This is a genomic window from Acinetobacter lactucae (genome assembly GCF_013122135.1).
Classification (GTDB): domain Bacteria; phylum Pseudomonadota; class Gammaproteobacteria; order Pseudomonadales; family Moraxellaceae; genus Acinetobacter; species Acinetobacter lactucae.
Genome location: NZ_CP053391.1, coordinates 3921316 through 3973648, shown reverse-complemented (window position 1 = coordinate 3973648; position 52333 = coordinate 3921316). Strand labels below are relative to the sequence as shown.

Here is a 52333-nt window from a genome sequence, read left to right as displayed (position 1 = left end):
GTGTATCCCCTATTTCTGCGTTTTTAAATTCAAATAATCTAAAGATTAACCCTTCCTGATGAGAAGGGGTCGCCATTCTAACCAAGTTATCCACATCTGTCATGACGATTTCGTTTGATTTTGCCTAAAAAGAAATCTCTTGTGAATAAATTTAAATTCAAAACAGCTTGTGTATAACTTTTTGCACAACCTGTGGATAAATTAACACATAAACTTATCCACAATCCATAAATATAGTAAAAACAGAGTTATCAACAACTCAAATATTTGTTTTTTAAATTTAAAAGTGCGAAATCCACAGAAAAAGTTATCCCTAATAAGAATAAATTTAAATTTCTAAATTTGAATTTATTTAATAGGAGGGTGATCTTTTGTGGATAACTGCAAAATATGAATTTAAATTCAAATGAAGCAAATCAAAAGCAAAATGATATCTGGTTTTGTTGATAAATATGTATATAAGGTGTGTATATATTAAAAGTTCTAATAAAAATAGACAATTACTTTGTGTATAACTTTTAAAGCTATATATTGCACTGAATTATGGCAAGGATAAAAAGAAGTAAAGAGATTAAAAATTTGGGTTAAATACAAAACTTTCTTGGTTTTTCATTGACAGCGTAAACATTGCACAATAAAATCGCGGACCTTTATAGAAAGATCATTTTTGGGAGTTTCAATATGAAACGTACTTTCCAACCATCTGAATTAAAGCGTAAACGCGTTCATGGTTTCCGTGCTCGTATGGCAACTAAAGCTGGTCGTCAAGTATTAGCTCGTCGTCGTGCAAAAGGTCGTCATAGCTTAACTGTTTAATACTGTTACGCTGACCAGACTTGGGTGTGATGACACTTTACAGTTTTAGCACAGACGTGCGAATACGCTGTGCTGCAGATTATAAAAGTGTATTTGATGGTGCGCTTTTTAAAGTGCATCAACCCCATTTTTTATTTCTTGCAAAATTAACCGAACAGCCTAAAAGCCGTTTGGGTATTGTTGTTGCTAAGAAAAAAGTGCGCCGTGCGCATGAAAGAAATCGAATAAAACGTCTTGCTCGTGAGAGCTTTCGTCTACATCAGCCGAATTTTGGATCAGACATAGATGTTGTGGTGATGCCGAAAGTTGGTATAGAAACGATTACGAATGCTGAGCTATATCAACAATTAGATTTTGCTTGGCAAAAATTACAGCGCTTAGCAAAAAAACATTCTAAAGTTGGCACAACCTCGCAGAATTAAGAGATAGCCAATGGTCCGTTTTCTACGTTGGTTGATTCGACTGTATCAAATCGCGATTAGTCCGCTTCTTGGACCCCGTTGTCGTTATATCCCGACTTGTTCCCAATATGCGATAGAAGCATTGCAAACTCATGGTGCGATAAAAGGCGTTTGGTTATCTTCTAAACGGATTTGTCGTTGTCATCCGTGGGGAGGATCTGGATATGATCCGGTACCGCCAAAAGCAATTCGTTTTATTTCGTTTCATCAAATAGATTCTCAAACGCATCATGTTGCTGTACCCTTTCGTGATCGTTTACTGAAGCAAAATCTCTCTAACCATTTGGGGTAATAGATATGCAACAATGGGCCAGGTTTGCAATTCTCGGGGCCATGTTTGTCACCGCATATTTGCTCATTTTGGCTTGGCAAAAAGATTATGGAAATGCTGCAACTGCACCGCAACAACAAGCGGCGGCTGTAAGCTCGCATGAAGTATCTGCTGATTTGCCAAATGCTAAAAATGCAACAGTGGCTTCCGATGTGCCACAAGCAAATATTGCGCAGTCACAAACCACAGATGCAACTGCACCTGTGAATCAACAGCTTATTTCAGTACAAACTGACCTTTACCATATTTGGATCAATCCAAAAGGTGGTGATATTGTTCGTATTGAATTACTCTCACACGACAAAAGCAAAGACAGCGATCAACCTTTTGTTATGCTTGAAAATGATGCCAAGCGTACATATGTTGCTCAATCTGGCTTAATTGGTTTGAATGGACCAGATAGTAGTCGTGGTGGTCGTCCATTATATGCTGTTGAAAAAACATCATATACTTTGGCTGATGCTAAAGGTGTACAGGGTCAAACTGGAAAAGTTTTAAACGTTCCGATGGTATTTAAAACACCTGAAGGCGTTGAAATTATTAAAACTTTTACTTTCACCCAAGGTCAATATCCAATTGTTGTAAAACATCAAGTCATTAACCGTAGCCAACAAAGCTGGCAAGGTCAGATGTTTGGACAATTAAAGCGCGATAATTCTGATGATCCTGGTAAATCTTCTCAAGGTATTTTCACTCTAGGAACTTTCTTAGGTGGAGCTTGGGGAACGCCTGATGCACATTACAATAAGCTTAAATTTGCTAATTTCTCAGAAGAAAAAGTAAATACTGAAGCGAAAGGTGGATGGGTTGCGATTGTTCAGCATTATTTTGTCAGTGCTTGGATTCCTGGAAATCTTAAGTTAACTCAAGCGAATGGCCAGCCTTATGTGGCTAAACTTGAATCTCGTCAATCTGCTGATCATATGAATATCATTGGTTTTACTTCACCAGTGATTAATGTTCCAGCAGGCACTTCAATGGAAGTGGATGCAAAACTTTATTCAGGTCCTAAAGTACAATCTGAATTAAAAGATTTAGCTGTTGGTTTAAATCAGACTGTTGATTATGGTTGGTTATGGCCGATTGCTAAGTTACTGTTCTTAGGTCTTCAATTCTTCCATAACATTGTGGGTAACTGGGGATGGTCAATCATTTTACTTACGATTTTAGTAAAATTGATTTTGTGGCCTTTATCTTCAAAAAGTTATCGTTCTATGGCGAAAATGCGTGTGATTGCACCAGAAATGCAACGCATGAAAGAAGAGTTCGGTGAAGACCGTATGCGCTTCTCGCAAGAAATGATGGCTTTATACAAGCGTGAACAAGTAAATCCACTTTCAGGCTGTTTACCATTGTTGCTACAAATGCCAATTTTCCTTGCTTTGTACTGGGTACTCATGGAAAGTGTGGAATTACGTCATGCACCATGGTTAGGTTGGATTCAAGACTTGTCAGCGATGGATCCTTGGTTCATCTTGCCGTTAATCATGGGTGTTACCATGTTTGCTCAGCAGATGTTGAACCCGCAACCAGCTGATCCAATGCAGGCAAAAGTGTTCCGCATTATGCCGATTATGTTCACTGTATTTATGTTGTTCTTCCCGGCAGGTCTCGTGCTGTACTGGATTGTGAACAACAGTATTACTATTTTACAGCAATCGTTTATTAATAAGAGTGTTGAGAAAAGTCGTATCAGTAAGACTGAATCGGCTTCTTAATCGTTGAACTTTTGCTGAATAAATCCGCTTAAGATGGTAATCTTAGGCGGATTTTTCTTTGGCTGGATTTTAGGTTTTTAGGTGAATAATATGCAAAGTCAAACCACGATTGCTGCAATTGCAACGCCACTTGGGCGTGGTGGTGTGGGCGTGATTCGCCTATCTGGTCCTAAGGCTTATGAAATTGCTCAAAACCTGACACAAAAAAACTTGCCTGAAGCACGTATGGCGGGTTTTCGTAAGTTTTATGATGCTGATAGCAGCATTATGGATGAAGGGATTGTTCTATGCTTTCCTAATCCACACTCGTTTACAGGTGAAGATGTTGTAGAGCTACAAGGTCACGGCGGTCCGGTCATTCAAAATGCCTTGCTTGGACGCTTATTTGAGCTTGGTGCAATTGCTGCAAAAGCCGGTGAATTTTCCATGCGAGCTTTTGAAAATGGCAAGATGGATTTGGTACAAGCAGAAGCAATTGCAGATTTGATTGATGCGACTTCGCAAGCTGCGGCACGCTCTGCAGTTCGTTCTTTACAAGGCGCTTTTTCAACAAAAATTAATACCGTTTTAGAAAAACTGATTCATTTACGCTTGCATGTTGAAGCTGCAATTGATTTTCCTGAAGAAGAAATCGATTTTTTGGCAGATGGCAAAATTTTAGCTTTACTTGAAGATGTTCAGCAGTCGGTACATGCAGTTCAAACATCTGCACGACAAGGGCAATTATTACGTGAAGGTTTACAAGTTGTTATTGCAGGTAAACCAAATGCGGGTAAATCAAGCCTGTTAAATGCGCTTGCAGGTGTTGAGCGTGCAATTGTGACGGATATTGCCGGTACAACCCGTGATGTATTGCATGAAAAAATTAGCTTAAATGGTCTACCAATTACTTTAACAGACACAGCGGGCCTTCGTGAGACAGGTGACATCGTTGAAAAAGAAGGGATTCGTAGAGCAATCAAAGAAATTGAGCAGGCTGATTTGTTATTGCTGGTTTATGATTTAAATCAAGGTGATGACCCCTTAAAACTTGCTCAAGAATATTTTGCTGAGCACATTGAACCGCGTCGTTTAATGTTAATTGGGAATAAATGCGATTTAACTGGTCAATTAGCTGAAATAAGCGATTTTCGAGGATTCCGTCATATAACCGTTTCTGCAAAACAAGAAATGGGCGTACAAGGCCTCGTAGATGCGATTACAGCGCATGCAGGCTTCCATCCTGAGGAAGATACCTTTATTGCAAGAACACGCCATTTAGACGCAATGAAGCGCACACAGCTCTATCTTTCAGAAGCACGCGAGCAACTTGTTGTGTTTAACGCAGGTGAACTGGTTGCTGAGTCTCTACGTCTTGCCCAAAATGCTTTAGGGGAAATTACTGGTGACTTTAGTGCCGATGACCTATTAGGCAAGATTTTTGGTTCATTCTGTATTGGAAAATAATTACAAAATTCTGAATGATGCACTTGGCTGTGTCATTCAGTCACTCCTTAACCGTATCTTTTTAGAACCTTTAAAAACTCATCTAACTCATTCTGATCGACTTTTGCTTCTTTGAGCACATGGTGGTGTAAGTGTTGTTCCATCAATTCACTCATCAGACCATTTATTGCCCCTTTAATTGCAGCAACTTGTTGAAGTATTTCTATGCATGAAATATCTGGCTGTTCCACAGCATGCTCAATACTATTAATTTGTCCTTTTAGTCGTTTTACACGATTAACTATTTTTTTATCCTGACCGACGTGACTCATCTGTGTTCTCTTGTATAATTTAATATACTGGTAGGGAGTATATTGGGTTTAAATTTTATGCAGGATCATAGTGTATCACGTCATCATCAACATCAGTTTGATGAAGGAAATCCACTTGCACAAAAACGTATTTTGATTGCAACAATTTTAACTGCATCCATGATGGTGCTAGAAATATTGGGTGGATGGTTTTTCAATTCAATGGCACTTCTGGCTGATGGTTGGCATATGAGTTCACATATGTTGGCTCTCGGTTTAGCCTACTTTGCCTATCGTGCGGCTCGTCATTATTCAAAAGATCGCCGGTTTAGTTTTGGAACTTGGAAAATCGAGATTTTAGCGGGTTATAGCAGTGCAATTTTGTTGATGGTGGTCGCCATTTTTATGGCGCTTCAATCGATACAACGTTTATTTAATCCAGTTGAAATTTTTTATAATGAAGCTATTCCGATTGCAATTTTAGGTTTGGTCATTAACTTGATTTGCGCATGGTTACTTCACGATGATGGGCACTATCACCATCACCATCACCATCACCATCACCATCACCATCACCATCACGAGCATGACCATGGGCATCATCATCACGATTTAAACCAAAAAGCTGCATTTTTACATGTAGTTGCAGATGCAGTAACTTCTGTTTTTGCAATTATTGCGCTTTTCGCAGGTAAGTATTTCGGATGGGATTTTTTAGATGCGCTTTTAGGAATTTTAGGTGCTATTTTGGTTGCAAAATGGTCTCTGGGATTAATGAAAGAGACAGGAAAAACCCTTTTAGACGCAGAAATGGATCATCCTGTGGTTGAAGAGATCCGTGAAGTCATTGCTGAGTTTCCTAAACATATTGAAATTACGGATATTCATGTCTGGAAAGTCGCGAAAGGTAAGTTTTCTTGTATTTTGGCACTCGAAACTGATGATATTTCTTTAACCGCAGATCAGATTCGTCATGCTTTATCCATTCATGATGAAATCGTGCATATATCTGTAGAAATTAATACTCTAAAACCTATTTATGTTCCACGTGAAACATTGGCATAAATGAGTGGAAGTTTAGTTATAACTCGGTAATTAGTTCTGTTTTAAAAAGCTGAACTGATTAAAATGATCTCCTCTCCTACCTATGAGTCAGTTTTATGCTTAAAAAATTAGGAATATTGGCATTATTTAGCCTAACTGCAAGTGTGAGTTTCGCTAATGTAGATACTGTTAGGGAAAATATTAAAAAACAATATCCTAATTTGAAAATTAGCAATATTCAGAAAACTGAAATGCCTGGGCTATATAGCGCTAATCTTGATCAGCAAATCATTTATGTTGGTGAAGATGGGCAACATATGTTTGTAGGCTCTATGATTCGGTTAAAAGACCAGAAGAACTTAACTAAAGATCTAGTTTTAGGACAGAACTCAATTGATTGGAAACAACTGCCTTTAAAAGATGCGATTAAAACAGTCAAAGGTAATGGCCAACATGTTTTAGCAGTATTTTCTGATCCCAATTGTCCTTATTGTAAGCAGCTTGAACCCGAACTCGACAAGCTTAAAGATGTGACTATTTATACGTTCATCTATCCTTTAAAACCTCAGTCTATTGTCGTTTCTAGACAAGTTTGGTGTGCACCAAATCAATCTTACTCATGGAAAAAACTGATTCAGCAAGGTGTTAAACCAACAGTTACGAGCTGTGCAAACCCCATTGACCGTAATTTGGAATTAGGAAAAAAACTCGGCTTTAACGGCACTCCTACTTTAATTTTTGCAAATGGTTTTAAACTGGTTGGCGCACGCTCTGCTGAAGAAATTCAGGCCGTATGGAAAGAGTTAGGTCTTTAAAATAAATTAAAAAAAGCACCTTATGGTGCTTTTTTATAAATGAATTAAAGTTTAGCTTTTTCGTGCAATCAAGTTGTAGATAAAAAGAATAACGATGGCACCAATCACGGATGCGATAAAGCCTGCAGCTGAGTTTTCGCCGTAAAGTCCAAGTAAACGACCACCATAAGTAGCTAGAAGTGAACCTGCAATACCAATCAAGGTAGTTACGATGAAACCTGCTTTATCATCCCCAGGATGCAAAGCACGAGCGATTAAGCCAGCAAAGAAACCAACTACAATAGCGACAATAAGTGACCACATATTTGTTCTCCAGTTGTTTTTTTGATGAAGTTAATGATTTTGCTTCATATTCTATCGTGCGGTAGAGCTGTCTATTTTGTCTGTAGCAGATTGCGACTTTTTGTGTCTTTTTTGTTCAAAGCTCGGGTTTTATATAAAAAAATAGCACCTTGCGGTGCTATTTTTATGAAATTTATAAACCAATTTCACCAATAAAAGGTAAGTGGCGATATTTTTGGTCGTAGTCTAGGCCATAGCCCACAATGAATCTGTCTTCTACTTCAAAACCTAAAAATTTTACTTCAAGATCAATTTCACGGCGAGATGGTTTACTCACTAATGTGCAAAGTTGAATCGAATTTGGGTCACGAGTTTGCAACATTTCAACGACTTTGCTTAAGGTATTGCCTGAGTCGATAATGTCTTCAACAACCAATACATCTTTACCGCGAATTTCACCGTCAAGATCTTTTAAGATTTTAACATCTCGACTTGAAGTCGTACCGCCGCCGTAGCTAGACACTGTCATGAAGTCGAGTTCATGCGGTTTGGTAATTGTACGGCACAAGTCTGCCATGAAAATAACAGAACCACGAAGTAATCCAATAAGGACTAATTCTTTATCACTATTTGCATAGTGAGCGTTAATTTGCTCGCCGAGCTCTTTGACTTTTGCTTGAATTTCTTCGGTTGAAATCATGATGCTCATTGCAACAGTCATGGCAGATTCCTACAAGATATAAAAGAAAAAATAAAAAAGGTGTTGACCTGCAACACCTCGAAAATCTGAGTTAATGGTAAAATTTTAAAGCAAAATGACGTTTCATGCACCCTTTGATGGCTGTGAAATTTCATCATTTTGCGGGCTATGTCGATCACGCTTTAATGCAAGAGTACATATTCCAAATAATAACAAAAACTTAACCATCCGATTTTTATTGGGCTGTTTCTTTTTGATAAGCACGTTTTCCATAAATATAAGTCGCTTCAATATTACGGTCATCACCTAAAGTGAATAATGCAAACAGTGAATCTTCAACAGATTTGGATTTAGACTGGCGCAGTTGCTGTAATGCTGTTGGCTTGAGATTCAGTACCACAAAGTCTGCTTCTTTACCGACGTTGAAGTTGCCTAACTGATCTTGCAAATCAAGCGCTTTTGCTCCACCTAAAGTTGCATGATAGAACGCTTCATAAGCTGAAAGTTTATCGCCTTGTAACTGCTGAACTTTATAAGCCTCGTTAACAGTTTGCAGTAAACTAAACGATGTACCGGCACCGATATCTGTACCCAAGCCCACTTTTACTTGTTTTTCCCATGTTTTTTTCAATGGGAATAAACCACTGCCTAAGAAAAGGTTTGAAGTTGGGCAAAATGCGATAGCAGACTGCGTATCATGCATGCATTGCCATTCTTCATCTTCTAAGTGAACACAGTGAGCAAAAACGGAACGCTTACCAGTCAGGCCATAATGTTGATAAACATCTAAATAGCCAGCTTGTTCAGGAAATAAAGATTTCACCCAAGCAATTTCATCTTTGTTTTCACTTAAGTGGGTATGTACATATACATCCGGAAATTCTTGTTTTAACTGCCCTGCTCTTTCTAATTGCTCAGGTGTAGAAGTCGGTGCAAAACGTGGCGTAATCGCATACAGAGCACGGCCTTTACCATGCCATTTTTCAATAAGTGCTTTGGTGTCGCTGTAAGCCGTTTCTGGTGTGTCACACAGCGCTTCAGGTGCATGGCGGTCCATGAGTACCTTACCGGCAATTAAACGCATCTGAACGTGTTCTGCGGCTTCAAATAAGGCATCAACAGATTCCGGATGGACTGTACAGAAAACCAGTGCTGTGGTTGTACCATGTTTTAAGAGTTCTTGAACAAAGAACTGGGCAATTTCACTTGCATATGCTTTGTCCTGAAACTGGATTTCAGTTGGGAATGTATAAGTATTGAGCCAGCTTAAAAGTTGTTCGCCGTATGCTCCAACCATTTCAGTTTGTGGGAAGTGAATATGGGTATCAATAAAACCAGGTACAATCAATTGTTCTGGATAATGTTGAACCTCAACTCCAGCCGGTAGATGCTGCTGAGCGTCTTCCCATGCTCCAAACCATTTGATTTTTCCATGTTCACTAATCAATACACCATCTTCCAAATAACGTACTTGATTTTGAATATCAGTTGGCTCAGAGACAGTGTGTTGAATATCTAAAAAACGACCACGCACAACGGTGGTATTTGCAATCAATGACATGGAAAGCCTATATATTTTCACTTTTTTCGGTTGATTGTACCCCAGTTAGCCAAGATTTAAACGGTATAACGTTTACTTAGTCCCCATTCTGCCAAAATCCGTCGATAAGTCGTTGATGAACGGTCTGCTTCAAAATGAGCTTCCATCATTAAATCAAGCGGTAGTTCTTCTGGCTTTTGTGATTCGATCATATCTTGGTCTTCAGCAAAAATTTGCGCATTAAATGCATATACCTTTTCTAAATCGCCAGTTTGGTCAAAGTTACGCGTGAGTGGAACAAATAAACGGGTTTTATTACTTGAAACAGGACAACAAGCATTCAAGATTTTTAAGACACCGCCTTCTGGAAAATCGACCGTGAGTACGGCTGAAAAAGGTGGATAGACATCAAAGGTACGTTTCCACAAAAAGCCTTCTGGTTCGAGATGCTTTAGCTCATGCGGATAGTTACTGACATTGCTGATATAGACCGTTTTTAAGCCATATTCAGTACATTCAGTGTGATATTTAGGGACGACGGGATTATCACGACTCGCAAAGGCGTTGTGATGTACCCAAGCAAAATGAGCGACATCAATAAACCCTTCAAGTTGACGTCCGCTAGAGCCGCCAATATCGACAAAAGGCGGTAAAATTGATTGATGTTCTGCATGCTCCCAAGTATCTAATACAGGAATACTGGCTCGAGTAATATCACGACCATGAATACTGGTCCAAATCAGGCCATATCGTTGCACGACTGGAAATTTGGTCAGGGAAAAGCGATCAGAAATTTTGGTTAACTCAGGTTGTGCTGGTATTTGGGTACATTTTCCTTCGGTGTTGTAGCGTAGGCCATGATAAGGACACACAATCTCCTCACCATCGACCCAACCTTTGGTTAAAGGCACCCCACGATGTGGACAAATGTCTCGAACCAGATGAATTTCACCGCTTTCTGTTTTATATAACGCCATATTGACGTCTAGTAGCGTGACGCGTTGAGGTGCAGTAGAGACATCTTGAGTACGTGCGACGGGATACCAGTGAGTAGATAAAATTTCCCAATCTTTTGCTTCAAAACTGCTGTTACATGGCATGGCAAGGGGCGTTAAAGTTGGAATCGCATTCATGGCATCACTCCTTAAAAAAATCAGGGCTCTCGCGAGCCCTTAAAATCTAGGCTTTTTTCTTTTTAGGAGATGCAAAGAGCTTGCCAATATTAATTTTTAATTAAAGAAATAAAGATAAAAGTATTAAATTACATAAGATTAAGTCATTATATTTTTGAATTTTTGTTCTAATTTGGCTTTTTAAAAAAGAACGTTGATTATTTACTATGTACTTAGAATGCACTGATTGATTGCGTTGATAGCACAATAAAAAAGCACTTTTAAAGTGCTTTTTTAAATATATTTAGGCGTTTATTACTCAATAAAATAATGTGCTGCAAAGTGAGCATCATTACCAATAATGTCATAACAATCTTCACGAATAGACATCCCTGCGCATTGATGTCCGATCATCCATAAACCGAGTGTAGGCAGTTGCCCCGAAAATAATGGGGTGTCTACCCATTTCTGTACGACATAACCATATTTGTCGTAGTCATCAAAATAAAAGCTACCAGAAGCTGCACCTTGGTCATGACCATTTTGTAAAATTCGAATATTGGCTCCTTCCCTTGCCAAAATCGGCTTTTTCACCCATTTACCAGACAAAGCTTGTTGCGGTTCATACGTATGGGTTTCGACCAACAATGGATGGTTTGGATAACGTTTCCAAAGTTCAACCAGAATTGCTTTATTTGAAAGTAACATTTTCCAGCAAGGTTCAATCCATTGTGTTTGTGGATGGATATATTGAGAAAATGCTTCTTTCCAAATCCATTCCCATGGGTAGAGCTTAAATATGTTTTGAATGGGGCGGTTATGAAGATCGACAAAATCTTGGTCGTTCCAGCCTATGTTTTCCATAGAAAGCTCGGAAACTTGTAGATGAGCTTGATAAGCCGTATCCATCAAGTACTCTAAATTACCCCAGTCTTCCCTTCCAGCTTCCTGACAGGCAGCAAAATGGACATGGCTACCACGCGGTAAAATTGTCTTCCAGCGTTTGATTAGGTCTTCATGAATGCTATTAAATTGATCTCGGTTTGCAATGCCCGAGACTTGTTCTATCCACAGCCACTGCGCAACAGAAGCTTCAAGTAAGCCAGTCGGGGTGTCGGCGTTATATTCCAGCATTTTGATATTTCGCCCATCGTAAGCGAAATCAAAGCGGCCATAGAGCATGGGTGCATTCTGTTTCCAAGAATGTTCAATATGGTTTATAGCGACTTCAGGAATTTGAAAATAAGTTGGATAATTGCCCCGTTGAATGAGATTTCCTACCACCGATAAACACATCTGATGCAGTTCATTTGCTGCATCTTCAAGTTGTTCAATCTGCTTAAGTGTGAACTCATACGCAACTCCTTCAGACCAGTAAATTGAGCCATCAAGAGAAGGTAAATTAAAATAATCGAAACCAATATTTTGATGCTCCACTTGCCAGTCTGGGCGTGGAGCAAATATTTTTCTTTTCATATTAAGTAAATGCCTGAAGATTTAGCCGCCGAAAGAAAAACCGCTACGGCCAAAACCACCACGAATTGGGGATGAAAAAGACGAACTTTTCGCTGTGCTTGAAATGATGGGACGACCCACACTCAAATTGCTGTAAGGATGTAAGGTATTGCCGTGAAAAGAAACTTCCCGATTATTTTGATAATACGCAGGCCCTAAATAGCGTGTTCCAATATAACTAGAACCATGCCCACTTGAGCTATTTTCTTCTTCACAAGTTTGGGTATTCCAGTCGCGAGCACAATCATATTGGTTGTTATATACGTCTTGTACTAAAGGACCATCATTATGGCTACATGCCGTGAGTAATAGAGGGACAACGACAAGATTAATTTTTTTAGAACGCATGAGACTCCACACATTTTAATAAGTATGTTCGGCATAAAATACCGAATAGCTGTTATCTATTATGTTTCTGATTAGGAAAGATAAATTTTAAGTTGGCATATGATATTAATCTGTTTTTTTAAAGTACAGTCTATTTTGAAAATTTAGATAACAAGGCATCTTTCTTGTAGATGCCTTGTTGTGATGGATTAAGACTGCAATTGCTTTTTATTGTGTCGTAAAGAGAGGTAAGCAGTGATTGCTAAGACTATTACGATAAAGCTTAACGAGATCCAGATTGGCATGTGGAATACATCAAGCAACAACATTTTCGCACCAATGAACAATAAGATGATGCCTAAGCCGTATGGCAAGTAATGCAATTTAGTCGCAGCGCCAGCAAGTAAAAAGAACATTGCACGTAAACCTAAAATTGCCATTAAGTTCGCCGTTAAAACAATAAACGGGTCGCTAGTTACCGCGAAAATAGCAGGAATAGAGTCTACTGCGAAAATCACGTCTGAAGCTTCAACCAAAATCAAAACTAGAAATAACGGCGTTGCCCACAATAAACCGTTTTGACGTACAAAGAACTTGTCACCTTCAAGCTGCGGTGTAATACGCATATGGTTACGTAACCATTTTAAGAGCTTGATATCTTCAATATTGGTTTCTTCTTCTTGGCCTTTTAAGAACTTAAAGCCTGTATATACCAAGAACGCACCGAAGATATAAAGCACCCAAGAGAACTCTTGAACGAACCATGCACCAATAAAAATAAAGAGGGTACGAAGTACAATTGCGCCTAATACGCCGTAGAGCAAAATTTTACGTTGTAACGCAGCAGGAATAGCAAACGCTGCGAAAATCATTAACCAGACGAAAACGTTGTCAATTGCGAGGGACTTTTCAAGTAAATAACCCGCAAAGTATTCCATGGTTTTTTGGTTTGCTAAGGTCACCCCGACCGTTTGTTGTAGATAAAGCCATAAACCACCACCAAATAAGGCTGCGACGCTTACCCACGCTACGCTCCAATAAGCAGCTTGCTTAATTGAGACATCCTGACCTTGCTTTTGCTTAAATCCTAAAAAGTCAATTAAGAGCATTACAATGACGATGCCAAAGAATGCTACATACAGCCATATATTGCCGATCGATTCCATAAATCCTCCCTACATCCGGCAATTGGGCATAAAAAAACCTTGACCCGTTGCCAGATGAATTAAACATCTGTATCAACATGATCAAGGTCTTGCCTACATCATGAATTTCACGATGCTCAGATACCGACTTTTTAATAAAAGTGTATTGACGATATCTGACACATAACATTGCTGTTATGTTTGGAGGAGGCTACTCCCCTTGTCAAACTAAATTCTGTTTTGGATAAAACATATCCAAGTCCACATAGAATGGCAGATTTTTTTGTATTACGCAACTGAACTTAATGTCGAGGGTGAATGCAAAAAAGATCTATAGGTTATTTAATGAAACCGCGGTCTAAAAGTGGTTTGCATATAATTTGATAAAGGTGAATAAAGAATGCTGTTAAATGCGTACCATAAGCATTCCAGAAGTAATAACCCACCGTATTGACCAGTAGTGCGACAATAAAGGCCCCTAACATATCTAAAGGGAAATGCACACCTAAATAAATACGTGACCAAGCCACTACAAATGATAAAAATAAAAGAATGATTCCAATTATTTTGCGCTGAGCAAATAAATAAGACAGTGCAATGGTGCTAAAAATTAGCATATGATTACTTGGAAAAGATGCTGTTGGTGCATGTTCAATAAAAGTCGTACCAACACCCATTACAAACGGTCTTGCGTGATGGTAAAACAGAGAAATAACATAACCTACTAAAAGTGATACGCAGGTTAAAAAGACAGATTTAATGACCCTATTTTTTAAATCTTGATCGCCATAGAACCATAAAAATGTAAGGATGAATAAGAGAATATAGAGGAGATCATTAGCAAAAAAGATAGCAAGACGAATGATAAATTGACTCGCATCCTGAGCCCCATTAATCACATGGAATAAGCTAAGGTTGAGTGTTTCTAAAGACATTCATATTCCAAACAAGAACAAAAAACGTGAGCTATGATAAAGAATTAAGCTTAATGTCTTGATAAAGAATTGTCACAAAAATGAAATATAGTTTGCTGATGAGTAAAGATTAAACAGTAGGTCTATATAATTTTTAATGCGTGATCTAAGCGTTGAGATTAAAGTGTTAACGTTTCGGCACTTTATTCGAGAACGTTATTTCATGACTACTCAAGAAAAACAGAAAAAATTAAGTTTGAGGCCCCTAACTCCAAGAGATCCAAAACAACCACATAGAGCAGCGACTCCCCTCGAATTATTGTTCGATTTAATTTTTGTGGTCGCGATTGCAACAGCTGGTCAGCAGTTACACCACGCAATTATTGAAAATCACCTCTGGCATGCATTAACAAGCTACCTGATGGTGTTTTTCGCGCTATGGTGGGCATGGATGAATTTTTCATGGTTTGCTTCGGCATATGATAATGATGATGCATTGTATCGATGCCTTACTTTTGTACAGATTGTAGGGTCTTTGGTCATGGCCGCAGGTATTCCTGATGTATTTCATAGTCAGGACTTTGACATCATTATTGTGGGTTATGTGATTATGCGTTTAGCGCTCGTTACCCAGTGGCTACGAGCAGCAAAACATGATCCTGAACGGCGAATTACGGCTTATCGCTATGCGATAGGTATAGTCTTAGTACAAATTGGTTGGTTAGTGGCTAATTTCGCCCACATACTTTCTATCCCCGTATTTTTATTTTTAGTGGTGTTGGAGCTTATTGTTCCGATCTATGCAGAAAAATATTCTCCAACGCCGTGGCATCCTCATCATATTGTAGAGCGCTATGCCCTACTCACAATTATTGTGTTGGGTGAATCAATTATCGGTAGTTTTAATGCGATTCGTGATGCTTTAGCAACTCAGTCAATAAATATCCCTGCAGTCTTCTTGATGATTGGTGGATTGATACTGATGTTTGCAATGTGGTGGGCTTATTTTGATCGTAGTGAACATCACCATCATATTAAAGGTGTACGTCCTTTTGTTTGGGGATACGGCCATTATTTTGTTTTTGTCACTATTGCTGCGGTCGGTGCTGCGCTGGCTGCTGCCGTAGATGTCACAACCCATCATGCGCATATTTCCGATTTATATATGGGAATAGTTGTTGCGGTGAGCGTGGTGCTCTATACCACCTGTATTTGGATACTTTACGAGTTCCAATGCTTATCTGGAATCACAAAATGGTTTTACCCGATTACCGCGCTTATTATTTTATGTATTCCGTTTATTTGTAATAACGTGGGATATAGCGTTTTTGCGATGGGTATTGTCTATAGTTTACGTTTAATGGTTTCTAATAAATTTATGACTACTATAGAACCAGAAAAAGTTTGAAAAGTAATTGATATAAAAACGGGTTTCAATTTGAAACCCGTTTTTTATTGAATCATCTAAAGCGGAGGTTAAGCAGCTTTCGCTTTTAATGCGCTCATTAATTTTTGATGTAAGCCACCAAAGCCACCGTTAGACATAATCACAACAGCATCGCCCTCGCCCGCTTCATTGACAATACGTTCAATAATTTCATCAAGTGAACGACTGACTTGAGCACAATTAGAAGCAGCTTCAATTACAGGTTGTAAATCCCAATCTAAGCCTTCTGGCTGATACCAGATCACTTCGTCTGCTAAGCGTGCTGAATGTGCTAAGCCATCTTTATGACTGCCCATACGCATTGTATTTGAACGTGGTTCAATAATGGCCCATAAACGGCGTTCACCTAGGCGTTTACGTGCGCCATCTAAAGTGGTGTCAATTGCTGTTGGGTGGTGAGCAAAGTCATCATAAACCTCAATGCCGTTGACTGTGCCGAGTAACTCCATACGACGTTTTACACCGCCAAAGTTAGACAAAGCTTCACAAGCCGTTTCAAGTGCAACGCCTACATGTTGAGCGGCTGCAATGGTTGCCAAAGCATTAGCGACACTATGTTGCCCTGTCATAGTCCATTTAACTTCACCAACGGCGTTGCCATTTTCGAGTACTTTAAAATGGCTGCCATCAATTGAAATTAATTCGGCAGACAGAGCAGCTTTTTCATTCGCTTCTAAACTTGTACGAATCACTGGTGTCCAGCAACCCATTTCAAGTACTTCATCAATATGCGTTTCAGTAATCGGCGCAATAATACGGCCTTCACTTGGAATGGTACGAACAAGATGATGAAATTGCTTTTGAATCGCTGCTAGGTCATCAAAAATATCAGCATGGTCAAATTCAAGATTGTTTAAAATCGCCGTTTTCGGATGATAATGAACAAACTTAGAACGTTTATCAAAGAAAGCAGAGTCATATTCATCGGCTTCAACACAGAAATATTTGCCACCACCTAAACGAGCACTTTCACTAAAGCCAAGTGGAACACCACCAATTAAAAATCCTGGGTTTAAACCCGCCTGATCAAGTACCCAAGCCAACATAGTCGTTGTGGTTGTTTTTCCGTGAGTACCCGCTACACCAAGCACGTGTTTACCTTGTAAAACATGATCGGCAAGGAATTGTGGGCCAGAAATATAAGGCAAGCCTTCGTTCAGCATATATTCCACGGCATCAATACCACGTTTCATGGCATTACCGACAATGACTAAATCTGGATGAGGCTGTAAATGACTACGGTCATAGCCTTGCATGAGTGTAATGCCTGCATTTTCTAACTGGGTAGACATTGGAGGGTAAACGTTTAAATCGGAACCAGTTACCTTATGTCCTAAATCACGAGCCAAAAGTGCTAAAGAGCCCATAAAAGTGCCACAAATACCCAAGATATGCAGATGCATTGCTCGCCTTCTCCACTGCTTTTGTACACAACATTAAAATGAATTGCTGTGTGTGCATTATTGATAAATTTGCCAGCAACGATAGCAAGGCTAAACTCGAAAAGATAGTCAAAAATCGTTGTTGTTCTATGAGTTTGAGGCCCTAATAAAACTATAGCTTTATTTTTTAGATTTAAGCTGAATTACAGTTTTATCTTTTATAATATTTTGTATCGTTAAAATACTTAAATCATCGTGATGATGAAGGATGTGCCTTTGAGCCCAACGGTTTTAGCTTTTACGCTATTAATTATTTCTAACTGCTTTATGACGCTCGCATGGTATGGGCATCTTAAATTTTTGCACCACGCTCCACTTTGGCAAGCGATTCTATTCGGTTGGATTATTGCCTTACTTGAATACAGTTTTATGATTCCAGCCACTCGTATGCTAAGCGCGCAAGGCTGGTTACTCGGTGAAATGAAAATCACTCAGGAAGTGGTTACACTGGTCGTGTTTGTACCTTTTATGATTTTCTTATTTAAACAACCATTTAAACTCGATTATTTGTGGGCAATGTTATGCCTATTTGGTTGTGTTTATTTCGTATTTAGAAGCCAGTAAGCTCCTATGGCTTGTGAATTAAATGATTTATTCTATTTAATAACAAGCCATAGTTAGTAGACATAACTATTTATTTAGCTGAATACTTACATGCTTTTTTTAGAATTTTAGAAAATTGCTGATCTCTTGGCGTTGGGTCTTCATAGTCAAAAGCATAATTACTGTCTGTTGTAGTTAAACTTAAGGCGCCATCGGGCTCAAAATTAGACATGGCAAAACCATAGGTCTGATCGTCACAGTAAATGCGATATTCAGTAATTGAATATAAATTTCCTACCTCAGTTGCACCAAGATAATAACCAGTCATCAGAACTGGTTCTCTCTCATCAGTAGCAGATGTTCCAGTAACAATAAATTTCTCTTGGACTTTGCCAGTTAATGCTCCACTTTTGATTTCTCCGTTATAACCCTTTTCTTTATTTAAAGTTTTAATGGTTTTTTGAAATTCATCGATGTTTAAATTTACTAAAGCCGCGTAACCCGTTGTTGTGCAAAGTGTGAGTGTTAGGACTCCAAGAAATTTTTTCATTATTAAGCTCTTATTGATTTGATTAAGCGCGTTATATTAATAAAAATTGAGAATGTGTCACTGTTAAAGCATGACATTTTTTGATGATATTAAAAATATTCGCAGAGCTAGTCAGTTAAATTTTCGTGAGATGAAAAATCAGTCTATAATAATGGGCTTCCGAACCATTTAAAACTTGGCTCTCGTCGAGATTTATCTTCTTTTACTTTTGTCTCTGGAACATTAGCAATGAATGCGGCCGCAGCACAAGACGCTCAACCTCTCGTTGGAATTATTATGGGTTCTCAATCTGATTGGGCAACTCTCGAAAACACAGCCAATATGCTTAAACAGCTTGGTGTCCCATTTGAAGCGGAAGTGGTATCTGCTCATCGTACTCCAGATCGTTTATTTGAATATGCAGAAACTGCACGTGATCGCGGTATTCAAGTAATTATTGCTGGTGCAGGCGGTGCAGCGCATTTACCTGGAATGTGTGCCGCAAAAACTGATTTACCTGTTTTAGGTGTGCCAGTTAAATCATCAATTTTAAATGGCGTAGACTCTTTGCTTTCAATTGTACAAATGCCAGCAGGTATTGCAGTTGGTACTTTAGCGATTGGTCCAGCTGGTGCGACGAATGCAGCAATTATGGCTGCACAAATCTTAGGTTTAACTCGTCCTGAAATCGCAAAAAATGTTGCTGATTTCCGTGCTGCGCAAACTGATAAAGTTGCAAGCAAAAATATTCCGGGTCAGGTGTAAGAGGCTGAGATGGATAAAACTATCGGTATTTTTGGGGGTGGGCAACTGGGCCGTATGATGGCTCAAGCAGCGTTACCATTAAATATTCAATGTACTTTTTTTGAAGCAAATACACATTGTCCAGCAGGTTTTTTAGGCCAAGTCTTTTCTAGCCAAGATGAGCAAGGTTTAAAGCAATTTATTGAAAGTGCTGATGTTTTTAGTCTTGAGTTTGAAAATACGCCAGTTGAAGACGTTGATGTTTTGACACAAACTAAAGTATTGCACCCTCCCCGTGTTGCTTTAGCAACTGCGCAAAACCGTTTGTCAGAAAAAGCATTATTTGATGAGCTTGCTATTCCAGTTGCGCCGTATCGTGCTGTAGATAGCTTAGAAAGCTTGAAAAACGCTGTTGCTGAGCTTGGTTTGCCGATTGTACTTAAAACTGCAACTGGCGGATATGATGGCAAAGGCCAGTTTGTACTTCGTTCAGAAGACCAGATTGATACAGCTTGGGCTGAACTTGGTCCTGCAAAAAGTCTAGTTGCCGAAAGCTTTGTTAAATTCTCTCGCGAAGTTTCAATTATTGCGGTGCGTGGCCAAAATGGTGAAGTAAAAACTTGGCCATTGGCTGAAAACCATCATCATAATGGTATTTTATCGCATTCAATTGTTCCTGCACCGAATAGTGAAGCTTTGCAACCCGTTGCTCAAGACTACATTACACGTTTGTTGAATCACCTTAACTATGTTGGTGTGCTGACTCTCGAGCTATTTGTAACAGAACAAGGTTTGTGTGCAAATGAGATGGCACCACGTGTGCATAACTCCGGCCACTGGTCAATTGAAGGCGCCGTCTGTTCTCAGTTTGAAAACCATATTCGAGCTGTTGCAGGTTTACCATTAGGCTCAACAGAAGTTGTTCGCCCAACGGTTATGATCAATATTATTGGTCAGCATCCTAAAACTGAAGATGTACTTGCCTTAAATGGTGCTCATCTGCATCTTTATAACAAGTCAGAACGTGCTGGCCGCAAATTAGGTCATATCACTTTAATGCCTGTGGATAGTAATGAATTGACGAATTTATGCCGTCAATTGGCAGAAATTTTGCCAGAACCACTCGCTTTAACAGCAGATATGACCCTCTAAAAGTATTTTTAATTCTCTAAAAAGCGATCTTCGGATCGCTTTTTTTATCTTTTAAATTTAAAAAATAATAGAGCATACATATTTTAGGGTTGTGGATAACTTTAATTGGAGCTTTTGAATTTAAAAAAGCTACTTTAATTTGAATTTAAAACCACAAAAGGCCGCCTTGGTTGTTTTTGAATTTAAAATTAGTTATCCACAAAATTATTTTTAAATTTAAATGAGAAAGTTGGGTGTATTTTTTTAAATTCAAAAATAGAAGTCTATTGGTGTGGACTTTTGAATTTAAAAATTTTGGCTGATCTTTAAATTTAAAAAGTACGGATTCCTGTGGTAAATGGTTCCAACCTGTAATAAATAATAAGGCGATATAGAATAGCATTAAGCAATAGAAAGGGTTTTTGCTCTGTTGTGGATAAAGTTATCCACAATAAAAGAAGTTTGTAGTTTAAATTTAAAGAAGTACTTTTGAATTTAAACTTGAGGATTGGTTTTGAATTCAAAACTAATAATTTGGATCGAGAGAATTTTAAATTCAAAAATAAAGTAGAAATTTGAATTTAAAACATAGGAAATGAATTTAAAGTAGAGATTATGAATTCAAATTTACGTTTTCTCTCTGAAATTTTGGACTCATAATGGTATGGTATTTACAAATTTAAATTTAAAAATCGAACTAGGATAATATGCGACGTTTTTCTTGTATTGTTGGCTCTGTATTTTTAGCGATGACTCAGGCTCAAGCAGAGCTCGTAATTAATGGTTCTACAATATCTAGCAGTGCTACTGTTCCAGTAGTGACGAGCGAAGATTATACGCCTAATAATAATTTCCAAAGCTGTTTGGCAAATTTACGTTCTCAAGCAATTGCTGCTGGTGTGGCTGGTACGACTTATGATCGTTATACTCAAAACTTGACCCCAGATTATTCAGTTATTGATAAATTAAATTACCAACCAGAATTTTCGACACCAATTTGGGATTATCTTTCTGGTCTAGTTGATGAAGAGCGCGTTGAGCTTGGTAAACAAAAACTGGCGCAACATCGAGATGTTTTAAACCGTGCTTCTCAAACCTACGGTGTGCCGCCGGAAACAATTGTAGCAGTGTGGGGTGTCGAAAGTAATTTTGGTGATATTTCTGGAAAATATCCTTTATTACAAGCACTCGGAACTTTAAGTTGCGAAGGTCGTCGACAAAGTTATTTCCGCACTGAGTTTTTTGCCACTATGCGTATTTTACAACGTGGTGATTTAACCCAAGATCAATTAAAAGGTTCATGGGCTGGGGCATTTGGTCATACTCAATTTATGCCATCTACTTATGAACGTTTAGCTGTTGATTTTGATGGCGATGGCCGTCGAGATTTAGTGTCGAGTACAGCTGATGCGCTGGCTTCAACGGCTAATTTCTTAAATAAAGCAGGTTGGCAAACAGGAATGCCGTGGGGTTTTGAAGTTAAAATACCCCAAGGTATGTCAATTGATGGAGAAGGGCGACGTTCAAAGAAAGCTTTAAGTAGCTGGAGTGCACGAGGGGTAACTCGAATTGATGGTTCTCCACTTATTCAAGGGGCTTTATCTAGCAGTACTTCAGCGGGTTTAATGGCACCTGCAGGCGTAAATGGTCCAGTATTTTTAGTATTTAAGAATTTTGATGCTATTTACAGCTATAACGCTGCGGAAAGTTATGGACTTGCGATTGCCCATTTATCTGATCGTTTAAAAGGTGCTGGTCCATTTGTTTCATCTTGGCCAACTGATGATCCGGGAACTTCACGTGCCGAGCGTCGTGAAATCCAACAGTTTTTGATTAATCGTGGCTATGATATTGGTGCAGTTGATGGCCTTATTGGCGATAAAACCCGTGTAGCTATTCGTCAGGAGCAAACCCGTTTAGGTTTAAATCCAACGGGACGGGCAGGGCAACAAATCTTACGCGCATTCCGTCAAGAACAAGCTCAAAAAATGATGCAATAAACTGAAAATAATAAAAAAGGTCTGCTCATGCAGACCTTTTTTATAGGTAATTATGTAAGCTTACTACTCTAATTTAACCGCTTCCAAAATATCAAAAATAACTGAAGTAACATCTTGGCTTAAGTCACGATCATTAAAGATTTCATATGCAGTAATGGTGACATCAGTATCACTTGGTAACTGCTTTTGTTCTTCTTCAATTAAATGTTCAATCGGTAACAGTGTTTGTTTTACTTCAAGATGGAGAATATCTTTATATTCGATATTTTCATCCTCAAGCTCGATTTCATGCTCATTGAAAAAGGGAATTAGGATAGAATGGAGGTATGGTTTAATTTCAATAATATCAAACAGTTCAATATCTCGTGTCTGTTCAATTGTGCTGATATGATCATTTACTTCAATCAGGATATGATAATAACTCATCTTGATCTCCATTCTATTTTCGTTAGCTCTTATGACCACAATAACATGACTTTGATATCAATTTCGATGTATCTATATAGAAATAGATACATCATTTTATATCAAGTCTTTAATTATTGAGGTAAAGCACTTAATAGATCACGATCAGCATCTGTAAGGCCAGTGATTTTTTTGTCACCATCTTTACGAACTGAGTGCATCAATGCATTTGGTTGATCACTATGTTTTAAGCCAAGCGCATGTCCTAACTCATGAGCAATCGTTAAGCGTAAATCATCAATAGATTTAAACTCATAAATCACAATTTGTTTGCCGTTGTAGATACCTTTTTTAAAGACATCCGCTTGAGCATTTTGCTTAAATTGGTTCAATGAATTATTAAACTCATTATTAATCTGATTAAAATGAGTAACTTTTACATTTAAATCTTTAGCTTGCTGATTATAAGCAGCAATTTCTTTCTTTAAAGCAACAGTTTGTTTTTGCAAATCTTTCTGAGTTTTAGCCAGAGATTTAGCACTATATTCAGGTGCTAATTTACCTTGGTTAAATTGCATCATTTGCTGGTCAAAATTTTTCAATTTTTCATTCAAAATCTGCTTTTTATTTTCAAGGTTAGACTGAGTTTGACTTAAAGTTTGCTTCAATTGCTTAATTTGTTGCTGCTCATCAATTACACGTTGCTGTTCTTGTTGGAACTGAGCTGCGATTTTTTGACGCTGTTCAGAACGGCTTTGACTATTATCGTAAACTAAACGAATTTCTAACTTTGCATTTGGATCATAAGTAAAATAATCCTGTCCCGTGCCTTGCTTCCAAATGTCCGCAGCTTGTTGACTAATTTGAATTAATTGGTCTTGGCTTAAACCAAAACGTGGATCAATATCAGCAATTTTATAAGTCAAATGTTGACCTGTTTTTTGCTGGATTTGAGTATGAGCTGGAGTTGCAAGATTAGCATTAGCCTGAAAATTAGAAAAAGCAAAGGCTACGCCTAATAACAAAGATGTTAAACGCATAATCGAAGGGGGGAGATTTTAAAAAAAACGTATTATAAGAATATAAAATGAAAAATCAATCAAAAAACGTACAAATCAGGAAAATAAATGAGACTTTAGTCTCATTATTTTTTACCAAATGCCAAATTATTTTTTAGAAAAAATTTAATTTGTTTAGTTTTGTTTAGTTTTTTTAATCATTTAACTTTAACGATTTTTCCTTAATTTGGTCTATAAATTGAGCCTAATAAATCTAAATCTGAATCTGTTAATTTAAAGTTATGAATATCTTGCTCTTTTAAATAGGGATACATTAAAGATTTAGGATTAGTCGTATGTTTGAGACCTAAAGCATGGCCAAGTTCATGAGCAAGGGTCAAGCGTAAATCATTTAAAGAAGCATAGCCGTAAATCTGGATTTGGTTTTGAATGAATAATCCTTTATGGAAGGGTTGAATACTAGTTTTTTGCTCTAACTTGAATTGTGTTTTTAAGGCACTTAAATCACTTTGCTCTCGATTTAGCTCTTTAATCTTTAAGTTAAGTGCTTGAATTTTAAAATTTAGACTATTGGATTCAATTCGTAAATCTTCCGATTTTTGTTCTAGTTGTTTTTGCCATTCTTTTAAATTATTGGCACTAGAGTACTGCTGTTCTCCTTGATTAAAGCGCCTTACCTCTTGTTGATATTGTTCAAACTCCGCTTTTAGATTGGCCTTTTTCTTGTTCAAATCAGTTAATAGTTGAGCAACCTCTTGTTTATTTGAAACAATTTCTTCATTTTTAATGCGCCATACTTCCTGCTTTTGCAAAAGTGCATTCAAATTTTCCTGTTGCTCGCTTTTCATCAGTTGATGATCATCATAAATTAAGTTAATTGCCAACTGAGCTTCTGGATCATAGATAAAATAGGTCTTCCCAGTTTCTTTTTGCCAGATTTCAGCCGCTTGTTGGCTTACCTCAACTAATTGTTCTTCGGTGATTTGAAACCGCGGGTCAATAAAGGCAATTCGATATTTTAAAGGTTGATGAGATGAATTAATTGGCAGATTGCTTTGAGCAAACAGCATTGTTTGTAAGCCCATGCATAAGCATAAGCTCAATACCCACCATAGAAATTTTTTCATGGCAAAATAAAAAATATAAATAAATCTTATTGTTAGTTAGTTAATTTAATTCGTCAAAATGATAAAAAGTACAGGAGAGTGGATCAGCATTGTGATCTGATTAAAAAAATTTAAAAAGAAGTTTTTAAATTTGGCAATAATCGAATAATTAATGTAATGAATAACAGTGGTTTTTAATAAAAAAAATATTAATCAAAATTAAAGACTTAATTTTTATGTTTGATCTTTTTGACATTAAATAATTTAAAAATATACTGAAAAATGTATTGTTATTTTTTGTAACTAATAAAAAACCGCGCTTTCGCGCGGTCTTTTTTAAAGCGACAAATTATTTTTTGTCATCTTTTACTTCTGTGAATTCAGCATCTACAACGCCATCATCTGCTTTTTGTTGACCCGCATCACCACCTTGGAATGCATTTGGATCAAAGCCTTCAGCACCACCAGCTTGTTGCGCTTGTTCATAAGCACGTTGAGTGATAGGCATCAAGATGTTTTGTAAAGCTTCAGTTTTCGCTTTGATATCTTCTACATCATTTTCTTTTGTTGCTGCTTCAAGTTCAGAAACGGCAGTGCTTACAGCTGTTTTTTCATCTTCAGTAACTTTGTCACCAAGATCTTTAACAGCTTTGTTCGAGCTTGAAATTAATGCATCAGCTTCGTTACGAGCTTTTGCAAGTTCTTCAAACTTACGATCTTCTTCAGCATTTGCTTCAGCATCTTTAATCATTGCTTCAATTTCAGCATCAGACAAACCTGAGTTCGCTTTAATCTGGATCGATTGCTCTTTACCAGTGCTCTTATCTTTAGCAGATACTTTCAAGATACCATCAGCATTGATGTCGAAAGATACTTCAATTTGTGGCACACCACGTGGAGCAGGTGGAATATCGCCTAATTGGAAGTTACCCAACAATTTGTTTTGTTGAGCCATCTTACGTTCACCTTGGTAAACTGAAATGTCTACGGCAGGCTGGTTGTCAGCAGCAGTAGAGAACACTTGTGATTTCTTCGCAGGAATCGTCGTGTTTTTCTCAATGATTGGTGTTAATACACCACCCATTGTTTCAATACCTAAAGTTAATGGTGTTACGTCTAATAAAAGAACGTCAGTTTTGTCACCAGACAATACAGCACCTTGAATCGCAGCACCGATTGCAACTGCTTCGTCAGGGTTCACGTCTTTACGTGGCTCTTTGCCAAAGAATTCTTGTACTTTTTGTTGTACAAGTGGCATACGAGACTGACCACCAACCAAGATTACGTCAGAGATGTCAGAAGTCGAAAGACCAGCATCTTTAAGAGCGATTTTACAAGGTTCAATTGTACGAGCAACCAAATCAGCAACTAAACCTTCAAGTTTCGCACGTGTTACATTGATCACTAAGTGTTTAGGACCAGTTGCATCAGCAGTGATGTATGGAAGGTTGATTTCAGTTGCGTTAGATGAAGAAAGCTCGATTTTTGCTTTTTCAGCAGCTTCTTTTAAACGTTGTAACGCAAGTGGATCATTTTTCAAGTTCACACTTTGTTCTTTCTTAAATTCTTCAACTAAGAATTCAATTAATGCGTTATCAAAGTCTTCACCACCAAGGAAAGTATCACCATTTGTTGATAACACTTCGATTTGTTGGTCGCCATCAAGGTCTGCGATTTCAATGATTGATACGTCAAAAGTACCACCACCTAAGTCGTAAACTGCAACTTTACGGTCGCCTTCTTTTTTGTCCATACCGAACGCAAGTGCAGCAGCAGTTGGTTCGTTAATGATACGTTTAACGTCTAAGCCAGCGATTTTACCCGCATCTTTAGTTGCTTGACGTTGAGCATCGTTAAAGTAAGCAGGAACAGTAATAACTGCTTCAGTAACTGTTTCACCTAAATAGTCTTCTGCAGTTTTCTTCATCTTTTTCAAGATTTCAGCAGAAACCTGTTGAGGCGCTAATTTTTTATCGTTTACTTCAACCCAAGCATCGCCATTGTCTGCTTTGATGATTTTATAAGGTACAAGACCGATATCTTTTTGTACCGCTTGATCTTCATAACGACGACCAATTAAACGCTTGATAGCGAATAATGTATTTTTCGGGTTAGTTACTGCCTGACGCTTAGCACTTTGACCAACTAAGATCTCGCCATCTTTATAAGCAATGATCGATGGAGTTGTACGTGCGCCTTCAGCGTTTTCGATTACTTTTACTTTATCGCCTTCAAGTACAGCAACGCATGAGTTGGTAGTACCTAAGTCAATACCAATAATTTTTGCCATGTGACGTTTTCCTCAAAAATTCTTTTGCAATGTTTTTGCTTGTTATCCGATATGAGAGTGAATCTATTTTTTTCAAGCGTTTTAGCGAAAAAAAATCTAAAAACTCTCAAAAAATTATTTATTGACCAACCATAACCATAGCAGGGCGTAATAAGCGACCATTTAATGTATAGCCCTTTTGTAAAACGCTACCGATTTCATTCGCTTTAGCATTTGGGTCAATACCTACAGCTTGATGTAAATCTGCATTGAAGCCATTTTTTGTATCAGCTTCTACAACACCAAATTTTTCAAGTGTGGTTAACAGCGACTTCAAGGTTAGCTTAATACCTTCAAGTACTGGTGTTTCTTCATCGCCAGCTGCTTGAATTGCACGCTCTAAATTATCAACAGAATCTAGTAATTCTTTTGCAAATTTTTCAAGCACAGTCTCTTTATGCTTGTCAGACTCACGTTGAATACGCTCTACACTTTTTTGTGCTTCGTAAACTGCATTCGCAGTACGTGCTTTTTCAAGTTTTAGGCTTTCTTCTAATTTGGTGATTTGCGCTTGTAAAGATTCAACGGTAACGTCGTTTGCTTGCTCTACACCTTCAGCCTGAGTTTGCTCATTAGATTGCTCTGCTTGCTCGTGTTGAATGTCTTGAGCTTGCTCATTTTGCTCATTAGCCATTGATGATCTCCGTTTAAATGGGTTTTTAAACATGTACAGTCCTTTTGGCATCAGCATTTACTGGGTAAAACCTGAACTGCCATGCATATGCTGTAATTCATTAATAGGGATGAAGTATGGGCATTGCCTAAAAATTCAAGCGTACACGGCAATTTAAAACTTTTAATTTTGCGGTTTTAAGTAAAAATCTAAGTTTTCAATCATAAAAGCAATAAATTCTTGCGTTATTTTGGGTAAATGTTGTCTCGAAGCATATACCACCGACAAACTTAACTCAGGAGCTGAAAAGTTTTTAAATAAAGGAACTAATCGTTTTTCTTTTAAATCTTTTTTAACTAATAAAGTAGGTAGCATCGCCACACCTTGAGCATGTACACACATGTCATAAACAGCATTTACATCATTACTTTTAAAGGTAACGTTCAAAGGATAGTTTTGAGGCTGCTGTTCAGTATCAAAAAGTGTCCAAAATTGATGTTGGCTATGGTGGGCTAAACATTCATGTTGAATAAGTTGCCTTGGATGGGAGAGGGGACTGTGTTGCTTTAAATAATCAGGATGAGCACAGAAAACGGACTCGATTTGACAAACTGGTCTCGCAATTAATCCATCTGCAACTTTTTGCGTTATACGTAAGGCTAAATCGACCTGAGCATCAATTAAGTCCATTGTATTTTCAGTCAGATATACATCAAATTGAATATGCGGATGTTGCTGTTTAAATTGGCGAATACATTCCCCAACCCCTAATTGAAATAAAAATAAACCACAGGTAAAACGAATCGTACCATTATGTTGTTCAGGTGCGGCTAGCTCTTGTAAAAGTTGCTGTTGTTGTAAAATATTCTCGCAGTAGAGCAGGGCTTTTTCACCCGCTGGAGTGAGAGATATTTTTCGGGTATTTCTTTGGAATAGTCGAGTTGAGAATGTGTGTTCTAGGTGCTCAAGATAACGAGAAACCATCGCACGGGAATAATTTAGATGTTCGGCAGCTTTGGTTAAATTGCCATGCTGAGCAATAGAAACAAAGACTTGTATGGCTTTTAATGTGTCCATATGCTTTATCATTATTACAATATATGCAACAGTTTATCTTAATTTAGTGCATTTATCTTACAGGAATTGCAATTTAAAGTATTTCTCATGAAATTGGAGAATACATAATGAAATTTTTTAAATTAACTGCTTCAGTCCTAGCAACTGCTACTGCTTTAATAGTAACTTCCTCAGCTTTTGCGCAAGATTTGAAAATTCAAAGTTTCTTGGCTAAACCCGAACATTTCGGTGTGACTTCTACTTTAATTGAAGGCGATAAAGAAGTTCTGTTGGTGAATGCGCAATTCTCAAAATCTGAAGCATTACGTATTGCTGCGGATATTTTGGATAGTGGTAAAACACTAAAGACAATTTTCGTAAGTTATGGCGATCCGGACTATTACTTTGGCTTAGATGTATTTAAACAATACTTCCCAAATGTACAAATCATCGCAACGCCGGAAACTGTTAAACATATCCAAGATACTCAAGCGCTTAAAGTGAAATATTGGGGTCCACAAATGGGTGCAAATGCGCCTAGCCAAATTATTGTGCCTCAAGCTTATACTGCTAAAACCTTAAAGTTAGAAAATGACACAATCGAAATTAAAGGAAAGAAAGAACTTACTTATTTATGGGTTCCTTCTTCTAAAGCAGTAGTAGGGGGTATTCCTGTCTCTTCAGGCATTCATTTATGGATGGCGGATACACCAAAAGTTAAAGACCGCAATGAAGTGATTCAAACTTTAGAAAATATTAAAGCATTGCACCCTCAAACAGTTGTTCCAGCTCATATGGTTGAGGGCGCTCCACAAGGTTTAGATGCGGTTAACTTTTCTATCGACTATCTCAAGAGCTATGAGAAAGCGGTCAAAGTAAGTAAAAATGCGAGTGAGCTAAGTCAGCTCATGCAGAAACAATATCCAACATTAAAGAGTGTGGATAGCCTAGAGCTAGGTGCAAAAGTTGTAAAAGGCGAGATGCAATGGCCATAATTTAAGGTGAAACGCTAAAAAAATTCAAAAAAGCCGTGGTCTATACGCGGCTTTTTTCGATGAACTAAGGCATTTTTAAGTAAAAAGTCTCTGTAACATTCTACGCACCTTATATAGCGTTTCTATAAAGAGAAAATTTTTGACTAGAGTAAAAGGCTAAGATAAAAATTAGAAATTGATAAAATTAAACAAAAGCTTAAGTTGTGGCTTCTATATAAAAGGTAGAGGTGAGGCTAAGGAAGAGATTTTAATAAAAAATTGCACAATTTGTACTTCTATTACTACAAAAGACAACCAATGATACGCACGCCAGAAAAAAAAATTGTGAATTATAGGCAGCGCGAAGATGAACTTTGCATTTAAATGTTTGTCGTAATGAAAGGAAAGCGATTATGAAAAAATTAGGTCTTATCTCTGTAGTACTTGCTGGTGTTGCTTTTACAGCTGTTGGTTGTGCATCTGAAGCTGGTTTAAATGCATCAGGTTCTGCTCAAACTAGCGCTAGCCCATCTGGCGTACAAGCTGGTGTAGGTGTAGATGCTGGTGTTTCTGGTCAAGCACAACCAGGTCAAGTTGATGCTGGTGCTTCTGGTTCTGTTTCAGGTTCTGCGACAGCTCAGTAATTCTTAGCGATAAGAGCAGTTAAAAAAATTATAGAGTCATATATTTAAGATGCCGATTTATGTATGAAGTGAGCTGCTACTCATTACTCTATAATTAAGAGAATTTAGAATTCTCAAAAAAGCCCCAAAAGACTTATCTTTTTGGGGCTTTTTATATAGTAATGAGATTAGTCATCATGACGATAATCTCGGTGGTCATGATCACGATCTTCTATGCGTTTCTTCTCCCATTCACGATGTCTTTTTTCCCAATCCCGACGATTTCTGTCCTGTTCGCGAGCATCTTTACGTTGTTGTTCGTATATTCTTTTACGCTCTTCCCAACGTTTTCGCTCCCAATCACTATATCGACGTCCATCATTACGGTCATAACGATCATCATCATGATCATGGTAACCATAACCACCGCGATAATAAGGGTCATCTGTATAAGCAACACAGCCTACAGTTAAAAGACCGGTTGCTAACAAAGTAACAACTAGTTTTGCTGACATAGCACAATCTCCTTTTGTCTGTTAACAATAATTGGCAAAAAAGTCCTGTTTTAAACGACAGATTTGTTAATGACATTTGCTATAAATCAGATTAGCGTAGATTGGTTTTTACCTTTGTATCTTGATTACATGAGTTGTATGCGAATATAGTCAAACAACAAAGAATTCTGTAGAAAATATGAAGGATAAGAGGAATTCATGGAGATAGGCATGACAGCATTTAATCAAAAAATTCAAACATTGCTAGATAAGGGCCAAGGGCCTGCTGCTCGAGCTCTTGATAAGTTACCTCGATTGGCCCAAGAGTCACTTGCCAAAATTCTAGGATATTCCTATCAATACCCAGATCTCGACTCGTTCACTAAATGTATGATGGCCGTACAAATTAAACAGGGGCGTATCGGTTTTATTGGTTCAGATCCTATTGAGTCTAGACGGCAATTCGATACACAAATGTTGGCTATCCGTCAGAAATCAACAGAAGTTGATTCTGTAGAAGATATTCGCTTACCTCTTCAAAGCGGAACTATCTTCGCAAGACACTATCACCCGGCACCTAATAAAAAATTGCCTCTACTGGTTTTCTATCACGGAGGAGGTTTTGTCGTGGGTGGGTTGGATACTCATGATGAGGTGTGCCGCATATTGGCGAAATACGCAAAAGTACAAGTACTCAGCATTGATTATCCTCTTGCACCAGAAGTCTCACCTCAACATTTAATTCAATCATGCGAAGATGCATTGGCTTGGGTCTATCAAAATCGTAGACAGCTAAAAATATTAAAAAATCGTATTGCTGTAGCAGGGGATAGTGCAGGTGGAAATATCAGTACGGTTGTAGCTCAACGATCAGTAAACAAACCTTATGCTCCACAAGCACAGCTTCTCATTTATCCTACAGTTGATTTTAAAAGCCGACATCCTTCTTTTTATGCTTATAACGAAGGATTAGTTTTGACGGACAGCGATATTAATTATGTCACTCAATATTATGCAATTCAGCATAATGTAGAATTAGATGATCCAATTATTTCTCCAACTTATGGTAATTTGAAAAAGAATCCCCCAGCTTTTGTGATTACGGCTGGTCATGACGTACTGCATGACGAAGCAAAAATTTATAGCTATAAGCTAAGACAAAATGGCGTCAAAATGCATTATGAAGAATATCCGGATCAAACCCATGGTTTTATAAATTTGACACCTATTTCGAAAAAGGCAAAACGCTATACCATCGAGATCAGTAAAAACTTCAGAAAGTTCTGGGATAAAAATAGTTAAATAAAAGCTTAGTCCATGTTTCACGTGGAACGTGGACTAATACTTTAATCCAAAATATAAAGCACTAAATAAAAGATAATAAATACTCACTAGAATTCTTTTATATAGATGATTAAATTTATCCTTCATTAAGTTTGGCATTTTGTTGTAGGGAAGATATGAAAAAATTATTAATGTTATGTTGTTTGGGTATAAGCAGTCATTCAGTATGGGCTGACACTTTAGTTGAAATGCAAACGAACTTAGGCAACGTTGAAATACAACTTTATGATGAAAAAGCACCAAAGAGTGTGAAGAATTTTAAAGACTATATTAAGTCGGGCTTTTATAAAGATACGATATTTCATCGTGTAATTCCTGGTTTCATGGTGCAGGGCGGTGGACTTACTGCAAATATGCAGGAAAAGAATACGCGAGCACCTATCAAAAATGAAGCTGGAAATGGAATTGCTAACACACGAGGAACTTTGGCAATGGCTCGTACAGCAAATCCTGACTCAGCTACGAGTCAGTTTTTCATAAACGTTGTAGATAATAATTTTTTAAATCGTTCTGCAGGTAATCCTGGTTATGCAGTTTTTGGAAAAGTAATTAAAGGAATGGATGTGATTGACCGTATTGTTCAGGTGCCTACATCAAACTATGGCATGCATCAAAACGTACCAAAACAGCCTATAAAGATAATAGATATAAAGATCAAAACTCTTCAAAAATAAATTAACCATATAAATCAGTATTTTGTATATTTTTGAGATTTTATTTGGCTGAAAAAGAACCGGTCGAGCGCGCATATTTATAAAAGTGCTTGCGTACCAGTTTTTTTTCCCTATAATGCACTCATCCCGACGCGATACACGAGAATATCTTAGCTTACAGGGTTAAGATAAAAGCTTATATTGCGTTGAATTCTGTCTCTGACGAAGAGCAGAAAAATCATTAAGAGAATTGAAGAACAACTTGTGTGGATTTTTACTGATTGATTAATCGAAATAATTTTCATTGATTGATTGGTTTAAATTACTCGAAGTTTATTTGAGCGAAATTTAAGTCAGTAATTGATGAGCCAGAATTGGCACCTTGTCTTTAATAAGGTGCAAAATGATTTTAACTGAAGAGTTTGATCATGGCTCAGATTGAACGCTGGCGGCAGGCTTAACACATGCAAGTCGAGCGGGGTGATGGTGCTTGCACTATCACCTAGCGGCGGACGGGTGAGTAATGCTTAGGAATCTGCCTATTAGTGGGGGACAACATTTCGAAAGGAATGCTAATACCGCATACGTCCTACGGGAGAAAGCAGGGGATCTTCGGACCTTGCGCTAATAGATGAGCCTAAGTCGGATTAGCTAGTTGGTGGGGTAAAGGCCTACCAAGGCGACGATCTGTAGCGGGTCTGAGAGGATGATCCGCCACACTGGGACTGAGACACGGCCCAGACTCCTACGGGAGGCAGCAGTGGGGAATATTGGACAATGGGCGCAAGCCTGATCCAGCCATGCCGCGTGTGTGAAGAAGGCCTTATGGTTGTAAAGCACTTTAAGCGAGGAGGAGGCTACTTTAGATAATACCTAGAGATAGTGGACGTTACTCGCAGAATAAGCACCGGCTAACTCTGTGCCAGCAGCCGCGGTAATACAGAGGGTGCAAGCGTTAATCGGATTTACTGGGCGTAAAGCGCGCGTAGGCGGCTAATTAAGTCAAATGTGAAATCCCCGAGCTTAACTTGGGAATTGCATTCGATACTGGTTAGCTAGAGTGTGGGAGAGGATGGTAGAATTCCAGGTGTAGCGGTGAAATGCGTAGAGATCTGGAGGAATACCGATGGCGAAGGCAGCCATCTGGCCTAACACTGACGCTGAGGTGCGAAAGCATGGGGAGCAAACAGGATTAGATACCCTGGTAGTCCATGCCGTAAACGATGTCTACTAGCCGTTGGGGCCTTTGAGGCTTTAGTGGCGCAGCTAACGCGATAAGTAGACCGCCTGGGGAGTACGGTCGCAAGACTAAAACTCAAATGAATTGACGGGGGCCCGCACAAGCGGTGGAGCATGTGGTTTAATTCGATGCAACGCGAAGAACCTTACCTGGCCTTGACATAGTAAGAACTTTCCAGAGATGGATTGGTGCCTTCGGGAACTTACATACAGGTGCTGCATGGCTGTCGTCAGCTCGTGTCGTGAGATGTTGGGTTAAGTCCCGCAACGAGCGCAACCCTTTTCCTTATTTGCCAGCGAGTAATGTCGGGAACTTTAAGGATACTGCCAGTGACAAACTGGAGGAAGGCGGGGACGACGTCAAGTCATCATGGCCCTTACGGCCAGGGCTACACACGTGCTACAATGGTCGGTACAAAGGGTTGCTACCTAGCGATAGGATGCTAATCTCAAAAAGCCGATCGTAGTCCGGATTGGAGTCTGCAACTCGACTCCATGAAGTCGGAATCGCTAGTAATCGCGGATCAGAATGCCGCGGTGAATACGTTCCCGGGCCTTGTACACACCGCCCGTCACACCATGGGAGTTTGTTGCACCAGAAGTAGCTAGCCTAACTGCAAAGAGGGCGGTTACCACGGTGTGGCCGATGACTGGGGTGAAGTCGTAACAAGGTAGCCGTAGGGGAACCTGCGGCTGGATCACCTCCTTAACGAAAGATTGACGATTGGTAAGAATCCACAACAAGTTGTTCTTCATAGATGTATCTGAGGGTCTGTAGCTCAGTTGGTTAGAGCACACGCTTGATAAGCGTGGGGTCACAAGTTCAAGTCTTGTCAGACCCACCATGACTTTGACTGGTTAAAGTTATAGATAAAAGATACATGACTGATGATGTAAGCTGGGGACTTAGCTTAGTTGGTAGAGCGCCTGCTTTGCACGCAGGAGGTCAGGAGTTCGACTCTCCTAGTCTCCACCAGAACTTAAGAGAAGTTCGGATTACAGAAATTAGTAAATAGAGATTTTAGGATCTTGGTTTATTAACTTCTGTGATTTAAGTATCACGGTATTAAGCATGACCTGACGAAGGCATGTTTATTCATTAACAGATTGGCAAAATTGAGTCTGAAATAAATTGTTCACTCAAGAGTTTAGATTAAGCAATTAATCTGAATGAATTGAGAACTAGCAAATTAACTGAATCAAGCGTTTTGGTATATGAATTTAGATTGAAGCTGTACAGTGTTTAAGTACACAGACAACAGATAGTAGCGATGAAGAATCGCACGGACAACACTCACTTGTAGGTGTTGACGACTGTTTGGGGTTGTATAGTCAAGTAATTAAGTGCATGTGGTGGATGCCTTGGCAGTCAGAGGCGATGAAAGACGTGATAGCCTGCGAAAAGCTCCGGGGAGGCGGCAAATATCCTTTGATCCGGAGATTTCTGAATGGGGGAACCCACCTACTTTAAGGTAGGTATTGCAACATGAATACATAGTGTTGCAAGGCGAACGAGGGGAAGTGAAACATCTCAGTACCCTTAGGAAAAGAAATCAATTGAGATTCCCTCAGTAGCGGCGAGCGAACGGGGATCAGCCCATTAAGTTATGTGTGTTTTAGTGGAACGCTCTGGGAAGTGCGAACGTAGAGGGTGATATTCCCGTACACGAAAGGGCACACATAATGATGACGAGTAGGGCGAGGCACGTGAAACCTTGTCTGAATATGGGGGGACCATCCTCCAAGGCTAAATACTCCTGACTGACCGATAGTGAACCAGTACCGTGAGGGAAAGGCGAAAAGAACCCCTGTGAGGGGAGTGAAATAGATCCTGAAACCGCATGCATACAAGCAGTGGGAGCCGACTTGTTCGGTGACTGCGTACCTTTTGTATAATGGGTCAGCGACTTATATTCAGTAGCGAGGTTAACCGTATAGGGGAGCCGTAGAGAAATCGAGTCTTAATAGGGCGTTTAGTTGCTGGGTATAGACCCGAAACCAGGCGATCTATCCATGAGCAGGTTGAAGGTTGGGTAACACTAACTGGAGGACCGAACCCACTGTCGTTGAAAAGCCAGGGGATGACTTGTGGATAGGGGTGAAAGGCTAATCAAGCCTGGTGATAGCTGGTTCTCCCCGAAAGCTATTTAGGTAGCGCCTCGGACGAATACCATAGGGGGTAGAGCACTGTTTCGGCTAGGGGGTCATCCCGACTTACCAAACCGATGCAAACTCCGAATACCTATGAGTACTATCCGGGAGACAGACTGCGGGTGCTAACGTCCGTAGTCAAGAGGAAAACAATCCAGACCGCCAGCTAAGGCCCCAAAATCATAGTTAAGTGGGAAACGATGTGGGAAGGCATAGACAGCTAGGAGGTTGGCTTAGAAGCAGCCACCCTTTAAAGAAAGCGTAATAGCTCACTAGTCGAGTCGGCCTGCGCGGAAGATGTAACGGGGCTAAAACTATGTGCCGAAGCTGCGGATTTGACATTAGTCAAGTGGTAGGGGAGCGTTCTGTAAGCCGATGAAGGTGTATTGAGAAGTATGCTGGAGGTATCAGAAGTGCGAATGCTGACGTGAGTAACGACAAAACGGGTGAAAAACCCGTTCGCCGAAAGACCAAGGGTTCCAGTCCAACGTTAATCGGGGCTGGGTGAGTCGACCCCTAAGGCGAGGCCGAAAGGCGTAGTCGATGGGAAATTGGTTAATATTCCAATACTTCTGTGTAATGCGATGAGAGGACGGAGAAGGTTAAGTCAGCCTGGCGTTGGTTGTCCAGGTGGAAGGATGTAGGTATGTATCTTAGGCAAATCCGGGGTACTCTATACTGAGATCCGATAGCAAGCTGTACTTGTACAGTGAAGTGGCTGATACCATGCTTCCAGGAAAAGTCTCTAAGCTTCAGTTACACAGGAATCGTACCCGAAACCGACACAGGTGGTCAGGTCGAGTAGACCAAGGCGCTTGAGAGAACTCTGCTGAAGGAACTAGGCAAAATGGTACCGTAACTTCGGGAGAAGGTACGCTGTTGTTGGTGATGGAACTTGCTTCCTGAGCTGACGACAGCCGCAGAAACCAGGCCGCTGCAACTGTTTATTAAAAACATAGCACTCTGCAAACACGAAAGTGGACGTATAGGGTGTGATGCCTGCCCGGTGCTGGAAGGTTAATTGATGGGGTTAGCGTAAGCGAAGCTCTTGATCGAAGCCCCAGTAAACGGCGGCCGTAACTATAACGGTCCTAAGGTAGCGAAATTCCTTGTCGGGTAAGTTCCGACCTGCACGAATGGCATAATGATGGCGGCGCTGTCTCCAGCAGAGGCTCAGTGAAATCGAAATCGCTGTGAAGATGCAGTGTACCCGCGGCTAGACGGAAAGACCCCGTGAACCTTTACTGCAGCTTGACACTGAACTTTGACCTTACTTGTGTAGGATAGGTGGGAGGCTTTGAAGTTGGAACGCTAGTTCCAATGGAGCCGTCCTTGAAATACCACCCTGGTAATGTTGAGGTTCTAACTCTGTCCCGTTATCCGGGACGAGGACCGTGTCTGGTGGGTAGTTTGACTGGGGCGGTCTCCTCCTAAAGAGTAACGGAGGAGTACGAAGGTGCGCTCAGCGTGGTCGGAAATCACGCGTAGAGTATAAAGGCAAAAGCGCGCTTAACTGCGAGACCCACAAGTCGAGCAGGTACGAAAGTAGGTCTTAGTGATCCGGTGGTTCTGTATGGAAGGGCCATCGCTCAACGGATAAAAGGTACTCTGGGGATAACAGGCTGATACCGCCCAAGAGTTCATATCGACGGCGGTGTTTGGCACCTCGATGTCGGCTCATCTCATCCTGGGGCTGAAGCAGGTCCCAAGGGTATGGCTGTTCGCCATTTAAAGAGGTACGCGAGCTGGGTTTAGAACGTCGTGAGACAGTTCGGTCCCTATCTACCGTGGGCGCTGGAAATTTGAGAGGATCTGCTCCTAGTACGAGAGGACCAGAGTGGACGAACCTCTGGTGTACCGGTTGTGACGCCAGTCGCATCGCCGGGTAGCTATGTTCGGAAGGGATAACCGCTGAAAGCATCTAAGCGGGAAGCCTACCTCAAGATAAGATTTCCCTAGGAATTTATTCCTCTAAAGAGCCGTTCGAGACTAGGACGTTGATAGGTTGGATGTGGAAGCATAGTGATATGTGAAGCTGACCAATACTAATTGCTCGTGAGGCTTGACTATACAACACCCAAGCAGTTGTATATGAAGCATCAATCGATTCATAAACATGCAAAGCAACTTGATTTAGTTATACTACTAGCTAAAATGAACAAATTCAGATTCAATCAGCCCGTCTGTCAAGATTTGGAAAACGCAACGTATCACACAGTGAATAAAACGAAGCAAGTATCCATACCAGTTGTGCTGGCGACCATAGCAAGAGTGAACCACCTGATCCCTTCCCGAACTCAGAAGTGAAACCTCTTAGCGCTGATGGTAGTGTGGGGTTACCCATGTGAGAGTAAGTCATCGCCAGCTCATTATTCAAACACCCCCACTCTTTGAGTGGGGGTGTTTTTTTGTGCACGGGAAAATATATTTGTGGCGAATTTAAAATTAGATCCAACATTAGATTTGTATACTGGCTGTATTCTATGAATATAATAACGATGAAGTTTCTTATTTTTAGGTGCTTACGTGAAAATCAATTCTTTCTCTCCAATATCTGAAGATGATGAAGAGCTATCTTTACCTGCATTGATTTATTGGGCATCTTTAGGTGATATAGATCAAGTAAAAGAATTACTAATAGATGGAGAAGATCCTAATCAGACAGATGATGAGGGATATAGTGCTCTACAAGCAGCTGCTGAAAATGACCATTTAGAGATAGTTCAACTCTTAATTGAAAAAGGTGCGCATGTCGCTTACAAAAGTGAATACACAGCATTAGAGCTTGCAGAAATGGCAGGTAATGCTGATGTAGTGGAGTATTTAAAGAGTTTATAAAATTAAAAGGCCTCTTTTGTTTAGAAAAGAGGCCTTTTGTGCAATTATGACAAATGATATTTCTGTAGTTTCTCAACAATCGATTGAAGACCTTTTACTTCAAATTCATTAGCTTCGAATTTTTCATCTTTATTACGTTTAAATATATCTCGAATCTCTATCACAGCATTCGGGTCAATGATACTTAAACTTGAGGTGACTTGACGTATTTGGCTAATAGAACGAGAGCCATTTGTTGAACCATAGCCAATAAATGCAGCAGGTTTACCACCCCACTCCTTACCGACATAATCAAGTGCATTTTTTAAAGCTGGGCTGTAACCATGGTTGTATTCTGGGCTAATAAAGATAAAAGCATCTGCTTGAGCAATTTTGTTTGCCCATTCTTGTTGTTGAGGTTGATCATAAATTCCAGTGGCGGGTGGGTGAGAGCCTGAAAAAAGAGGTAAATCCCATTCTTTTAAATCGACGACTTCAGTTTGGAAATCGTTTAGATCCAATGTTGGAATTGTGGTTTCTAGCCAATCGGCAACTTTAATTGCTGTACGTCCTTCACGAACACTTCCTACGATAATATAGACCAGCATGTATATTTCCCAAGGATTTTTATACTTATAACTTAATTCATTATATAGGTGGGAGAGAATATAGAATTTGTAAGGATTCTTATGTCACTAATAAAAACCGAATCATAAAAAAGCCCTCATTGAGAGGGCTTTTTATTTACATTAGCTTAATGCCTTGTTGGCCTTCGGGAGTAACCTTGAATATTTCTACTTCAAAGGTAATATTTTTCCCAGCTAACGGATGATTAAAATCAATTTCTGTAATGTCATCATTAACTGACTTAACTACACCGAATAAAGTTGTTTTTGCCTTATCTTCGAACTCAATCATATGACCAGGAATAGGGCGTTGTTCAAACTTAACTGTGTCGAAAGTTTGAATATTTTCCGGATTCCATGGACCAAATGCATCTTCTGGTGGAAGGTGTACTGTACGGCGGTCACCTGCACGCAGACCCAATAATGCTTTTTCAAAACCTGGTAAAAGGTTTCCGTCACCAATAGTCAGACTAACTGGCTCTTCACGGCTACGTGTATTGTCAATTTCTACACCATTTTCGATAGCTACAGAAAAGTGTAGGTCGACTTTAGAACCTTCTTGGATACGAATTTCTTCGTTAGGTTGAATAATTTCGGTCATATTATGCATCCGAATTTTGGTTACGTTTCTTCTCAAGGAAGAATGTATCAATGAGTAGTAAAATCGTACCTAGAGTGATGGCACTGTCCGCAATATTAAAAGCTGGAAAGTGATGATTTTGGTAATAAACATGAATGAAATCGACTACATAACCTAGGGTAATACGGTCAATTAAATTGCCTAAAGCTCCACCTAAAATTAAAGCGATGGCTACAGGTAGCACCACCATTTTTTTAGGCATACGCATTAACCAAAACACAAAAAGTACTGAAACTAAGCCCGCTAAAGATGTGAAGAAATAGCGCTGCCATCCTCCTGCATCAGATAAAAAGCTAAAAGCTGCACCATAGTTATGCAATAGTGTCCAGTTTAAAAATGGAAGTACAGGTACAGGATCTGCATAGTTTAGATGTGTACTCGCAATCCATTTTGTCCATTGATCCAATACAATGGCAAGGACGGAAAGTCCAAGCCAAATCAGATTGTGTGGATAAAACTGGAATAAGCCTTTTTTAGCTTGTGAATTAGGCATATTTTCTCACTTCGCCACGACCAGTGACGTTCACAATACAACGACCACATAAACCAGGATGATCGGCATGTGTATTTACATCTGGAAGGACATGCCAGCAACGTGCGCATTTTTCACCTTCAGCTGCAGATATTTTTACACGTAAGCCTTCCATCTCAGTTGCTTCACCTTGTTCAGCAAATGGATGTACTACTACTTCTGAAGTAATAAGAACAAAACGGAGTTCATCAGCCAGTTGGTTTAAAACAGTTTGTAATGATTCATTTGCCCAAAGTTCAACTTTGGCTGAAAGATTACTACCGACAAGTTTAGCGTTACGCGCTGCTTCAATCTGTTTATTTACTGCAGATTTTACGCTAATCAATGTTTGCCAATCTTCTTCAGAAAGCAAGTTTGCTTTTGATGAAACAGGCAAGTCATACCATTCTGAAGTAAATACATACTTTTCAGTTTGTTCTGGAATGAGTGGCCATGCTTCTTGTGCGGTAAAGCTTAAGATTGGGCTCATCCAACGGATAAATGCTTGAACAATATGATAAAGCGCTGTTTGTGCAGAACGACGTGCCTGAGAATCCGCTTTAGTGGTGTATTGACGGTCTTTGATGATATCAAGGTAGAAACCACCTAAGTCATTAATACAGAAGCTTGTTAACGCACTACATACTACATGGAAGTTCATTTCTTCATAGGCAGTGATAATGGTTTGTTGTACTTCATTCGCACGCTGCAAGATGTATTGATCTAGCGCAATTAAGTCATCTACTGCTAAAGCATCTGTGCTTGGTTTGAAACCATTTAGGTTCGCAAGCAAGAAGCGTAGAGTATTACGAATACGACGATAGCTATCACTTACACGGTTGAAGATTTCTTTCGATGCTGCGATTTCATAGCGATAGTCGCTAGAAGCTACATATAGACGTAAACCATCAGCACCAAGCTGTTTGATGATTTCTTCAAGCGGGATATAGTTTCCTAAAGATTTCGATAACTTACGGCCATTTTCATCGACGGTAAAACCATGAGTTAACAAGGCTTTATATGGTGCACGATTGTGAATTGCCATTGATGTTAATAAAGAAGATTGGAACCAGCCACGGTGTTGGTCTGAACCTTCTAAATATAAGTCAGCAGGGCTTTCTAATTCATCACGTTGCTCAAGTACAGCGTAATGCGTTGTACCAGAGTCGAACCATACATCGAGTGTATCGCGAACAGCATTATATTGTTCAGCATCTTCACCGATGAAGTCTTTTGCTTCACGTTTGAACCATGCTTCGATACCTTCTTGTTCGATCAGTTGAGCAACTTCTTCGATGAGTTCAGGTGTGCGCGGGTGTAATTCGTTCGTGTCTTTATGAACGAAGAATGGAATTGGAACACCCCACGTACGTTGACGTGAAATACACCAGTCTGGACGGCCTTCGATCATTGATTCAATACGGTTTTTACCCCAGTTCGGTACAAACTCGATATCATTTTCAATCGCGTTAAGTGCACCGTCACGTAAACCTTTTTGATCCATGCTAATGAACCATTGTGGTGTAGCACGGAAAATAATTGGAGTTTTGTGGCGCCAGCAGTGTGGGTAGCTGTGCTTAATTGGCTGATGAGCCCATAAACGGCCTACCGCACCTAAAGCTTCGATAATCTTTGGATTGGCTTTATAGATGTGTTCACCAGCATAGATTGGAGCAGTTGGGAGATAAACACCGTTACCACCGACTGGGTTATCTACTTTTAGGTTGTATTGAAGACCTACTTTATAGTCATCTGCACCATGGCCAGGTGCTGTATGTACGGCACCTGTACCGCTTGTTGCGATAACATGTTCACCCAAAATAACTGGAACTTGGCGATCAGTAAGTAAAGGATGCTGTAAAGTAAGCTTTTCAAGAGCTGAACCAGTAAAATCTGCTAAAACAACTGGGTTTTCAAGTTTATAGCGTTCAATTGCTGAAGCAACTAAGTCTTTAGCAAGAATGAAGTTTTGCTTACCGCGTTCAGTCGTCACTTGTACCAATTGATATTCAATTTCGGCATGCAACGCAACAGCTTGGTTAGCTGGCAATGTCCAAGGTGTAGTTGTCCAGATCACGATATCTGTTGGATCTTGGATTTCTACATTTAAACGGGTACTTAAATCTTTGAGATCTACAACGCCAAAACCAACATCAATTGCGTCAGATTTTTTATCTTCGTATTCAACTTCTGCTTCAGCAAGAGCAGAGCCACAGTCCATACACCAGTTCACTGGCTTTAAGCCTGGCTGGATATGGCCATTTTTCTGGATGAGACCTAGAGCACGAACAATATCAGCTTCTTGTTTGTAATTCATGGTGAGATAAGGATTATCCCAGTCACCTAAAATACCAAGACGTTTAAAATCAGTACGTTGTAAATCAATTTGTTTTAGCGCGTATTCACGGCAAAGTTTACGGAAAGTCGCAGCATCAACTTTTTCGCCTACTTTACCCACTTTTTCTTCGACTTTTAGCTCGATTGGTAAACCGTGACAGTCCCAACCTGGAACATAAGGTGCATCGAAACCTGACAAAGTACGACTTTTTACAATAACGTCTTTGAGTACTTTATTGACCGCATGGCCTAAGTGAATTGTACCGTTCGCATATGGAGGGCCATCATGCAAAATATATTTTTTCTTGCCAATACGCGATGCACGAATCTGCTGATAAATGTTGTCGGTATACCACTCTTCTAACCATTTCACTTCACGTACTGCCAAATTTGCTTTCATTGCAAATTGAGTATCCGGCAGGTTTAGCGTGGCTTTGTAGTCCACTGCATTCTCAGGAGTTTGCTTATCGCTCATGCAAGTTTTCTTCCAGTTTAATCAGCTTAGGAGCTGACATGTTTTACAATCAAAATTCGAATTAAAAAGGAAATTGTGTCGTGTCGTTACGATATTGTCGTAACTGTTGCACGTCATTATCAATTCCTGCCTTAAGTGCTTCAAGCGAAGGGTAATTCAGTTCACCATGAAGATAGTGAAGAAAAGTCACCCGCATAAATAAGCCATACAGATTAGCAGAAACATCAGGGAAATGTACTTCTAATCTCCACTCTGGATGTTCTTGCTGAATGGCTGGACGTGTACCGACATGACCTGCGCCATAGAGGCTATTTTCATGATATCCGGCAATTCCCGGTTTCTCTGGTGTTTCTTGGCACACTTTTTCAGTGAGCGACGTCGTTTCGCAAATGACTTCAACACCATAAATACCGTTTAAACAAGGTTTGTGGCGGTTGAGACGTACATTAATCGTTGGAAAATCAAGAGTTCTTCCGATCTGGTCGCCATATTGGACACGTCCAGTAATACTGTACGGACGGCCTAATAATTTAGCTGCTAAAGCGAGATTACCCACTTGAAGTACTTGGCGAATACGAGTTGAACTGACGCGTTCACCTTCAAGTTCAATGGTATGTAAATTTGTGAATTGGAAGCCATAATCTTTTAAAAATTCGCTGTTACCTTGACGGTCTTTGCCAAAATGGAAGTCATCCCCTAAAACTAAAGACTGCGCATTTAATTTTTCTTTTAATAAATCTGCAAACTCAGACGCACTCATGCTACGGAAATGCTGATCGAATTTAGCAACTGCAATGTAATCAACTCCAAGTTCCGCTAGATATTCGACTTTTTCCCGTAATGAATTTATACGAGGAGGAGCATCGTAACCTTTAAAAAACTCAAGAGGTTGTGGCTCAAAAATCATGACCAGTGTTTTTAAGCCTTGTGCTGCAGCAATTTTTTTGAGTTGAGCAATCATCGCTTGGTGACCTAAATGGACACCATCAAAATTACCAATGGTCACCGCTGTTTGAGGTAACTGAAAATTGGGCGATAACGCATTAAGACGAAGCAGTTTCATGAACTTAAAATATGGCTATTTTTGCAAGGGCTATATATTGCCATAATCTCACAGATTCGTCTTGTTGTTGTGTTTTTACTCAGTTATTTTTCAAAATGAATTTCTATATATCAATAAGAATGATTAATTAAATAAAAATAAATCAATTTTTCTTATTAATACTTTGCTCTACTATATTTTTATCCACTCTTTGATTAGAGAACTAAGATGAAAAAACCCTTTTACCAATTAAATCATAGCAAAGATGTTATACGACATTTTACCCCAAATTGGTTTACAGCAACTATGGGTACTGGCGTGGTTAGTATGATTTTGATTCAGCTGCCATTTGCTCAAGCATTTTTATTCACGCTAGCAACTTTGTTATGGCAATTTAATATTGTTTTATTCAGCGTTTTTTCAGTTCTTTATTTATTGCGGTGGTTTCTTTTCCCTCATGAAGCTAAGCAAATTTTTAATCATCCAAATATGAGCTTGTTTTTAGGGGCTATCCCAATGGGGCTTGCAACGATATTAAACGGGTTTCTAAGCTTTGGTGTTGGGCTTTACGGGGAAGTTGCAATCCATATTGCTCAAGCTTTATGGTACATCGATGTCTTTTTAGCACTGGCCATTGCGTGGATCGTGCCATTTTGTATGTTTAGTCGTCAGAACCATCAGCTACATACCATGACTGCAATCTGGCTTTTACCTGTGGTTGCCTGTGAAGTAGCAGCAAGTTCTGCTGGCATGTTGGTTGCACATTTACCAGCAGATGTGCACAGCTTTCATTTATTAATGGCTGGCTATGTACTCTGGGGAATCTCTGTTTTACCAGCATTCGCTATTCTGACAATTTTAATGTTGCGTATGGCTTTGCATCAGTTACCTGAAAAAGAAGTCGCCATTTCTAGCTGGCTCTCTTTAGGCCCGATTGGTACAGGTGCATTAGGTTTATTGTTGCTAGGTGGGCAGGTGCAAAGAGTCTTTGTTAGTGTGGGCTTTCATGAGTCCGCGAATATTTTTCAAGCTTTAGGAATTGTAGGCAGTCTAGTGCTTTTAGGTTTTGGGTTATGGTGGCTTGGTCTTGCGATTTTAACAACGCTTCGTCATGCAAAGACAGGTATTCCATTCAACTTAGGGTGGTGGGGCTTAACTTTTCCATTAGGTGTATTTATTTTGGCACTATTTAATTTAGGGCATCAGGTTGAAATTTTATTTTTACAATACGTTGCTGTGGCATTGAGTCTTTTATTATTGGCAATGTGGGGCGTGGTAATGAAGAAGACGCTAGCAGGCGCATATAGCGGCCAACTGTTCTTCTCTCCGTGTTTAATCGCTTTACAACAAAAAGTGCAGTAATGATGAAAAGGTGCAAAAAGCTTTTGCACCTGATTTATACTTATTTTCTAACTTATTTAATTTTGATTTGAGCTTTTTGAATGAACACTGATATTGCTTTAATTATGGCACTTCCTAATGAATCTAAGGGTTTATTTGAACAAGCAGGTGTTGAAGTCCATTACAGTGGTATTGGTAAGATTAATGCTGCTTTTAAAGCATTTGAAGTTATTCAAAAAACAGGATGCAAAACTTTAATTAACCTAGGTACAGCGGGAAGCTCTGCATTTAATCGACATGATTTGGTTGAAGTAAAAACTTTTGTACAACGGGATATGGATGTTTCTCCCTTAGGTTTTGAAGTAGGTGTAACGCCGTTAGATGATCATTTGGCGGCAGAGATTCATCTTCAACCACATTTTATTGATTTGCCAAAAGCAGTATGTGGAACTGGTGATTCATTTGAAACGGGTCAGCCAAAAGTAGCTTGTGATGTGGTTGATATGGAAGGCTATGCGTTAGCTAAAGTGTGCCATAAGTTAGGTGTACGACTAATTTCGGTGAAGTATATTACTGATGGGGCAGATGACACTGCGCATCTGGATTGGGAAGAAAATTTATTGTTAGGCGCTCAGAAACTTTTAGCCCTTTATCAAAACCATTTCTAAAAAAAGATCGGCAAATTTGCCGATCTTTTTTTGTTTTAACGAGGCAATACGCCATAGAGCATCATATGTACCGTATGCTCAATCGAACGCTGGAACATACTGCGGTTACGAAGCGTTTTGCCGGTCACCATTTCCATTTGAGTAGCAAAATCTGCATAGTTTTGCGTAAGGCCCCAAATATTTAAGATTAATAATTCAGGATCGATATCTGGAGAAATTTTTCCTTCTTCTTGCCACGTCTGGATGACTTTAGCTTTGCGTTTAAATAGTTTTTTTAATGGTCCTTTGAGAATAGGTAAAATATGCGGAGCACCTTGAATGATTTCTAATGCAAATAATCTAGAGGCTTTCGGTTGGCTACGAGAAAGTTCGATTTTTTGAATTAAATAGTGCGATAAGGCTTCGGCTGGTTCTAATTCAGCTTCTAAAGTTTGTAAGGGGGCCAACCATTTTTGTAAAACGGTTGTGAGCACTTCTACATATAAAGACTCTTTATTTTCATAGTAATAGAAAATATTCGACTTATGCATGTCGGCGAGTTGGGCAATTTCATCCAGACTTGCACCACTGAACCCATAGACTGAAAATACGTCAAGGGCGGCAGCAAGAAGCTGATTGCGCTTTTGGGTACTCTTTTTTTGTTCCATCTGCTGCATAATTAAAAAAATAATATTCCCATTGTAAGGGAAATTGTTTGATTTGTGCACAGGTGTCTTGCTTTTTTAATCAAAAAACGGCTAGTTATTTGCGTAATAGATATACTATTGTGCAAAAAATAGAGAGATTCACTAGTTTATTGTTATTCTTAAAAATATTTTTTTATTTTCGCCCTAAAAAAGAGCAATAAAACAGCAGTTTTATTGCTCCTAAATTGGGCATTTTTGTTTGAACGGTTCTCATTACTCATAGCAACCTTAAGTTGCCAAAACTGCATCGAGTACTTGTTGCTCAAGTTGAGCAAAAGTAATGCTTTTTTTACGCGGGCGCGGCAAATTAACTTGGAAGCTTTGAGCGATTTTTCCCTTATCTAATAAAATAATACGATCAGCCAATTGCACTGCTTCACTCACATCGTGGGTGACTAAAATTGCAGTGAAGCCTTGCTCTTTCCACAAGCGCTCAATCAAGCTTTGCATCTCAAGACGAGTTAACGCGTCTAAAGCCCCTAATGGCTCATCTAACAACAAAATACGTGGAGTATGAGATAACGCACGGGCTAAGGCAGTACGTTGACGTTGGCCACCTGAAAGCTGTGAAGGCCATTGTCCTGATTTTTCTTTTAAACCAACTTTTTCCAGTAATTCTTCTGCTAAAGCATGTTGCGCTTTAGGTAAACCCAGTTGCACATTTTGAAGAATATTCCTCCAAGGAAGTAAACGAGGATCTTGGAACATGACTCGAATATCATCGTTCGTAATGCCTTCCCGTAAATGTCGGGCAGATTTAAATTTGATTTCCCCAAAGCTGGCTTTTTCAAGTTGAGCAATTAAACGTAGTAACGTACTTTTGCCACAACCACTTCGACCAACAATTGCTAAAAACTCACCCGGCTGGATGTGTAGGTCAAGATCTTCGAGGACCTTTACCTCGCCATAGAATTTATAAAGTTGCTCAATCAGAATCTCTGCACCTAATACAGGTTCTTGAGATTCTGCTGGTTCTTCCGGAATGAGCTGCACTTCATTCTGATTAATATTTAAATTCAGATTTGTCATGTTCTAAGCTCCCTTATTTCTGATATCCAGAGTGCCAACGTAGTAAATAGCGTTCTAAAAGCTGTGCTAAAACATCTGCCAGTTTGCCTAGTAAGGCGTACAGAAGAATACCGACAAGGACTACATCTGTTTGTAAAAACTCACGTGCATTCATGGTCATATAACCAATACCTGCTTGAGCTGAAATGGTTTCAGCAACAATGAGCAATACCCAAACCAAACCTAAAGCAAAGCGTAAACCTACTAAAATAGAAGGCATCGCACCCGGTAGAATAATTTCTTTGTAGAGCTGCCAACGTGAAAGTCCGTAGCTTTTACCCATCTCAATCAATTGAGGGTCAACTGATCGAATACCGTGATAGGTGTTGATATAGATAGGGAAGAAAACGCCTACTGCGACTAAAAATAATTTCGCTGTTTCATCAATGCCGAACCATAAGATGACAAGTGGGATAAGTGCTAAGGCTGGGATGTTACGAATCATTTGCAAGGTCGTATCGAGTAGGGTAGAGGCGAAACGCGAAGACCCGTTGAGTAGACCCAATAACAAACCTAAGCCACCGCCAATCAATAACCCCAGTAAAGCACGTCCTGCACTGACTTTAACGTGCTGCCAGAGTTCGCCACTCACCAGTAGATGCCAAAAAGCGGAAACTACAGCAGTAGGTGCAGGTAAAATACGGCTTTCTAAAAGACCCGAACTTGAGGCAATTTGCCAAACAACCAATAGAAGAATAGGGAAAATCCAAGGCAGCAAACGCTGCCCGATTTGTTTTGTTCCACGTGAAACAACACTTTCAGCTTTGCTCATGCAGGCTCCTTGACGGAACTATTTTGCTTCTTCTCGTCTGGAACATAGTTATTGGCAATAATTTCACCGAATGGACCGGTTAAATTTGGCTGAGCAAGTTTAGCGCGAGTTTCAATTGGTAATAACGGGAATACTAACTCTGCAAAACGAATTGATTCTTCAAGGTGTGGATAGCCTGAGAAAATGAAAGTATCAATACCTAAATCAGCATATTCCTGAATACGAGCAGCAACTGTTTCTGGGTCACCTACAAGTGCTGTACCTGCACCACCACGAACTAAACCAATACCCGCCCAAAGATTTGGAGATACTTCTAGTTTGTCTCGGTTACCGCCGTGGAGAGCTGCCATACGTTGTTGGCCTACAGAGTCCATTTGTGCAAATTTTTTCTGTGCCGCAGCAATAGTCGCATCATCAAGATATTGGATAAGCTCGTTCGCTGCTGCCCAAGCTTGTTCGTTGGTCTCGCGAACAATCACATGTAAGCGAATGCCATAAGTTAATTTACGACCTTTAGCCTCAGCTTTGGCACGAACATGTTCAATCTTTTGTTTAACTGCTTCAGGTGGTTCACCCCACGTAAGGTAAGTATCGACTTGCTCAGCAGCCAAATCGACAGCGACGTCTGAAGAGCCACCGAACCAAAGTGGTGGGTAAGGCTTTTGAACAGGTGGGTAAAGTAGTTTTGCATCATCCACTTGTAAACGTTCACCGTGGAATGTAAAAGCTTCACCTGTATGTGAGCGTGTCAAAATCTCACGCCAGATTTTTACGTATTCATTGGCAGTTTGATAACGCGTTGAGTGATCTTCATATAAGCCATCACCGCGTAATTCAGCCTCATCACCACCAGTCACTAAGTTGAGTAACACACGGCCATTCGACAAACGGTCAAACGTTGCAGCCATACGTGCTGCCAAAGCTGGTGTGGTTACCCCTGGTCGTAATGCAACTAAAAATTTAAGGTGTTGAGTTGCATCAATTAAGCTAGCCGCTGTAATCCAAGGATCTTCACATGAACGACCCGTCGGAATAAGTACACCTTCATAACCCAAATTATCTACTGCCACAGCAATTTGCTTCATATAGGCATGGTCAACCTGACGAGCGCCTTTACTTGTACCTAAATAGCGACTATCACCGTGGGTAGGAATAAACCAGAAAATTTTCATGTGCATTACCTATATCTATTGAAATTACTTGGCAGTCCAAACAGCTTGTTTAATGCTGATTGGTTTTGGAATGATGCCTTGTTGAGTAAAGATGTCTGCGAGCTGTTGTTGCTCAGCAATAACTTTGCTGTTAAGAGGAGCTGCCGATGAAGGGCGTGGACGACGTTTAATGAATAAATCACTGGTTGCAGGTTTAAGACCTGTACTTTGCCCAATCGCACCTGCCGTTTCTGCTTGATGGCTTTGAACCCATTTATCAGCTTGATTGATTTGTTTGATGAGCCCTGAAACAGCTTTCGGATGTTGTTTAACAAAATTTGGAGCGGCTAAATAAAAAGTATAGTTCGGGCTTAAGCCTTTACCCGATGCAAGAACACGCGCTTGATCTTCAAGTTGTGCTGAAGCGAAGTAAGGATCCCAAATTACCCATGCATCAACGGCACCTTTTTGAAATGCTGCGCGAGCATCGGCAGGCGTAAGCCAAATGGGAGTAATATCACTCCATTTTAAGCCTGCTTTACGCACAGCCTGTACAAGTAAGTAATGTGAACTCGAACCTTTTTGCAGCGCAATACGTTTGCCTTTAAGGTCTTTAAGCTGTTTGAGTTGCGAGTTTTTCGGAACTAAAATTGCCGATGCCAATGGCTTTGCCGCTTCATAAGCAATGTAATATAAAGGCTTGCCAGCCGCTTGTGCGTAGACAGGAGGCGTGTCTCCAGTAACGCCTACATCAAGGGACCCGACAGCTAAAGCTTCTAAAATTTGTGGGCCAGCAGGGAACTCATTCCAAGTAACTTTGGCATTTGGAAATTCTTGTTCAAATAGTTTTTGCTGTTTGGCAATCGCAAAGTTAATTGAACTTTTTTGAAAACCAATACGAAGTTCTTTTACAGTTGGATCAATTGCCCAAGCTGGCGCTGAGATTGTTAAACCTAATACAGTGACTGCACTGATGCGTTTAGCTAATTGTGCCCACTGACTCTTATTAAATAATGACTGATGTTGCATATTGATATCCTTGTTCCCCTTGAGGTCAGGCACAGCATTTATATCGTTATTTAAGCTGTGCCCAAGCTGGGTTTATTTCAGTTTTAAAATGGCATCTTGAATGGTGAGCTTGTTAGGAATGAGCTTTTGCGTATAAAAGGCATCAGCTACTTGTTGTTGTTCTTGTGTCACCTTGTCAGAGATTGGCTGAACTCCAAAACCCATACGTGAAATGGAAGTTTTGAGTACATCAAACTCAAGTGCGGTAGGTTTTTCGAGTAATTTGGCCGCTTCATCCTGATGTGAACTTACCCACTCAGTGGTCTGATTAAGTGTCTGTACAACAGTGTTAAGTACTTTCGGATTATTTTCTGCAAATTTACGGTCAGCTAAATAGAACTGATGATTGCTCACCAAGTTTTCACCTGTTGCTAAAACTCGGGCCTGAATTTGATTTTCAGCTGCAGCAAAGAACGGGTCCCAAATCACCCATGCATCGACAGCACCTTTTTCAAAGGCAGCACGTGCATCTGATGGCGGTAAATAAACAGGTTGAATATCACTTAAGCTTAAGTTGTTGGCTTCTAAAACTTTTAATAATAGGTAATGAACATTCGAACCTTTATTAAGAGCAACACGTTTGCCTTTTAAATCTTTAATAGAGTGAATAGGAGAGTCTTTTTGTACCAATAGTGCTTCAGCTTTTGGCGCAGGAGGTTGGTTTGCGACATACACTAAATTTGGATTAGCCGCTTGAGCAAAGATCGGTGGCGCTTCACCAGCTTCACCTAGTGAAACACTTCCTACGTTTAAACCTTCAAGCAATTGAGGTCCAGCAGGAAACTCAACCCATTTTACTTGCACGCCTTGTTCTTTTAATGCTTTTTCTAAGT

The 52333-nt window shown here is 39.5% G+C and carries 47 protein-coding genes, 2 tRNA genes, 3 rRNA genes and 1 pseudogene (1 of these 53 cut by a window edge); 24 read left to right on the top strand and 29 right to left on the bottom strand.

Translation table 11 applies throughout. The features are described 5' to 3' along the window. The first annotated feature begins 681 nt into the window (after positions 1–681). From rpmH to mnmE, 5 genes are all read left to right on the top strand, one after another. Positions 682–816 carry a 50S ribosomal protein L34 gene (rpmH, locus tag HLV59_RS18570; RefSeq protein ID WP_000831329.1) on the top strand — a complete coding sequence of 45 codons (135 nt, stop codon included), beginning with the start codon at positions 682–684 and terminating at the stop codon, positions 814–816. Between the two features lie 29 nt (positions 817–845). After that, positions 846–1238 (top strand): ribonuclease P protein component, encoded by a 393-nt coding sequence (gene rnpA / locus HLV59_RS18565; protein ID WP_005063921.1) that lies wholly within the window; start codon positions 846–848, stop codon positions 1236–1238. A gap of 10 nt (positions 1239–1248) precedes the next feature. After that, positions 1249–1569: a membrane protein insertion efficiency factor YidD gene (gene yidD, locus HLV59_RS18560; RefSeq protein ID WP_003656027.1), complete on the top strand. Its 321-nt coding sequence runs from the start codon at positions 1249–1251 to the stop codon at positions 1567–1569. 5 nt (positions 1570–1574) lie between these two features. Further along, positions 1575–3326, top strand: coding sequence for a membrane protein insertase YidC (gene yidC / locus HLV59_RS18555; RefSeq protein WP_171430557.1), 1752 nt, complete (start codon positions 1575–1577; stop codon positions 3324–3326). Between the two features lie 90 nt (positions 3327–3416). Then, on the top strand, positions 3417–4772 hold the full coding sequence (mnmE, locus tag HLV59_RS18550) for a tRNA uridine-5-carboxymethylaminomethyl(34) synthesis GTPase MnmE (protein ID WP_171430556.1): 1356 nt from the start codon (positions 3417–3419) through the stop codon (positions 4770–4772). A gap of 47 nt (positions 4773–4819) precedes the next feature. Here mnmE and HLV59_RS18545 read toward each other — a convergent pair whose 3' ends face one another. Then, complete coding sequence (locus tag HLV59_RS18545) at positions 4820–5083, bottom strand: metal/formaldehyde-sensitive transcriptional repressor (RefSeq protein WP_062849388.1); 264 nt, start codon at positions 5081–5083, stop codon at positions 4820–4822. 57 nt (positions 5084–5140) lie between these two features. Here HLV59_RS18545 and dmeF point away from each other — a divergent pair, with 57 nt between their 5' ends. Continuing rightward, positions 5141–6127, top strand: a complete 987-nt coding sequence (gene dmeF, locus HLV59_RS18540) for a CDF family Co(II)/Ni(II) efflux transporter DmeF (protein ID WP_171430555.1) — start codon at positions 5141–5143, stop codon at positions 6125–6127. Positions 6128–6222: 95 nt separating this feature from the next. Continuing rightward, positions 6223–6921: a DsbC family protein gene (locus HLV59_RS18535; RefSeq protein WP_032038253.1), complete on the top strand. Its 699-nt coding sequence runs from the start codon at positions 6223–6225 to the stop codon at positions 6919–6921. Between the two features lie 51 nt (positions 6922–6972). On the opposite strand, the gene HLV59_RS18530 is transcribed toward HLV59_RS18535, so the two are convergent. The 8 genes from HLV59_RS18530 to HLV59_RS18495 all read right to left on the bottom strand — a co-directional run bounded on the left by HLV59_RS18530 (position 6973) and on the right by HLV59_RS18495 (position 14477). Continuing rightward, the gene (locus HLV59_RS18530) at positions 6973–7224 is read right to left on the bottom strand and encodes a GlsB/YeaQ/YmgE family stress response membrane protein (RefSeq protein ID WP_002115476.1); all 252 of its coding nucleotides are present in this window, start codon (positions 7222–7224) and stop codon (positions 6973–6975) included. A 172-nt stretch (positions 7225–7396) separates the two neighbouring features. Beyond that, a complete protein-coding gene (gene hpt / locus HLV59_RS18525; protein WP_016143916.1) occupies positions 7397–7924 on the bottom strand; it encodes a hypoxanthine phosphoribosyltransferase in 528 nt (175 codons plus the stop codon). A gap of 214 nt (positions 7925–8138) precedes the next feature. After that, positions 8139–9464, bottom strand: coding sequence for a guanine deaminase (gene guaD / locus HLV59_RS18520; protein WP_016143917.1), 1326 nt, complete (start codon positions 9462–9464; stop codon positions 8139–8141). A gap of 56 nt (positions 9465–9520) precedes the next feature. Beyond that, complete coding sequence (locus HLV59_RS18515; RefSeq protein ID WP_062849384.1) at positions 9521–10576, bottom strand: aromatic ring-hydroxylating oxygenase subunit alpha; 1056 nt, start codon at positions 10574–10576, stop codon at positions 9521–9523. 294 nt (positions 10577–10870) lie between these two features. Then, positions 10871–12031, bottom strand: coding sequence for a glutathionylspermidine synthase family protein (locus HLV59_RS18510; RefSeq protein WP_171430554.1), 1161 nt, complete (start codon positions 12029–12031; stop codon positions 10871–10873). Between the two features lie 21 nt (positions 12032–12052). Beyond that, on the bottom strand, positions 12053–12418 hold the full coding sequence (locus HLV59_RS18505) for a hypothetical protein (protein ID WP_016143920.1): 366 nt from the start codon (positions 12416–12418) through the stop codon (positions 12053–12055). Between the two features lie 188 nt (positions 12419–12606). Further along, positions 12607–13563, bottom strand: coding sequence for a TerC family protein (locus tag HLV59_RS18500; protein WP_087087215.1), 957 nt, complete (start codon positions 13561–13563; stop codon positions 12607–12609). A gap of 317 nt (positions 13564–13880) precedes the next feature. Continuing rightward, positions 13881–14477, bottom strand: a complete 597-nt coding sequence (locus HLV59_RS18495; protein ID WP_171430553.1) for a phosphatase PAP2 family protein — start codon at positions 14475–14477, stop codon at positions 13881–13883. A 136-nt stretch (positions 14478–14613) separates the two neighbouring features. Between HLV59_RS18495 and HLV59_RS18490 the strand changes: the two genes are divergently transcribed. Continuing rightward, positions 14614–15864 carry a low temperature requirement protein A gene (locus HLV59_RS18490; protein ID WP_171430552.1) on the top strand — a complete coding sequence of 417 codons (1251 nt, stop codon included), beginning with the start codon at positions 14614–14616 and terminating at the stop codon, positions 15862–15864. A gap of 68 nt (positions 15865–15932) precedes the next feature. Here the strand turns inward: HLV59_RS18490 and mpl are convergent, their stop codons facing one another. Then, on the bottom strand, positions 15933–17306 hold the full coding sequence (mpl, locus tag HLV59_RS18485; RefSeq protein ID WP_062849379.1) for a UDP-N-acetylmuramate:L-alanyl-gamma-D-glutamyl-meso-diaminopimelate ligase: 1374 nt from the start codon (positions 17304–17306) through the stop codon (positions 15933–15935). Between the two features lie 240 nt (positions 17307–17546). On the opposite strand from mpl, the gene HLV59_RS18480 reads away from it, so the two are divergent. Beyond that, positions 17547–17909, top strand: coding sequence for a DMT family protein (locus HLV59_RS18480; RefSeq protein WP_075384089.1), 363 nt, complete (start codon positions 17547–17549; stop codon positions 17907–17909). A gap of 70 nt (positions 17910–17979) precedes the next feature. Here HLV59_RS18480 and HLV59_RS18475 read toward each other — a convergent pair whose 3' ends face one another. Continuing rightward, positions 17980–18438 (bottom strand): hypothetical protein, encoded by a 459-nt coding sequence (locus HLV59_RS18475; protein ID WP_057070388.1) that lies wholly within the window; start codon positions 18436–18438, stop codon positions 17980–17982. A gap of 228 nt (positions 18439–18666) precedes the next feature. Between HLV59_RS18475 and purE the strand changes: the two genes are divergently transcribed. The 3 genes from purE (at position 18667) to HLV59_RS18460 (ending at position 22292) form a co-directional block, all read left to right on the top strand. Then, positions 18667–19182, top strand: coding sequence for a 5-(carboxyamino)imidazole ribonucleotide mutase (gene purE, locus HLV59_RS18470; protein WP_002115451.1), 516 nt, complete (start codon positions 18667–18669; stop codon positions 19180–19182). Between the two features lie 9 nt (positions 19183–19191). Further along, positions 19192–20313, top strand: a complete 1122-nt coding sequence (locus HLV59_RS18465; protein ID WP_171430551.1) for a 5-(carboxyamino)imidazole ribonucleotide synthase — start codon at positions 19192–19194, stop codon at positions 20311–20313. A gap of 686 nt (positions 20314–20999) precedes the next feature. Beyond that, positions 21000–22292 carry a lytic murein transglycosylase gene (locus tag HLV59_RS18460; protein ID WP_216606747.1) on the top strand — a complete coding sequence of 431 codons (1293 nt, stop codon included), beginning with the start codon at positions 21000–21002 and terminating at the stop codon, positions 22290–22292. 63 nt (positions 22293–22355) lie between these two features. Here HLV59_RS18460 and HLV59_RS18455 read toward each other — a convergent pair whose 3' ends face one another. From HLV59_RS18455 to HLV59_RS18430, 6 genes and pseudogenes are all read right to left on the bottom strand, one after another. After that, positions 22356–22730 carry a hypothetical protein gene (locus HLV59_RS18455; protein WP_014207668.1) on the bottom strand — a complete coding sequence of 125 codons (375 nt, stop codon included), beginning with the start codon at positions 22728–22730 and terminating at the stop codon, positions 22356–22358. A 101-nt stretch (positions 22731–22831) separates the two neighbouring features. Next, positions 22832–23800, bottom strand: a pseudogene (locus HLV59_RS18450) (M57 family metalloprotease). Positions 23801–23937: 137 nt separating this feature from the next. After that, positions 23938–24843 (bottom strand): matrixin family metalloprotease, encoded by a 906-nt coding sequence (locus tag HLV59_RS18445; protein ID WP_171430550.1) that lies wholly within the window; start codon positions 24841–24843, stop codon positions 23938–23940. Positions 24844–25171: 328 nt separating this feature from the next. After that, on the bottom strand, positions 25172–27112 hold the full coding sequence (dnaK, locus tag HLV59_RS18440; RefSeq protein WP_002115449.1) for a molecular chaperone DnaK: 1941 nt from the start codon (positions 27110–27112) through the stop codon (positions 25172–25174). A 118-nt stretch (positions 27113–27230) separates the two neighbouring features. Beyond that, the gene (gene grpE, locus HLV59_RS18435) at positions 27231–27785 is read right to left on the bottom strand and encodes a nucleotide exchange factor GrpE (RefSeq protein ID WP_002115470.1); all 555 of its coding nucleotides are present in this window, start codon (positions 27783–27785) and stop codon (positions 27231–27233) included. Between the two features lie 162 nt (positions 27786–27947). Then, positions 27948–28841 carry a LysR family transcriptional regulator gene (locus HLV59_RS18430; protein ID WP_016143930.1) on the bottom strand — a complete coding sequence of 298 codons (894 nt, stop codon included), beginning with the start codon at positions 28839–28841 and terminating at the stop codon, positions 27948–27950. A gap of 107 nt (positions 28842–28948) precedes the next feature. On the opposite strand from HLV59_RS18430, the gene HLV59_RS18425 reads away from it, so the two are divergent. Together HLV59_RS18425 and HLV59_RS18420 are read left to right on the top strand one after the other, a co-directional pair. Further along, positions 28949–29815, top strand: a complete 867-nt coding sequence (locus HLV59_RS18425) for an MBL fold metallo-hydrolase (protein WP_061875025.1) — start codon at positions 28949–28951, stop codon at positions 29813–29815. A gap of 392 nt (positions 29816–30207) precedes the next feature. Then, positions 30208–30438: a hypothetical protein gene (locus HLV59_RS18420; RefSeq protein ID WP_000733015.1), complete on the top strand. Its 231-nt coding sequence runs from the start codon at positions 30208–30210 to the stop codon at positions 30436–30438. Positions 30439–30605: 167 nt separating this feature from the next. Here the strand turns inward: HLV59_RS18420 and HLV59_RS18415 are convergent, their stop codons facing one another. Continuing rightward, positions 30606–30932, bottom strand: coding sequence for a hypothetical protein (locus HLV59_RS18415; RefSeq protein ID WP_171430549.1), 327 nt, complete (start codon positions 30930–30932; stop codon positions 30606–30608). 210 nt (positions 30933–31142) lie between these two features. On the opposite strand from HLV59_RS18415, the gene HLV59_RS18410 reads away from it, so the two are divergent. The 8 genes from HLV59_RS18410 to HLV59_RS18375 all read left to right on the top strand — a co-directional run bounded on the left by HLV59_RS18410 (position 31143) and on the right by HLV59_RS18375 (position 39136). Continuing rightward, on the top strand, positions 31143–32213 hold the full coding sequence (locus tag HLV59_RS18410; protein WP_216606746.1) for an alpha/beta hydrolase: 1071 nt from the start codon (positions 31143–31145) through the stop codon (positions 32211–32213). 158 nt (positions 32214–32371) lie between these two features. After that, complete coding sequence (locus HLV59_RS18405; protein WP_171430547.1) at positions 32372–32929, top strand: peptidylprolyl isomerase; 558 nt, start codon at positions 32372–32374, stop codon at positions 32927–32929. A 389-nt stretch (positions 32930–33318) separates the two neighbouring features. After that, positions 33319–34856 (top strand): 16S ribosomal RNA (locus HLV59_RS18400). A 59-nt stretch (positions 34857–34915) separates the two neighbouring features. Beyond that, positions 34916–34992 (top strand) — tRNA-Ile (locus HLV59_RS18395). A 55-nt stretch (positions 34993–35047) separates the two neighbouring features. After that, a tRNA-Ala gene (locus tag HLV59_RS18390) sits at positions 35048–35123 on the top strand. A gap of 354 nt (positions 35124–35477) precedes the next feature. Further along, positions 35478–38368: ribosomal RNA gene (locus HLV59_RS18385) — 23S ribosomal RNA — on the top strand. A 182-nt stretch (positions 38369–38550) separates the two neighbouring features. Further along, positions 38551–38665, top strand: a 5S ribosomal RNA gene (gene rrf / locus HLV59_RS18380). Together the 16S, 23S and 5S rRNA genes with 2 tRNA genes alongside form the textbook arrangement of a ribosomal RNA operon. A 159-nt stretch (positions 38666–38824) precedes the next feature. Next, positions 38825–39136: an ankyrin repeat domain-containing protein gene (locus tag HLV59_RS18375; RefSeq protein ID WP_171430546.1), complete on the top strand. Its 312-nt coding sequence runs from the start codon at positions 38825–38827 to the stop codon at positions 39134–39136. Between the two features lie 44 nt (positions 39137–39180). Here HLV59_RS18375 and HLV59_RS18370 read toward each other — a convergent pair whose 3' ends face one another. The 5 genes from HLV59_RS18370 to ribF form a co-directional block, all read right to left on the bottom strand. After that, positions 39181–39723, bottom strand: coding sequence for an NADPH-dependent FMN reductase (locus tag HLV59_RS18370; protein WP_171430545.1), 543 nt, complete (start codon positions 39721–39723; stop codon positions 39181–39183). A 136-nt stretch (positions 39724–39859) separates the two neighbouring features. Beyond that, positions 39860–40342: an FKBP-type peptidyl-prolyl cis-trans isomerase gene (locus HLV59_RS18365; protein ID WP_087090650.1), complete on the bottom strand. Its 483-nt coding sequence runs from the start codon at positions 40340–40342 to the stop codon at positions 39860–39862. Position 40343: 1 nt separating this feature from the next. Beyond that, positions 40344–40874 carry a signal peptidase II gene (lspA, locus tag HLV59_RS18360; RefSeq protein ID WP_031946992.1) on the bottom strand — a complete coding sequence of 177 codons (531 nt, stop codon included), beginning with the start codon at positions 40872–40874 and terminating at the stop codon, positions 40344–40346. Then, positions 40867–43704: an isoleucine--tRNA ligase gene (gene ileS / locus HLV59_RS18355; protein WP_062848902.1), complete on the bottom strand. Its 2838-nt coding sequence runs from the start codon at positions 43702–43704 to the stop codon at positions 40867–40869. The genes lspA and ileS overlap by 8 nt, the downstream gene beginning before the upstream one ends. 61 nt (positions 43705–43765) lie before the next feature. Then, positions 43766–44767 (bottom strand): bifunctional riboflavin kinase/FAD synthetase, encoded by a 1002-nt coding sequence (gene ribF, locus HLV59_RS18350; RefSeq protein ID WP_171430544.1) that lies wholly within the window; start codon positions 44765–44767, stop codon positions 43766–43768. A gap of 207 nt (positions 44768–44974) precedes the next feature. On the opposite strand from ribF, the gene HLV59_RS18345 reads away from it, so the two are divergent. Both HLV59_RS18345 and HLV59_RS18340 read left to right on the top strand, forming a co-directional pair. Continuing rightward, positions 44975–46108, top strand: coding sequence for a TDT family transporter (locus tag HLV59_RS18345; protein WP_171430543.1), 1134 nt, complete (start codon positions 44975–44977; stop codon positions 46106–46108). An 80-nt stretch (positions 46109–46188) separates the two neighbouring features. Beyond that, positions 46189–46755 carry a 5'-methylthioadenosine/S-adenosylhomocysteine nucleosidase family protein gene (locus tag HLV59_RS18340; protein WP_002120771.1) on the top strand — a complete coding sequence of 189 codons (567 nt, stop codon included), beginning with the start codon at positions 46189–46191 and terminating at the stop codon, positions 46753–46755. Between the two features lie 35 nt (positions 46756–46790). Here HLV59_RS18340 and HLV59_RS18335 read toward each other — a convergent pair whose 3' ends face one another. The 6 genes from HLV59_RS18335 to HLV59_RS18310 form a co-directional block, all read right to left on the bottom strand. Further along, the gene (locus HLV59_RS18335; RefSeq protein WP_005071782.1) at positions 46791–47411 is read right to left on the bottom strand and encodes a TetR/AcrR family transcriptional regulator; all 621 of its coding nucleotides are present in this window, start codon (positions 47409–47411) and stop codon (positions 46791–46793) included. Positions 47412–47669: 258 nt separating this feature from the next. Then, positions 47670–48470: an ABC transporter ATP-binding protein gene (locus HLV59_RS18330; protein ID WP_087090642.1), complete on the bottom strand. Its 801-nt coding sequence runs from the start codon at positions 48468–48470 to the stop codon at positions 47670–47672. A 13-nt stretch (positions 48471–48483) separates the two neighbouring features. Further along, entirely contained in the window at positions 48484–49281 is a 798-nt protein-coding gene (ssuC, locus tag HLV59_RS18325; RefSeq protein ID WP_002120785.1) for an aliphatic sulfonate ABC transporter permease SsuC, read from the bottom strand. After that, positions 49278–50453 carry an FMNH2-dependent alkanesulfonate monooxygenase gene (gene ssuD / locus HLV59_RS18320; protein WP_005071784.1) on the bottom strand — a complete coding sequence of 392 codons (1176 nt, stop codon included), beginning with the start codon at positions 50451–50453 and terminating at the stop codon, positions 49278–49280. Before ssuD ends, ssuC begins: the two co-directional genes overlap by 4 nt. A 24-nt stretch (positions 50454–50477) precedes the next feature. Further along, positions 50478–51461, bottom strand: coding sequence for a sulfonate ABC transporter substrate-binding protein (locus tag HLV59_RS18315; protein ID WP_171430542.1), 984 nt, complete (start codon positions 51459–51461; stop codon positions 50478–50480). A gap of 72 nt (positions 51462–51533) precedes the next feature. Further along, positions 51534–52333, bottom strand: the 3' portion of a protein-coding gene (locus tag HLV59_RS18310; protein ID WP_171430541.1) for a sulfonate ABC transporter substrate-binding protein. It continues 169 nt past the right edge of the window; the window shows 800 of its 969 coding nt (coding positions 170–969); the start codon falls outside the window, past its right edge; it ends in the stop codon at positions 51534–51536.

Bases quoted from the DNA above. Each gene is read 5' to 3' on its own strand.
- rpmH (WP_000831329.1), top strand. From the start codon at position 682: ATGAAACGTACTTTCCAACCATCTGAATTAAAGCGTAAACGCGTTCAT.
- lspA (WP_031946992.1), bottom strand. From the start codon at position 40,874: ATGCCTAATTCACAAGCTAAAAAAGGCTTATTCCAGTTTTATCCACAC.
- mpl (WP_062849379.1), bottom strand. From the start codon at position 17,306: ATGCATCTGCATATCTTGGGTATTTGTGGCACTTTTATGGGCTCTTTA.
- HLV59_RS18510 (WP_171430554.1), bottom strand. From the start codon at position 12,031: ATGAAAAGAAAAATATTTGCTCCACGCCCAGACTGGCAAGTGGAGCAT.
- ileS (WP_062848902.1), bottom strand. From the start codon at position 43,704: ATGAGCGATAAGCAAACTCCTGAGAATGCAGTGGACTACAAAGCCACG.
- rnpA (WP_005063921.1), top strand. From the start codon at position 846: ATGACACTTTACAGTTTTAGCACAGACGTGCGAATACGCTGTGCTGCA.
- HLV59_RS18455 (WP_014207668.1), bottom strand. From the start codon at position 22,730: ATGGAGATCAAGATGAGTTATTATCATATCCTGATTGAAGTAAATGAT.
- HLV59_RS18335 (WP_005071782.1), bottom strand. From the start codon at position 47,411: ATGCAGCAGATGGAACAAAAAAAGAGTACCCAAAAGCGCAATCAGCTT.
- HLV59_RS18490 (WP_171430552.1), top strand. From the start codon at position 14,614: ATGCGTGATCTAAGCGTTGAGATTAAAGTGTTAACGTTTCGGCACTTT.
- ssuD (WP_005071784.1), bottom strand. From the start codon at position 50,453: ATGAAAATTTTCTGGTTTATTCCTACCCACGGTGATAGTCGCTATTTA.
- HLV59_RS18475 (WP_057070388.1), bottom strand. From the start codon at position 18,438: ATGAAAAAATTTCTTGGAGTCCTAACACTCACACTTTGCACAACAACG.
- HLV59_RS18415 (WP_171430549.1), bottom strand. From the start codon at position 30,932: ATGTCAGCAAAACTAGTTGTTACTTTGTTAGCAACCGGTCTTTTAACT.
- HLV59_RS18465 (WP_171430551.1), top strand. From the start codon at position 19,192: ATGGATAAAACTATCGGTATTTTTGGGGGTGGGCAACTGGGCCGTATG.
- HLV59_RS18530 (WP_002115476.1), bottom strand. From the start codon at position 7,224: ATGTGGTCACTTATTGTCGCTATTGTAGTTGGTTTCTTTGCTGGCTTA.
- dnaK (WP_002115449.1), bottom strand. From the start codon at position 27,112: ATGGCAAAAATTATTGGTATTGACTTAGGTACTACCAACTCATGCGTT.
- HLV59_RS18460 (WP_216606747.1), top strand. From the start codon at position 21,000: ATGCGACGTTTTTCTTGTATTGTTGGCTCTGTATTTTTAGCGATGACT.
- HLV59_RS18430 (WP_016143930.1), bottom strand. From the start codon at position 28,841: ATGGACACATTAAAAGCCATACAAGTCTTTGTTTCTATTGCTCAGCAT.
- HLV59_RS18545 (WP_062849388.1), bottom strand. From the start codon at position 5,083: ATGAGTCACGTCGGTCAGGATAAAAAAATAGTTAATCGTGTAAAACGA.
- HLV59_RS18345 (WP_171430543.1), top strand. From the start codon at position 44,975: ATGAAAAAACCCTTTTACCAATTAAATCATAGCAAAGATGTTATACGA.
- mnmE (WP_171430556.1), top strand. From the start codon at position 3,417: ATGCAAAGTCAAACCACGATTGCTGCAATTGCAACGCCACTTGGGCGT.
- yidD (WP_003656027.1), top strand. From the start codon at position 1,249: ATGGTCCGTTTTCTACGTTGGTTGATTCGACTGTATCAAATCGCGATT.
- HLV59_RS18370 (WP_171430545.1), bottom strand. From the start codon at position 39,723: ATGCTGGTCTATATTATCGTAGGAAGTGTTCGTGAAGGACGTACAGCA.
- HLV59_RS18340 (WP_002120771.1), top strand. From the start codon at position 46,189: ATGAACACTGATATTGCTTTAATTATGGCACTTCCTAATGAATCTAAG.
- HLV59_RS18330 (WP_087090642.1), bottom strand. From the start codon at position 48,470: ATGACAAATCTGAATTTAAATATTAATCAGAATGAAGTGCAGCTCATT.
- HLV59_RS18505 (WP_016143920.1), bottom strand. From the start codon at position 12,418: ATGCGTTCTAAAAAAATTAATCTTGTCGTTGTCCCTCTATTACTCACG.
- HLV59_RS18445 (WP_171430550.1), bottom strand. From the start codon at position 24,843: ATGAAAAAATTTCTATGGTGGGTATTGAGCTTATGCTTATGCATGGGC.
- hpt (WP_016143916.1), bottom strand. From the start codon at position 7,924: ATGACTGTTGCAATGAGCATCATGATTTCAACCGAAGAAATTCAAGCA.
- HLV59_RS18500 (WP_087087215.1), bottom strand. From the start codon at position 13,563: ATGGAATCGATCGGCAATATATGGCTGTATGTAGCATTCTTTGGCATC.
- dmeF (WP_171430555.1), top strand. From the start codon at position 5,141: ATGCAGGATCATAGTGTATCACGTCATCATCAACATCAGTTTGATGAA.
- ssuC (WP_002120785.1), bottom strand. From the start codon at position 49,281: ATGAGCAAAGCTGAAAGTGTTGTTTCACGTGGAACAAAACAAATCGGG.
- grpE (WP_002115470.1), bottom strand. From the start codon at position 27,785: ATGGCTAATGAGCAAAATGAGCAAGCTCAAGACATTCAACACGAGCAA.
- HLV59_RS18315 (WP_171430542.1), bottom strand. From the start codon at position 51,461: ATGCAACATCAGTCATTATTTAATAAGAGTCAGTGGGCACAATTAGCT.
- HLV59_RS18515 (WP_062849384.1), bottom strand. From the start codon at position 10,576: ATGAATGCGATTCCAACTTTAACGCCCCTTGCCATGCCATGTAACAGC.
- HLV59_RS18480 (WP_075384089.1), top strand. From the start codon at position 17,547: ATGAAGGATGTGCCTTTGAGCCCAACGGTTTTAGCTTTTACGCTATTA.
- HLV59_RS18495 (WP_171430553.1), bottom strand. From the start codon at position 14,477: ATGTCTTTAGAAACACTCAACCTTAGCTTATTCCATGTGATTAATGGG.
- purE (WP_002115451.1), top strand. From the start codon at position 18,667: ATGAATGCGGCCGCAGCACAAGACGCTCAACCTCTCGTTGGAATTATT.
- HLV59_RS18425 (WP_061875025.1), top strand. From the start codon at position 28,949: ATGAAATTTTTTAAATTAACTGCTTCAGTCCTAGCAACTGCTACTGCT.
- HLV59_RS18405 (WP_171430547.1), top strand. From the start codon at position 32,372: ATGAAAAAATTATTAATGTTATGTTGTTTGGGTATAAGCAGTCATTCA.
- HLV59_RS18365 (WP_087090650.1), bottom strand. From the start codon at position 40,342: ATGACCGAAATTATTCAACCTAACGAAGAAATTCGTATCCAAGAAGGT.
- HLV59_RS18410 (WP_216606746.1), top strand. From the start codon at position 31,143: ATGACAGCATTTAATCAAAAAATTCAAACATTGCTAGATAAGGGCCAA.
- yidC (WP_171430557.1), top strand. From the start codon at position 1,575: ATGCAACAATGGGCCAGGTTTGCAATTCTCGGGGCCATGTTTGTCACC.
- HLV59_RS18535 (WP_032038253.1), top strand. From the start codon at position 6,223: ATGCTTAAAAAATTAGGAATATTGGCATTATTTAGCCTAACTGCAAGT.
- ribF (WP_171430544.1), bottom strand. From the start codon at position 44,767: ATGAAACTGCTTCGTCTTAATGCGTTATCGCCCAATTTTCAGTTACCT.
- guaD (WP_016143917.1), bottom strand. From the start codon at position 9,464: ATGTCATTGATTGCAAATACCACCGTTGTGCGTGGTCGTTTTTTAGAT.
- HLV59_RS18420 (WP_000733015.1), top strand. From the start codon at position 30,208: ATGAAAAAATTAGGTCTTATCTCTGTAGTACTTGCTGGTGTTGCTTTT.